This is a genomic window from Streptomyces sp. NPDC053541, from assembly GCF_044544705.1.
GTDB lineage: Bacteria > Actinomycetota > Actinomycetes > Streptomycetales > Streptomycetaceae > Streptomyces.
This window is the reverse complement of sequence record NZ_JBITXM010000012.1, coordinates 1-54,619: the sequence shown is the minus strand read 5'-3', so window position 1 is coordinate 54,619 and position 54,619 is coordinate 1. Positions and strand designations below refer to the sequence as shown.

Sequence of the window (54,619 nt, the reverse complement as noted above, 5' to 3'; positions counted from 1 at the left end):
CTCGCGCCTGACAGCACCTTCGCCGGAAGCCCGCTCCTGCTCACGGCGCCCCTCTCCTTCCTGTGCCTGTTCCTCCCCCTCGACCCCGGCGCCGAGATCGACGGAGCGGCCGACATCACCGCGGTCGCGGTCTTCACGGCCTGGCTCGCCCTCTGCGCCCTCGTGAACGCCGCCGTCCTCGGTGCCCTCGCCACGAGATCCTCGAGTCCCACGCCGAACCCGACGTCGGCCCCGACGTCGGCCACCGTCCCCATCGCGCCCCTCCCGCACCCCGCGCCCGTCGCCGGCACCCGCCCCCGCGGACTTCGGACCCTGCTCGCGCCCGCGGTGGACAACTGGCTCTCCCGGGCATACCTCGCCGTGGTCGCGGTGGCGCTCGGGTTCTCGCTCTGCGCCGAGTTCCTGACGGCGGACCCCGGCTTCGCCGGGATCTGGCCGCTCATGGCCACGGCACCGTTCAGCCTCGTCGCGACGGCGGTGGCGACCCCGGTCGCGTACTACTCCTCGATCGCCTGGCTGAGCCCGCTGGTGTTCTCCCTCGGGGTCGTCCTGTCCGGCCTCGTCAACGCCGTACTGCTCGGCCTGCTCGTCCGCGGGCTGCGGACGCGGGAACGGCGCGCGGCCGCCTGACGGCATCGGCGAAGGCGGCCCCGCGCCGGCGCGGCAGCCGATCAATCGGAGTGCCGCCCGTCAGTGCCGTCGGGCATCATGACCGGATGATCGGCAATCGGATCACCCATCGCACGGCGGACGGCGTCCGCATCCCCGGAACGTGGCGCCACGCGTTCATATGCAACGGCGGCACGTACTTCCTCACGGACCTCTTCATCTACGCCGACGGACTCGTCGACTGCTGGGAACTCGTCACGCTCGACGAGTTCGAGAAGAAGCTCCGCAGCGGATGGGTGGCCACCAGTCTCCCCGACGGCGGCTCGGCCTCCGCGCACCACCTGGGCTGGTGGACCTTCCGGGAGCCGGACTCCTGGCTGACGCCGGAGCTGCTGCTCGCCGAGGTCCGCGACACGATCGACGAGCTGAACGGGCGGCCCGATTCGACCGGGCGCTGCCTGGCGGCCGTGGACGTCTTCCTCGCCGAGCGCACGGAGGAGAACCGTTCCGCGGCCAGGGCCGCCTACCTGGCCATCCCCGAGACCGTGCGCCACTACGCCCTCGGCGACATGGACCGCAAGGACCACCCCCTGCGGGTCCTGGTGGCAGGGCCCGGCGGGCGCCTTCCCGGCATGCCCGACGAGGAGGTGTCGCAGGAGGAGTACGACGAGGCCGTCGCGTACTTCGAGGAGCGGGACAGGTGGCGGGCCGAGGCGCCGTCGCGTGTGCCGGCCGACGGGGCGGTGGAGTCCTTCGCCCCCGCGGTGAAGCTGTACCACTCGTACCCGCAGCGCGCGCTCGAGCACCCGGACAAGCGGGCCCTGCGCAACGACTACCCCGCAGCCATCACCCTGGACGGCGCCACCTACCCCTCGGTGGCGCACGCCTACTGGGCGCTGTCCGTCGCCGACCCGGAGGCGCGCGCCTCCGTCGTCGCCGCGGAGTCCGGAGCGAAGGCCCGCGCTCTCGCGGCCAAGGCCCCGCGGCGCGAGGGCTGGGACCGGACCCGCACGGCCGTCATGGCCCGCTTGCTGCGCGCCAAGTACGAGCAGCACCCCGACCTCGCCGAGGTCCTCCTCGCCACGGGCGACGCGACCGTGCTCTACGACGACGCCGACTCCGGCTTCTGGGGCGACAACGGAGGCCGCGGCCGCAACTGGACGGGCCGCCTCCTGGAACTGGTCCGGTCCGAACTGCCGGCCGCCCAAGCGGGGATGGCGTAGGACTCGCCCTCCGGCTCCGCCTGGCGGCCGTCAGCGCGTGGGCGCAACCGGACGACTCAAGACGGGCAGCACGCCCCGCAGGTCGTCGTCGTCCACCGCGACGGTCGCCGCCTCGCGCGCTCCCGCCGACGCGTTGAGCGCCACGCTCAGTCCGACGGCTGCGAACAGCGGCAGATCGGAGCGGCTGTCCCCGACGGCCGCGCACGAGCGCGGAGCCAGACCCAGCTCTCGCGCCGTGGCGAGGGCGAAGTCGCGTTTGTCGTACTCGTCGAAGTGCCGGGCGACCCGGCCGGTGAAGTGGCCGTCGGCGGTCTCCGGTCGGGGTCCGCTGAACGCATGGAAGCCGAAGCGGGCGCTCAGATAGCTGCCGACCGGCGACCAGGCGAGGGTGGCCGGCCCGGGCACGGCCCGCACATGATCGGATGAGAACACCGGCCCAGGATGCCACCGTCCCCGCGAAACACCAGGCCTGAGGCCCTGCTTCGACACCGTCCTACGCGCCCTCCAGGCGGGCCAACGTCGTGCGCAGCCAGGTGAGTTCCGCCTGCGTGGTGGCGCGGGCGATGGTCAGGATGCCGTGGCGGAACGGGTCGTCCAGTTCCTCCGCGCGCAGGGGGCGCTCGCCGTCGTAGAAGAAGCTGGCGGGCTCCTCCAGGAAGGACAGGCGGCGCCGGAGGACCGCGGCCTGGGTGGCCGGGTCGTCGAGGTGGCGCAGGAAGGCGAGGAGGGTGAACCAGCGGTTCTCGTCCGTCACTTCGGGTCCGTCCGCGTCGGCGAGGCGGCGCCGGAGCTCCTCCCGGCCGGCGGGAGTGAGGGTGAGGACCTGGCGGGGTGCGGCCGCCGGGCCGGGCTGGGTCTCCCGCACCAGCAGACCCGCCTTCTCCAGGCGCTTGATCGCCGGGTAGAGGGTGGACTCGCCCACCGGGCGTACGTGGCCGGTGAGGGCCGTGATGCGTTTGCGCAGCTCGTAGCCGTGCAGCGGGGTCTCGTAGAGGAATCCGAGGATCGACAGCTCCAGCATGCCCGCATTCTCCCTCAGGCTCCCCTCCGGAATGTCGTTGCCGTAGTACTACGTCATCGTAGTACTGTGTCAGCGAGGTATTCGAGTGTCCGAATGGAACGGAAGGGGAGTGGACGGTGCGCGAGGCACGATTCGACGAGCGGGGCAGTGTCATCCGGTGGACCGAGGCGGCCGGCGAGGGGCCGGCGGTGGTGTTCGTGCACGGTCTGGGCGCCGCGTCGACCGTCTACCACGCGCACATCGCGGCCCGGCCCGAACTCGCCGGCCGGCGCATCCTCTTCGTCGACCTGCCGGGGCACGGCATCAGCGACCGGCCCCGCGACTTCGACTACAGCCTCCAGAGCCACGCGGACGCCCTGGCCGCGGCACTGGACGCGGCGGGGGTGCACGGCGGGGTGATCGCCGGGCACAGCATGGGCGGCTCCGTCGCCATCGTCCTCGCCCACCGCCGACCGGACCTCGTGGGGCGGCTCGTCGTCACCGAGGGCAACCTCGACCCGTTCCCGCCGCCCGCCGCGGGCAGCAGCGGCATCGCGTCGTACACGGAGGAGGAGTTCGTACGGGGCGGCGGCTTCGCCCGCGTCCTGGAGCGGGTAGGGCCGACCTGGGCAGCCACCATGCGGCTCGCCGACCCGCTGGCCCTGCACCGCTCCGCCGCCCACCTCCGGCGCGGCACCGAGCCCATGATGCGGGAGATGTTCGTCCACGCGCGCGTGCCGCGCGTCTACCTGCAGGGCGAGCTGAGCGGCGACCTCCCCGGCGCGGACGGCCTCCGGGCCGCCGGTGTCGACGTCGTGACCGTCCCCGGAGCCGGTCACAACATCATGTTCGACAACCCCGACGCCTTCACCGACGCCGTGGTCGCCCAGGCCCGCACCGCCGGCCCCGTCACCGCTCCGTCCACGGCGGGCCACGCCGCCTGACCGCTCCGTACCTTCAGCAGTCTCAGGCCGCCGGGCGGCGACGGGCGCGGAGCAGCAGGATCCCCTTCCACGCGTAGACGGTGAGCACGAAGGCGAAGCCAACAGTGGTAAGCCAGAAAGCGGACTCCAGCCCGGCGAAGACCAGCGACAGGCCACCGAAAATCATCAGGCCGGCGATGCTCTCCAGCAGGTCGAGACGGGCCTTGGAACGCTCCGCCGGGTCGTCACCCCGCATCCGTCGTACGACCGGTACGAGGCCCAGGACCTGTAAGCCGGCCAGGCCGCCGTTGGTCCACAGGACCCAGTCAGGTATGTCCATGACATGCACTGTATCGACGGCCGCCCGCCGCCCGCAGTCACTCGGGGCGAGGTGCGGCCGACCTCGCGGCCCGCTCGATCCGCGCGCGGTGGGCCGCACGCGCTTCCTCGTCGATGCCCTGCTCGTGCTCGGGGCGCAGACCGGTCCGGCCGTCGAGGCCCTCGCGCAGGATGTCGGCGTGCCCGGCGTGCCGGACGGTCTCGCCGAGGACGTGGACCATCACGGCGAACAGGTTCGTGTCCGCGTGCGGTTCCGGCCACCACGGCACGTGGCCGGGGGCGTCGAGCGGCAGCGAGCCGATCGTCGCGTCCGCGTGGTCCCACGTCCGCCGGTAGAAGGCGACGATCTGGTCGCGGGTCTCGTCCTCGGCCGCCCACAGATCACCGCCGTCCGAGTCCTGCCACCGGGGGAGCGGCTCGGGGGAGGGGCGGGCGAAGACCTCGCCGAAGTACCTGGCCTCGACGGTGGCCACGTGCTTGACCAGGCCGAGGAGGTTGGTCCCGGTCGCCGTCAGGGGCCGGCGGGCGTCGTACTCGGACAGGCCGTCGAGTTTCCAGAGCAGCGCCTCGCGGTCCCGCCGCAGCCGCCCGTGCAGAGTGTCCTTCGCGAATTCGTCGATCACACGGCATGACCCTGCCACGGGCCGGCCGCGGCCTCAAGATCCGGAGACGTCGGCGCCCCCCCCGCCGCCCGCACGGGCTCTTAGGATCCTGGCCATGGCGACCCGACTCGTGCAGATCAACATGAAGGCCCACGACGACCGCGCGCTCGGCCGGTTCTGGGCGGAGGCGCTCGGCTGGGGTCTCGACAGCGAGGGCCCCGGCGTGACCAACCTCGAACCCGTGGGCTTCTCCTACCCCGACCCGGTGGCCGTCTGCGTCGACATCGTCGCCGGCCCGGAGCCCAAGACGGTCAAGAACCGGGTGCACCTCGACCTGGCCACCACCTCGTACGCCCATCAGGCGGAGCTGGTCGCGCGCTTGAAGCAGCTCGGGGCGACGCCGGCCGACGTGGGCCAGGGCGACGTCCCCTGGACCGTCCTGGCGGACCCGGAGGGCAACGAGTTCTGCGTCCTGGAACCCCGACCGATCTACCGGGACACCGGGCCGATCGCCGCGGTGGTCGTCGACTGCGCCGACCCGCGGGAGATGGCCCGGTTCTGGGCCGAGGCGATGGACTGGACGGTGCACGAGGTCACCGACGACCACGCCAGGATGCGCTCCGCCCAAGGTGTCGGCCCGTACCTGGAGTTCATCCGTACGCCCGACCCCAAAAGCGGCTGGAACCGGGTCCACCTCGACGTCCGCCCCTACCCGGGTGGCGACATGGCGACCGAGGCGGCCCGGCTGCGCGCGCTGGGAGCCACGGACCCCGACTTCGACCGGTCCGCGATCTCGTGGACGGTGCTGGCCGATCCCGAGGGCAACGAGTTCTGCGTGCTCTCGCCCGGCTGACCTGTACGAGGGCGGGCGGGCCGATCCCCGCGGCCGTCCGCCCTGGCACGCGTCGGCCTCGCCTGCTCGACTCAGTGCCGGAGGGTGCCGAGCCAGTCCGTCAGCAGGTGGTTGACCTCGTCCGGGCGCTCCTGCTGGATCCAGTGGCCGCAGCCGTCCAGGAGGTGCGAGGCCGAGAGGCCGGGGAGGGTGGTGGCGTGGGCGTCGATGGCCTCGGACATCCAGGTGGTGGAGGCGTCCAGGGCGCCGCCGAGGAACAGGGACGGCTGCTCGACCGGGGCTCCGCGGTACGGGGCGAGGTCCTCTCAGTCGCGGTCCAGCCGGCCGCCGCCGCGGGTGACGAAGTGCGGGTCGGGGTCTCCCTGGACGAGCTCGCCGGCACGGGCCCCACGGAGGCCCCTGATGCCCCCGAGGCCGGGCGGCGCGCCACCACGCCGCTGAGTTTCGGCGACGACAAGGCCGTCCTGCCCTTGACCCGGTACGTCGACGGCCTGCACGCCCACAAGCACGTACTGCCCGCCCTCCAGGACCCGCCCACGCGGCCCCGCCAGGCCTCCCACGAGGGCTGGGAGTGGCTGTGCGTGCTGCACGGGCGGCTGTGGCTCGCGCTCGGCGACCAGGACCTCGTCCTGACCCCCGGCGACGTGGCCGAGTTCGACACCCGCACCCCGCACGGAGCGGCGAACGCCGGTCCCGGCGGCCCGGTCGAGTACCTGATCATGTTCGGCCCGCAGGGCGAACGCCAGCGCCTGCGCACCCCGCCGGCCGCTCCTCGCCACGCCGGTGGGGAACGGGCGGTGCCGGACGGGGCCGACCGGCAGTGAGGGACCGAGCGTGACGTAAAGCCGCGGGCCCAAGGTGTCGGGCCGGACGGACGGGGTACTCGTAGGGGTGAACCGGATCCGTCACCGCGGCGGTCCGGATGCCCGTCGGCTGTCGCCGCACTGTCCCCGTGCACCTCGCGCGGTTTCGATGCCCCGGCCCGCCCTCACAGGTGGAGCCTTCGGTGGGCTGGGAGACGTGCCGTGACAACTCACCGAAACCACACCTCGACCGTGCGTGCGGCAGCGGGGCTGGAGATCGAAACAAAGCGAGTGGGGGAGGCAGTGGTGTGCGCGCTGTCCGGTGATCTCCACCTGGACAACGAGGTCGAGCTCCGCGAGGCGCTGGCGCGGGCGCTCGACGTCGCTCCCACCCTGCTCGCGGTCGACCTGTCCGCCGTCGTCCTGCTGACCTCCAGCGGTCTGAACGTGCTGCTCACCACCCGTCGACGCGCGCTCGCGAGGAAGGTGCCGTTCATCGTGGTGGCGCCCAGTCCCCTGGCGCGGCGCGTCCTGCGCATCACCCGGGCGGACCTGGTTCTTCCCGTGCACCCGTCCCTGGAAGGGGCGATGCGCCGTGAGAGCCGGTCACCGAGGGTGTAGAACCCTGGAACCGGGGCACAGGCCACGGGGTGCAGACCCGAACCGCACCGCGCGGAGCGCCTCATGTCCCGACCCCTGGCCACCCCGGCCCACACCCGTCTGGAGTTCCCTCCGGACAACACGGCGTACGTGCGCCGCGGCCTCGACTTCACCCGTGCCAGGCTCGCGGACTGGCGATGCGACACGGACAGCCTGGCCGTGGGCGACGCGCTGCTGGTCGCGGCAGAGATGCTCGCGAACGCCGCCCTGCACGCCGGTGGTCCCCTCGCCCTGGACCTGACGTTCGACCCGGACGCGCACCGGCTCCGGATCGAGGTCACCGACGCCTCGGCCGACCCACCACTGCTACGGCTGGGCCGGCCCGGCGAACCGCACGGTCACGGACTTCGCATCCTCGACCGGGTCACCGCACGCTGGGGCACCGCGTCCGCCGGGGCCGGCAAGACCGTCTGGGCGGAGCTGCGGATCCCGGACGGGGCCGGCCCTCGGGGAGCCGCGCCGGAGACGGAGCACGGCTCCCGGCCCGGCCGGAGCCACTCGAACGAATGACGTACCCGCTGTTCCCGCACACCGGGCGGGTCCCCGTACCCCGCTCCCCGGGGCGCGTCAGGGCGGTGGCCCGTTACCGTGACGTCATGGAGACTGGGATGCGGATGCAGTCGACGGTCGCGGCGCTGATCGAGGAGGCCGAGCAGCAGGTCCGGGACAAGTCGTGGCAGCTCTTGCCGGAACACCGGACCCTGGCGCGCCAGACGGCGACCGGCCTCGACGCGGCGGTCGGACCCGCGCCGGACCAGGAAGAGCTGTCGGACACGGAACGCCTGGCGCACCTGCGGGAGGCCCTGGCCGTGCTCGCGCTCACCCTCGCCCGCACCCACGGCCCTCTCGCCTGGTTCATCGGGGCCGGCGCCGAAGCCCTGTCGCCCGTTCTCAACTGGCGCACCCTTCCCCCGAACGGCGCACCGCGCTTCGGCACCACCCACCCGACGCCGCCCCAGCTCACCGCCGCCGAGGACGCCGTGCGCCGCCTCGCCGCCGCGCTGGACCGCCTCGCCGCGTAGGGAGACCGCGAGATCGCGAGACCGTGAGACCGCGGGCCGCCGGCCCGCGCCGCCGGGTGTTCGATAATGGCCCGCATGCGCATTGAACACGATCCTGCCCTGCTCGACCGGACCGCCGTCTACCGCCTGCTGACGTCGACGGTCGTGCCCCGGCCGATCGCGTGGGTGTCGACCGTCTCCGCCGACGGCGTCGACAACCTCGCCCCCCATTCCTTCTTCACGATCTCCTCGGTCACGCCGCCCATCGTGCAGTTCACCTCGGTCGGCCGGAAGGACTCGCTGCGCAACGTGGAGGAGACCGGACAGTTCGTGGTCAACCTCGCGACCGAGCCGCTGATGGCGCAGATCAACGAGACCGCCACGGATTTCCCCCACGACGTCAGCGAGTTCGACGCCGTGGGCATCGAGCGCGAACCCGGCGTTCGGGTCAAGGCACCCCGGGTCGCCGGCTCCCCGGTCGCCCTGGAATGCGAGCTGCACAGCACCCTCCTGCTCGGCGACTCCACCGTCGTCTTCGGCCGGGTGGTGCACATCGCCGTCGACGAGGCCGTCGTGGACCTCGACCACCCCGAGGTCACCCGGCTCCGCCCGCTCACCCGCCTGGGCAAGGACGAGTGGGGCACCCTCGGCGGGATCCGCGACCTGAGCCGCATCCGCTACGCCGACTGGTCCCCGTCGAACTGAGCGTCCGGGCCCGCCGCTTCGCCACGGGCCGCGGCGCCGCCCGGTGACGGCCCGGTCGTGTGCAGGACGTCCAGGAGGTGGCGTACGGCCGGGGCCGGCGGGCCGGGAGGCACCGCGAGCGCGGTCGTCACGGCCGGCGCCGCCAGGGGCCGCAGCGCCACGTGCGGCAACCGCGGCAGCGGCCCGACCTCGTAGAACACCGTCCAGGAGGGCTCAGCGGCGGCTCCGATCGCCGTGAGCGTCGCCTGCAGACCCGTGAACGGCGGGCCCTCCGGCGGTTCCGCCCCCGCCTCGCGCAGGGCCCTTCGGAACAGGTCGTGGAAAGGCGCGTTGTGCTCGCGCGGGGCGAGCCGCAACGGCAGCCCGGACAACGCGCCGAGGCCGAGCACCGGCCGGCCGGCCGCCGGATGGTCCGCGGGCAGCGCCACGTACAGCGGATCGCGCCACACGTCGAGGAGTTCCAGCCCGCGTGCGGAGGAAGCGGCCCGTACCAGGGCCGCGTCGAGCTCCCCGGCGCGCACGGCGGCCAACCGCTCGGCGACGGGCAGCCGCCGCAGCCGGACCCGCAACTTCGGAAAGCGCACCGCCAGTTCGCCCACCACGCGATAGATCCGGTCACCGGGCCCCTGAACGGTGCCCAGCCGCAGCACCCCGTCCCGCCCGCCCGCGACGTCGGCCGCCACCTGCCGGGCGCGGTCCGCGGCGGCGAGCACCGCGTACGCCTCGGGCAGCAGCCGCTCACCGGCCCCGGACAGCCGAACCCGGCGGGTGGTGCGGTCGAAGAGCGTGACGCCCCACTCGCGTTCCAGGCGGCGGATCTGCTGGCTCACCGCCGACTGGACGATGCTCAGCCGCTCCGCGGCCCGCCCGAAGCCGCCCTCCTCCGCGACGGCGACGAAGTACCTCAACTGCCGCAGCTCCATGCCGCCGCCCGTCCCCTCTCCCGCCGCGTCGGTCTCCCGAAACCGCCCGGGTTTCCCGACCGCCCGTACTCATCACGAAAAGTGATTTCTGCGGGCGACAACCGCCGGTGGTACGCGACTTCTTCCCGCGCTGTGATGGACCGCGGCGCATCGACCGCCAGACCACGGACCAAGGGGTCACCTCACCCCCCCGCCCCCCGCAGACGCAAGGAGCACCACGATGACCGAGCAGCAGGACACGGCGCTGATCGTCCGCCCCCACGAGGCCGAGCAGGTGCCGCTTCCGCACGGCGGGGCCTTCCACCTGCTCGCCGACGCGAGCAGCACCGGCGGCGCGCTCGGCGCCAACCGCCTCACCCTCGGCGAGGGCGCGTCCGGAGCCCGCCCGCACTATCACGCGCGGTCGACCGAGCTGTTCTACGTCCTGGACGGAGTCATGGAGTTCACCCTGGACGGCCGGACGGAGACCGTGGCCGCGGGCGGCCTGGTCTGCGTACCACCCGGGCGCGCGCACTCCTTCGGCGCCGCCGCGGGCTCGACGGCGGATCTCCTCGCGGTCCTGACCCCCGGCATCGACCGCTTCGCGTACTTCCGCAGCCTGGGCCGCATCCAGCACGGCCTGATGCCCTTCGACCGCCTCCTCCCCGAGCAGGAGCGCTTCGACGTGCACTTCCTCTGACCGTACGGCTGTGCGGGCGCATGGCGTACGGGCGTACGGGCGTATGGGCGCTCAGCCCAGCCGGCGGGCGGCGACCTCCTGGTCGAGGCGCCAGGTGCGGCCGCCGTCGGCGGAACGCTCGTTGCGCCAGTGGAAGGTGTCGGGGGTGAGGTCGGCGAAGGTCCAGCGGATCAGATCGCCGCCCGTGGCGCGCTCCATCACGATCTCGTCGCCGATCCGGCGGGCGTACATGTGGACGAGGTCGCCGCGAGCCGTGCCGTGGAAGGTGAAGCGCCACAGCTGCAGACGGGGGTCCCAGACGCGGACGCACAGTCCGCACTCCTGGTCGGGGTCGCGACCGGTGGCGGGGAGTTCCGCGGAGCCCGGCCACCGCCAGACGTCCAGAACCGCGCGGCCCTCCAGGGCGTAGCCGAATTCCCACTCGCCGGTGACGCGGCGGGGCGGTGAGCCGTCGGCGGGGTGGTGGGTGATCAGGGTCGCCCAGTGGCCGCCCAGGCGACCGAACTGGTCCATCTCGGCCGGGTACTGGTGGCTCGGGCCGTCGGCGAGCAGGGTCTTCACGCGGGTGCCTCCAGGTGCGCGAGCGGGGCCAGGGCGGTGGCGAGGACGTCGACGAGCGCGGCGGCGTACCTGCCGTCCGGGTCGAGCTCCGGGTCGTAGATGGCGACGTCGAGCCCCGCGACGCGGCCGGTGCCGAGGAGCGTCGCGAGGAGTGCGGCGAGCTGGTCGAAGTCCAGACCGGGGCGTCCGGGGGAGTCCACCGCCGGCAGGACCCGCTCGTCGAGCACGTCGAGATCGAGGTGGAGCCACGTCCGGTCCAGTCCGCGCTCCGCCAGGCGGCGGGTCACCCGTTCGCCGAGCTCCCTGATGCCGGTCCGCTGGATCTCCTGGGCGGTGAACCGGGTGACCGGAGGCGTCACCATGTCCTCGCGGTCACCGATCTGGACGACGTCCTCGTCCGCCACCAGCGGCCCGCCCACCTCCGGCCAGTGCGTGAGGAGCAGTTCGCCGCGCCCGGTGGCGAGGGCCAGGTCCATGCCGGCCGCCGAGCCGAGCACCGTAGCGGCGTCGTAGTTGCCCGGGTGGCGGAAGTCGCTGTGCCCGTCGACGTGGACCAGGCCCCGGTGGCCGTGGCGCCGGGCGCCGAGCAGGCAGCCCAGCAGGATGCTGCAGTCGCCGCCCACGACGAGCGGGAAGCGGGAGGCGGCGAGCGCGGACCGGGTCGCCTCGGCGAGCAGCAGCGTGTGCTCCCGCAGGGTCACGCCGTTGCGGACGCGGGTCGCCGGCTGCGCCTCGGCCTCGTAGGGCGGGCGTTCCAGCTCCGTCACCCGGGCCGGCCGCAGCCGTTCGTCGAGCCCCGCGGACCGCAGGACCCGCGGGGCCCGCCAGGTGCCCGGTTCACGTCCCGGTGCGGGCGGCCGCAGGCCCAGGTTCCAAGGAGCCGTGATGAGTTCGACGGCAGTGGCCACGGATGTCCCTCCTGTTCACACACGCCGATCCAACCGGATAACATCAGTACACCGGTTGGATGAGGGAGAGGCAAGCCATGGAAGGCGGACACGCGTGACGGGAACCGTTCAGCCCCACTCCTTCCAGCCCCGCGACCTCGTCGGCGGCCATGTCGTCGTCGACCTCGTGAACACCGTCACGGCCCGCGACGCGGACCCCGTCGACTGGCTCGACGGCTACCCCCGCCTGCTGGAATGGGCCGCCCTCACCGGCCACTTCACCCCCGCCACGCTCGCCGACCTCCGGCGCCTCGCCGACGCCGACCCCGCCGGAGCGGCCCGCGCCCTGGACGACGTCCGCGCCCTGCGGGAGTCCGTCCACGACGTCCTCACCTCCCTCGTCGTCGACCGCGCCGACCAGGGCGACCCGGGCGACCAGGGCGGCGCGTCCGCCGCTCCACCGCGGGCCCTCGCCACCCTCGAACGGCACTGGAAGCAGGCGGTCGCCCGTTCCCGCCTGACCCTCCGGCCGGACGCCCCGCGCGTCGCAGTCGACACCGCACCCCCGGGCCTCGCCCACCTCCACGACGAACTCGCCCTCCAGGCCCTCGACCTGCTGCGCACCCTGCCGACCGACCGCACCCGCGTCTGCCCCGGCCGACGCTGCGGCTGGCTCTTCGTCGACACCTCCCGCGCCGGCCGCCGCCGCTGGTGCTCCATGGCCACCTGCGGCAACTCCGCCAAGGGCCGCACCCACTACGAGCGCCGCCGCGGCGACGGCGGGTAGGCCCCGGTGGGGGCCGGGGGCGGGGGCTCAGCCCCTCGTCTCGTACCGGCTCAGGACCACGCCGCCGGGGAACGTCCGCGTCTCCACCAGGTCCAGGCGCACCCAGTCGTCCAGCGCGGCGAAGAAGGGCGTGCCGCCGCCCACGAGGACCGGATGGGCGACGACCACGTACTCGTCGATCAGCCCGGCCCGCATGGCCGCCCCGGCGAGCGTGGCGCCGCCGATGTGCAGGGGGCCGCCGTCCCCGGCCTTGAGCCGGGTGATCTCGGCGATCGGGTCACCGGCGACGAGGCGGCTGTTCCAGTCCACCTTGTCGATCGTCGACGAGAACACCACCTTCGGCGTGTCCCGCCAGTTCCGGGCGTACTCCACCTCCGCCGGAGTGGCGTCGGGCCGCTGGTCGGCCGTCGGCCAGAACGAGCTCATCGTCTCCCACAGCTTGCGCCCGTACAACGACATGCCGCTCGCCTGCTCGTGCTCGAGCCACCACTGGAACAGCTCCTGATTCCGCGGCCCGCTCCAGCCGATGTCGTCGCCGGCCGCAGCGATGTACCCGTCGAGGGTCAGGTTCATGGCGTACACGAGTTTCCGCATGGCCCGGCCTTCCGTCCGTGAATGCCCAGTCCAGCGTAAGGACCGCCGCACCCCGGAAAACCCATCGGCACGCGCACGCCGCCCCGTGGATCGATCCCGTGCTGTGTGATCGGTGCGAGGCCCTCGTTCCGGAGCACCGACGTCGCTGACCGGGCCCGGTCGCTCGCTGCGGAGCGCACCACGGAGGGAGCCGGCCTGGCTGTCCGCTCTGGTGCGGCAGCCAAGCCGGCAACCATCGCGCGTGGTCCCGCGTCCTTTGTGTCCGTCGGCTCCCGCAGCCCAGCCCGCCTGAATCGCATCGACTCCGGAGGCTCCCGTCCACACGTCAGCGACCACCCCGAACCCACCCCGGACACGCCCCCGCCGCAGGGCCTGGCCGGCGCCGGCCCTGTGGGGCCTGGTGTGCGGCGTCGCCCTGACCCTCTGCCTGATCACCGCCCTGCGCTGGCCGCAGGACGAAGTGACGTATCGCAGCACCGCCCCGTCCTCGCTGACCTACCCGGACCGGTCGGAGCACTACCTGGCCCTGGTGCGGAGCAGTTCCCTCTCCGGCTCCGAGACCTTCCGGTTGTTCGTCGGCAGGGATCCCGGGCACGGCTACGGGCACTGGCTCGACATCGACGCCTACCTCGGCCGGGAGGGCGTGGCGTCGACGGAATGGACGCTGGAAGGCGTACGGGTCCGCTTCCCGACGGGCCACGAAGTGTTCGTCCCCGCACGGGCGTTCCTCCACGGCAGGTAGCACCCGAGCAGAGGACGGGCGCGTCCGCCCGCTGAGCCGCCCTCATCCGCCCGCGGTCGCCTCGGTCACGTCGGCCACCTCGGCCACCTCGGTCACGTCGATCACGTCGACGAGCCTGCGCAGCTTGTGCCGCGCGCGCGGGGCGTCGGGCTGAGGCACGCGCACGACGGCCGTGGCAGTGGCCGTGGCGGTGTCCGTCGGTGTCGTGGAGTAGGTCAGGTCCAGCACGTGGTGGTTGTTCAGCGTGGCAGCGAGCCGCGCGAGGGCTCCGTGGCCGGGCCGGAGCGTGACGGTGAGCCGGGTGTGTTCCATGGGTGGTGGTCCTGTTCATGGGGCCGTGATGGGGCCGGAAAACGGAAAAGACCCCTCGCGAGGTGCGAGAGGTCTGCGTGCGGGCGGTGAGCGCGGGGAGGGTCACTCCCTCGTACTCGGTGCCGGCACGCCGCCGCTGATAATCAGCTGCTGCTGCATGCCCGGCATGCTGGCACAGTCGGGCCGCATCCCGGAAAGCCGTCTCATACTGCGGGCACCCCGAGGCGCGCCGGTGCGGGCCACGGGTGAGGGGAGGGCCCCGCGCCCTCCCGCTCAACGCCCAACAAAGGGCGTGGACTTGCTCCGCGCACCGGGGCTAAGATCGACGGCGACATCGCGTGTCGGTCACCGGCTGGGTGAGGCATGGAGGTGTCGGGACATGCCTTCGGAGGCATTCCTTGTCAGTAGAGCTGAACCACACGATCATCCACGCCCGGGACAACCGGGAGTCCGCCGCGTTCTTCGCGGACCTTCTCCACCTCGAGATCACCGCCGAATGGGGCCCGTTCATCGCGGTCGGCCTGAGCAACGGCGTCACGCTGGACTTCGCGACGGTGCCCGCGGACGCCATCACTCCCCAGCACTATGCCTTCCTGATCTCCGAGGAGGAGTTCGACGCGGCCTACGCGCAGATCAGGGAACGCGGCATCGAGCACTACGCCGACCCCCACCGCAAGCAGCCCGGCACGATCAACCACAACGACGGTGGCCGTGGCGTGTACTTCATGGACCCGGCGGGCCACGCCATGGAGCTCATCACGGTGCCGTACGGCGGCAAGGCCGCGTAACCACGTGTACGGGAGAGGGCCGCACCCCGTGCTCCGGGGTGCGGCCCCCTCCCGTTGCTGGGCCCCTACGCGACGACCGCCGTCAGCCGTCGGTAGTCCGTAGTCGGCCGTCGGTGGTCGGCAACGGCCTCAGGCCGAGACCGGGCCCCGGGACAGGGCCGTGCGCAGTGCGAAGACGCCGAGCAGGCCGCCGGCCGTGAAGCGCTGAGCGGCCATGACGCGGGGCCGGGTGGCGAGGAACCCCGACACCCGTGCCGCGCTGAGCATGATGAGCGCGTTCACGGCGAGGCCCACGACGATCTGCACGGCGCCGAGCTGCAGGAGCTGCGCCCAGGCCGGACCCGACCGCGGTTCCATGAACTGCGGCAGCAGCGCCGCGTAGAGCAGAGCGATCTTGGGGTTGAGCAGGTTGGTCAGCAGCCCCATCGAGAACAGGCGGGCGTCGGAGACGGGAGGCAGATCCCCCGCCGGGGCGAAGGGGGAGCGGCCACCGGGCTTGAGCATGTCCCACGCCAGGTAGGCGAGGTAAGCGGCTCCGGCGAGCTTGACGATCGTGTACGCGAGCGGCACCGCCGCGAACAGCGCGGACAGGCCGGCGGCCGCCGCCACCAGGTAGCACACGAATCCCACGGCGGTCCCGCCGAGGCTGACGAGGCCCGCCCGACGGCCCTGGGTGATCGCTCGCGAGGCGAGGTGGATCATGTTCGGTCCCGGCGTGAGGGCCATGCCCAGTTCGATCAGGGCCACTCCTCCTGCTGCGGCCGCACTGATCACTGTCGTCTCCCCGATCCTTCGCGCCGGACATCTCGTACCGGCCTCAGCGGCGCCCTCCGGCGCCGGGGCGCCGGACGGCGGCGACGCCCCGGCAAGCCGTGCCGTGCCTCGCCGGCCTCAGAATACGGCCCCGCTGTTCGGCGCCCGCGGGCCCCCTCACCCGCGCACTCACCCGCGCACTCACCCGCACACTCACCCGCGCATGATCCCGGCCCGATCGGGCACTGGCACCGGGGTACGAGCGCGCGTGCTGGTGGGAAGGGCGGGCCAGGGCCGGTCAGGCGCCGGGCAGGGCCGCCGGGACCGCCGGTCGGCCGGGCGACACCGGCCTCCGGGGAGGCGATCATGGGTTTTCCGCTGCCCGAAAACATCGAAGAGCTCAAGGACCTCATCGGAAGCGAGGTCAGCGCCCTGCGATCCGCCGTCCGGCGTGCCGCGGACCGCTCAGCCACCCCCACACCGGGGGACGACGTCACCGCCCCCATCCAGCTCCTCACACCCGCCCCCGCCCTGCCGACGCGGAACCGCTCCGGCACGGACTGCCTCTGCAGCACCCATGATCGCGGTGCCACCGGCACCTGCGCCGTGCTCGGCGCGATCCCCGCCTCCGCCGTTCTTCTCGAACCGGTGCACGACGAGACCGGAGCCGTACGGGACTTCCGCATCGTCGCCGGCAACCGCATCCGCTCCGCCGAATGGCTGGAAGCTCCGCACCGGCAGGTCGGACAGCGCTTCCTCGAAGCCCGGCCCGGCGCGGCCGCGAGCGGCCTCCTCGCCGCGCTCGCCGACGTCGTCGCGGGCGGCGGGCCCCTGGAGGGCCGGGTCGTCGACTACACCGAGCAGCGCCTCGGCCGGCTGCACCGCGCGCCCCTCCTCTACTCGGCGGCGCTCTGCGGCGAACAGGTCCTCGCGACCTGGTGGCCCGTCCAGAGCCAGACCGAACTCCTCACGATCGACGCCCAGTACCTCGCCTCCCTCGGCTGGGGCAACTGGGACCTGCTCTCCGGAAAGGTGACCTGGTCGGAAGGGCTGAGCCGGATCTTCCACGCCGACGTCCGGATGCCCTGGCCGCTGGAACAGCTCTGCGACGCGCTGCTCCCCGACGACCTCACCGCCTTCGCCGAGTTCCTCACCTCCGTCCTCGCCGGCGAGGAACCCGCCTGGACGCGGATCCGCTTCCTCGTCCTCGGCGAGGTGCGCACGCTCGACCTGCTCGGACGACCGGTCGCCGGCACCGACGGGCGGCCGTGGGCGCTGAACCTCGTCGCCCGCGACCTCACCCCGCAGATCCGCAGCCGCCGCAGGCTCGCCGAGACGGAACTCGAGACCGACCGGCTCCGGCGCCAGGCCCGGGCGGAACGCCGGGTGGCCGACGCCCTGCGCGAGGCGCTGCTGCCCACCCACTCCGAGGCCCTCGCCGCCGTCGGACTGACGGTGGCCGCCTCCTACCGGCCCGCCGAACCGGACGCCGCCGTCGGCGGCGACTGGTACAAGTGCCGGCTCCTGCCCGACGGCCGCGTCCTCGTCGCCATCGGCGACGCCGCGGGCCACGGCCTGGACGCCGTCGCCCGCATGTCCCAGCAGCGGCACGCCGTTGCGGGCCTCGCTCAGACCGGGGCCTCCGCCGGCGAGATCACCACCTGGCTCAACGAACTCGTCTGCAGCGACCCCTCGGAACAGACCGCCACCGTCGTCACCGGCCACATCGACGAGACCCGCACCCTCCACTGGGCCGACGCCGGCCACCCCGCCCCCATCCTCCTGCGCGACGGCCACGCCCGCCCCCTGCACACCGACAAACGCGGCCCCCTGCTCGGAGCGCTGCCCGGCTACGCGTACGAGACCACCACGACCCAGCTGCGCCCCGGCGACCTCCTGCTCCTCTACACCGACGGCATGGTGGAACGCCGGGGCGAGGATGTCACCAAGGGCATCGAACGCCTCGCCGACCTCGTCTCCCGCTCCCCGGCAGCGGCGCCCCCCGCGGACCTCATCGACATGATCCTCGCCGACCCCGACCAGGCCGGCCACGAGGACGACGCCTGCATGCTCGCCATCCGCCTGGAGTGACCGGCCGCGCCGGCCGGGCGCCGCTCGCGTCCGTGCCCGGACCCGGGCGGACTCGCTGTGCCTCGCCGGGGACGCGCGCCGCCAGGCCCGGCGCTGCCCGGCGGCGGTGTCGTTCAGCGTCGACCTCAGTTCTCGAGCTGGAGGCGCACCTCCGCGGTCTTGGTGCGGGGGAACGCCATGTCGAAGTTGCTCCGCGCGCCCCAGCCGCACGCGTCGGCGCTGTCGTGGCCCCCGTTTCCGGCGTGGGCGAAGACGAAGGCGCAGTCACCGTCGGCGCGGGTGTCCTCGACCCAGCCGTAGACCTTGAGGGTGTTGCCGGAGCAGCTGAGTGTCCAGTGGGCCTTGGCGCCGGGGATGACGGGGGAGGCGGAGGAGGGACACGAAGCGGCACTGGCCGGCCCGGCGGCGGTCAGAGCGAGCCCGGCGGCGAGCGTGGTCGCGGACAGGGCGGAGACGAGTGTCTTGCGCAGGCGCATGGCATTTCCTTGTCTGTGGGGGGAGGGAAGAGGACGGGGTCACGCTGCGGCGCCCGGCGGGATCCCTTCGCTGGGCTCCTGGCGCGCGGTGCCCGGTGCGCGGCGAACGAAGCGGGCGGGGCGAAGTGCAGCGCGGCGGACCACGCACGATGTTCGTGATCACGAACGCAGGAATAGCGCGCTGCACAGTGGCGGCGTGGCGCATGCGCGGGGTGAGTCAGTCTCCTGGGTGAACGCTTTCACCGGGGAAACGATCAGTCGCAGGACGCGGTCTTTCCGGCACGGCGGCGGGGCCGGGCGCAGGCCGTGGTGCTTCACGCTCAGGCCTGACCAGACCGGACCGGCGATCCGGGGCACGCGCCGTCGAACGGGCGGTTCAGACCACAGGCCGCCGCGCGGCACGGGAACTGGCGGCGGTCGCCTGCTCTCCCGCCGACGACGTCGCCAGCGCCGTCCCGAGGTCGGTCCTCGCGTAGCGGACGACGCGACCTCGGCGGTGTCGATCGACCAGACCGGCCCGGAGCAGAATGCCGAGGTGGTACGACACGGTCGCGCTGCTCCAGCCGGTTCTCCGGCTCAGCTCGACCGTCGACGAGGGCACGTCGAGTGTGGTCAGCAGCGCGGCCCTGGTCACGCCCACGAGTCCCGTCAGGGCCGATTCCGCCGCGCTCACCACGCCCGCCACCCGGTTTCGCTCTCCGAGAGCGCCGGTGCCGCGCGCCCGGTAGAACAGCACCGGTGTGTGCGGACGTTCGGCGGCGAACAGCACGGGACCGACGTGCGTCGTGGCCGGCACGAAGAGCACCCCTTCGTCGGCCCAGTCGATGATTCCGGAGTACGCGCGCTCCAGTACGAGCTCGGTGCCGGTCCACCGCATGCGCTCGCCGAGATCGTCGAGCACCGCCGCCGCGCCGTGTGCGGCCATCCGGTCGGCGCGGTCGCGGATGTCGGCGTCCAGGACGGCGCGCACCCGTGGCCAGTCCGGCGCCAGTACGGACTCGAAGAGGGTCGCCATGGCCTCGGCGGCAGCGTTCGCCACGGCGGCGCCGCCGTCGCGTGCCACCTTCGCGAGCGCCGGGGGCATCGGACGCCGCCACCGCTCGTAGGCCGCCTCACTCCCGTGCAGCGCGCGGACGTGCGGCCACACACGCCGGCCCCGGATCGCGACGTCGAGCTGGTAGTCGACCTCCTCACCCGGCGTCGCCGCGATCCGGGCAGCCACCTCCGGCATCGACTCGCCGTGGCGCGGCACAGGCGTCAGGAAATCCGGGGCGTAGCTGTGATCGGAGGGCACCAGCGCCTCCAGCAGCGCCAGTTGCCCCGGTGGGAGTGCCCGCCGGGCCCGGGCGTGCCACGCGCGGGCGTGAGCGGCCGGATGCCGGCCGCGGTGCCGCAGCACGCCGAGAACCTCCATGGCCGGAGACGTGCCGAACCGCGACCTGCTCCACGCCCGCGCGTCCAGCCGCACCCTCATCGCCATGCCGAAAGTGTCCCATCGCCGCCGCGACGGGCCGATGGATTCGAAGGGACTCGAATGCATGGCCGCCTCCACCGCTCCCACCGGATGGTGATCCGCGTCCCCGTCACCACCACCGAGGAGGCACTTTGAGCTCCACCCGAACGCCCACGAACGCCGACCGCAGCCGTCCTTCCGCTCCCGTCAGCCGACGCGGCATCGTGCGCATGGGCACCGCCCTGGGCGCGATGGGCCTTCTGGCCACCGCCACGCCGGCGTCGGCGGCCGGCGAAGCTCCGGACGACAACCCCGCACTGCGCAAGCCGATTCTGGTCGGCGCCAATCCCGGCCTCCAGCTCTTCGACGCGTCGGGCTCGTGCACGGCCTATCTCTCCACCTGGCAGGTCCAGTGGTCCACCCGCGGCGCGGGGAACGCCCTCGTGCTCTGGCGGCCGGACGGAGTACGGGTCGTGGGGGAGGACCCGAACCTCGCGCTCTGGCTGGCCGATCACTTCGTACGCCACTTCCCCGAACTCGACGGCCTGCCCTGGTCCACCCCCCGGTTCCACCGGTCCACGGTCCACGTCCGGCTCGACCTCGCGTCCGGCTTGTACGCCCGGGGCGGAGGCATCGACGTACACATGGCCGAGGTGCTCGACCGGCGCGCCTTCGCCACCGACCGATTCCCGCTGGCCGGCGTCGACCACAGCCTGAGCCTGGTGTTCGCACCCTGCGGAAGCGCCCGAGCCCTCGTCGACGGCCGCCCCCAGCCCGGCGCGATCACCCGGGGAGGAACCCCCGACCGCCCGTCGTCCTCGGCCTTCCTCGCCGCCGCCGAGGTCTGGCGCGCCTGACGACCAAACCTGCACGCCTGCCTGCCCCTCCCTTTTCGCTTGGCTGCCTAGACGGACCAGCGGGGAGGGAGGCCCGCTCGATCACGCCAGAAGTCCGCGTCGCGAGGGTCGTCGAGCCATCCGACCAGACGCTCGGCACCTGTTTGGAACGCGTGCGGCAGCGGGGTCTCCTCGTCGACGGCGAGGCGGAGCGCGTCGACGCCATGGCCGGCGTGATCCGTGTCACACCAGCAGGCCACGTTCACGGCCGTGTCGACAGCGAGCTGTCCGAAGTCCGTCCACACGACGTGGAGCTGGAACTCTACGTCATCGCCTCGGCCCCGACGTTGGACGACATCCAGGCCGAGCACGACGGACGTCCAGGGTTGCGGGCCCGGGAAGATCGCGTGATCCGGTGTCCAGTCCCACCCGGCCCTGTCTCCGTCGGCGCGCGTCGCGTCGACGGCGCGGGCGGTTGCTTCGAGGGATGCCACGTCGGCGGGCGACAGGTGAGGGAACAGCCGGTTCAGAGGCGCGTCGTCGAAGGTACCTCGCATGAGGCATTCATACCTGAGCAGTTCCCCATCACGGGTGTCAGTAGTGGGTCATAGGCTGCGGCCATGGAATCGTTGATCGCTGCCATTCGTGAGCAGGAGGAAGCCGCTCGTTTCCTCGCTTGGCCGGGTGACTTCGACCTTGACCTCGGTGATCACGGCGAAGAAGTCCACCTTGCCTCAGGAGCCGCACTCGAGGGATTCGCCGGCGACGGTGCCGGCGGCACGTTCTTCTTCTGCGGTGAAGGCGGGGAGGAGCGACCGATCCTCTACGCCGACTCCGAAGGAGGCTCGGCCCTGGTCGCGATCGGCCTGCACGAGCTCGTGCGGCTTCTGCTGGTCGTCCCGTGGTGGCGTGCCTGCCAGGCATTCACGGAGGAGGAGGGACACCGGCTGGAGGCTGAGTACCTGGAGGACATGCCGGGCCTCTCGGCAAGCAGAGACCGCGCTGCGGAAGCCCTTGGCCTCGATCTTCCGGGTCAGACCGAGGCCTCGACTCGCCTGAAGGAAGTGGCGACTCGGCTGGGGCGGGACTTCGTCCTGATCTTCACGCCGGAGGGACACAGCTACGATCCGCTGTTCACGGCCTGAGAGGCCGTGGTCCTACCGATCGCGGGAGGTCGACCGGACGGGAGTCTTCTTCGGGTGATCGCGGTCGCTGCCGGGCGGGCGCGAAGGCCCGGTCGGCCTGACGGGCGATCTTGCGCGCTTTGACCGGGAACCGCCGCGGTTGCTCATTGATGGCCGGCGGGGAGCTGACATTCCGGCACCCGGCTACGTGGGTCCCTCCGTTGCCGTGGCGCTGGCACAGATGGGGCGGGTGCGGGCGGCGTAGGAGCGTGCGGCCACGATGAGGCCGATGCCCAGGCCGGCGAATGCCAGGCCGCCGAACTCGGCAAACCAGGTGATCCCCGAGCTGGTGGTGAACGGCGGGGACGGCTCGATCTCGGGCAGCACACCGGCAGCCATGAGCGGGGCCATGATGAGGAGGGCGGCCCCGTACATCGTCAGGGGGATACCGGTCAGCCAGGCCGGGATCAACGGCAGCAGGCGCGGGACGCGCCGTCCGGACAAGAACAGCGTCCAGCGGGGGAACACCTGCCCCCACGCGTGCAGCAGCCCCAGCAGCAGGAAGATCCCGGCCATCGCGGCCAGCACGGTCACATCGATCCCCGCCGCCGCGGTGGCCTTCGACGGCCCCGACGCGCCGACGCTCGTCGTCCTCTGCCAGTCATCGCCCGCGACGCCGAGCGCGTGGCCGCCCAGCGTCCAGATGGTCTTGGCTCCCGCCCACGGGAGGAGTCCGAGCATGAGCAGGTACACCGCGACGCGGGTCCGCCTCGGGGCTCGGGAGGCGGCTGGGTGCGCGAGCGGGCCGTCGGCTGCGCCGGCGTGCGGCCGCCCGCATCGCGGGCAGTCTCCGCGCAGCCGTCGGTGGTACGACAAGCCGACGAGCAGCAGGAGGGCGGCGCCGGCCGTGTTCAGCAGCACCTGGGCCAGCCCGGTGGCGCTCTCGATCCCCGAGAGCGTCGCAATCGTCACGAAATAGATCGGCAGCCCGTTCGTTCCCACGACGAACACCGGGAGCGCCACGATCAGCGCCGCCGCTACCGCAACCCGGCCGAGCCCGGCGAGAGTTCGGGTGCTGGCCAGGCAGGCGCCGCCGGCCAGGAACGCGAGGGCCGCCAGGAAGAGCTGGACCCCCGGCGCGTACGCGGAGTGCTCCTTCCACTGCACGGTGGTGCCCGTCACCGCCCAGGTGACCTCGACAGCGGCGTACAACGCGCCCCACACTGCAGCGACCACGGGCGCCCACACAGGCCACCGCCGCCACCACGACATCCGCCCCGGGCTTGTGGTCGATGGCTCAGGAACGCCACCTACCTCCGAGTTCGCAGGAACAGCCACCGTGACCCCCGTATATCCGGATTGCCGACGCTCCAAGATTCCGCGTCACCCGCGCTGATCACATCCACCCCACGGATCATCCGGCCTCCCCCACGTGGGGGAAGCCGGATCGTGAGTGTCAGCCTGGCCGGACGATGACGGTGCGGTGCGCCGGCCGTTGTCGTAACGATCAGGGCGCTCGCCGATCGAACCACGTCACTGACCGTCGATCACGCTCGCCGTGTGGGCACCGGGGCGAGGACATCACCCGGCATGAGTGCGCCCCACGCACATGAGCCGCATTCCCACTTCGGAAGGCACCCGGCACATCGAAGCCGAGAACGGTGACGCTTGGCATCGTGGCGACGCACAGTCCGGCGTGGCGGAGGAAAACACGTTGGATGGTCCGCCGTCTTGCTGCGAGGATACGGCCGCTTTTCTCGCGGAGGATCATTGATCGTTTTTCTGTGTGCCGGGTGCGGTGCCCGGCTGACCGGCCCGCTGTCCCAGGTGGAGCTGCCGGTGCACGCCCACCAGAAGTACGGGAACGGGATCCAGCTCCCCGTCCTCATGGAACCGGGCACGTTCGCCGTGGAACCGGAGCCGTGGGGGCACCCGTGGCGGAGGTGGGACGAGGTCGACCCGGACGAGGCGGCAGCCCGGGGCATCTACGCTCCGGTCCACGCCGTGTCCGACGGCCCGGCCGGCACCGTGGTCCTCGCGCCCGGGGATGCCCGCGGCACGGTGCTGGTTCCGGAGCGGGCCGGCGGCTACTGCTGCGGTCTCGCCTGGGGCGACGGCCCCAACCTGGCTTGCGAGGCGTGTGGCCACCCGGTGGGGAATCGCATCGACGACTGCTCGCTGTGGCAGGCGGTCTGGCTCGATCCGGACGCCGTACGCCGCCTGCCCGTCGACGACGCCGAGGCCGAACCCCCCATCCTCACCTGGACGGAACTGCTCACGAAAGGGCCGACCACGCCCCCGAGCGCGCCGAAAACCCGATGGGGGTCATTGCTCGCGGTGGATCCCAGGTGGTCGTGGAGCCCGCAATGGGAGGCGGCGGTCGGCCGCGCACTGGCCCACCTGCTGGCCGCCTCGGACGGCCGGCCGGTGACGGTCCCGCAGGGCCTGGCCGCGGAGGTCTTCCAACGCGCCCTCGACGCCCTGCTGCCCGCGGTCCCGCCGGCCCGGCGCGCGGTTCTGGCCGGACCCGGACTACCCACCCGCGATGCCGACGCCGACATCGTCATCGTGCCCACCCACCCGCAGACGGGAGAGCTCTGGAACCCGTCCGGCCAGGCCGCAGGGGCATACCCGGTGCCGCTGCCGTTCGGGGTGTGGAGGTGCATGGCCTTCCCCGAGCGACACCTCGGCTTCCCCATGTCGGGAACCATGCCCGACGGAGTTCTCCGCGACGACCCACCCACGCCACGCCCCTACGAACGGTTCCATGCCGATCCGGGAACCTTCCAGGACACGCTGGTCCGGTTGCCGGCCGTCCGCAGTCCGTGGCTGCGCGAGATCCTGGACAACCTCACGCACCACCAGCAGGCCCGTCTCTTCTAGGCCGTGTATCGAAAGCGGATCCGGGGACTGTAAATGATCACGGTTCCTGGGTCGGGGAGATCTCACAGACGAGCAGTGGGCGGTGGATCTGCAGAAGGAACCGCCGGGTGTTCACCGAGCCCGATGATCACGGACTGGGTCGCTCGCGCGGCGGGTTCACCACCAAGCTGCACCTGGCCGTCGCACAGGGCCAGAAGCCCATGTCGACCGTGATCACTGCTGGGCAGCGCGGTGACTCGCCGCAGTTCGAACCGGTGCTGGAGAAGGTTCGCGTGCCCCGCCTCGGGCCGGGCCGCCACGGGTCAGCCCGAACCGGGTCCGCTGACAAGGCGTACGCCTCCCGCAAAAACCGGGCCTACCTGCGCCGCCGCGGGATCCGCTACACCATCCCGGACAAGGCCGACCAGGCCAGCAACCGCCAGAAGCTCGGCTCCCGCAGTGGCCGGCCGCCGCGCTTCGCCCCGGTCGACTACCGACAGTGCCAGGCGGTCGGGTATGGGATCAACCGCCTCAAAAACGACGTGCTGTCGCCACGCGCACCGACAAGCTCGCCGTCCGCTACGAGGCGACCGTGCTGGTCGCGGCCATCAGCGAGTGGCTATGACCTTGGGCCGTCACGCGGTGGGATCCACGTTCCATGCCGCAGGAAGATCGCTGCCGCAGAAGACGCAGACGAAGTCGTCCTCACGGACGATGTTGCGCTCCTGGCAGTCGGGGCATCTCCGGAACACCACCTCGTGGGTGAAGCCGGATGGCCGCCGGAGCTCTGCAGCGTCCAGGGCGCGGGCGACTTCCGCCCAGAAGGTGACGTCCGGGCAGTAGCCGGTGGACTGGTTGCTGACCTCGCTCACGGTCCACCGGTCTGCCTCGCGCATGAAGCTGATCTCACCAGCGCTCAGGACCATGTCTCCGCCGGCACAGGCCACGTGCTCACTCCGGCGCGGCGCCAGTCGAAGCACACCGTCCGCGCCGACCACGAAGGTGAACGGTTCGGCCAGCTCCACCGCCGATCGCTCCACGATCCAGCCGTCGAAGTCAGCCGCCGACCCGATACGACGCCCGCCGTCACCAGGCCGGACCGCGGCCTTCAGCTCGACCGGTCCGACATAGCGATAACTCCGCCCCCACCCAGTCACGTCAGCCAACCTAGAGCACTTCCGACACACGCCGTAGGTCAGTCTGCGAAATGCCGGTCACAGCCACTCGTTGACGGATGTGACCAGCGCAGTCGCGTGACGGCGGACCGCGAGACCTGCGACGCCGTGCCGTCGGGGCGGCCGGCGGGAGACACTGGCGCGATGAATCAGCTTCAGGAGACCGCGGCCCTGGTCGGCCGTGTGCTGGGCCAGGATGCCATCGGCGCCTACCTTCACGGATCTTCCGTCGTCGGCGGCCTCATGCCGGCCAGTGACGTGGACGTGCTCGTCGTCTCCCGGCGCTCGATGAGCGAGCGGCAGCGCCGGGACCTCCTCGGCGGACTACTCGCAACCTCCGGCTCTCGGAACAAGGCCCGCCCGATTGAGCTCACCGTGGTTGCCCAGTCCGAGGTCCGGCCATGGCGATACCCTCCGACCTGCGACTTCCTTTACGGGGAGTGGTTGCGCCCCGCATACGAGGCCGGCAAGGTTCCCCGGCCGGAACCCATGCCCGACCTGGCGCTGCTGATCACCATGGTGCTGACCGGAGACCACCCACTGACCGGCCCGCGGCCCGCACAGGTCCTCGATCCCGTCCCGCACTCCGATCTGATCCGGGCCGGCGTGGCGGGCATTCCCTGCCTGCTCGACGACCTGGAAGCCGACACCCGCAACGTGCTGCTGACCCTCGCACGCATCTGGACCACGCTCGCCACCGGCCACATCAGGTCGAAGGACGCCGCTGCCGACTGGGCCCTCGCCCAGCTCCCGCCCGAACACCGCCCCGTACTGGAGCATGCCAGGCACCTCTATCTCAACTGCCGCTACTCCGACGAGAGCTGGAGCGAGACGCTGCGGGCCCACGTACGTCCGCATGTGCACCACGTGCTCGCCCAGATCGACCGGCTGAGGTTCCGGAGCCAGACCTCTTGCGCGGGGTGGGCTGATCCGATGTGTGACGAGATGCCATAGGGGACATTCGGGTGGGATCCCTCCCGTACCGCAACTGACCACGCTGCCTCCGGAGTCGTCTGGTGCAAGTGGCATCACGACCAAGGAGGCACCAGTGAACGGTTTTCAGGGTTTCACCTCGAGCACCTCTGGGCTGATGGACCTCGACCTCGACCCCTACCGCTTCCCCGCCGCATACGTCGACGACCTGCCCGAGCTGACTGAGCTGCCCGAGCCGACCCCGACCGTCTGCGGAGTCATCGAGCGCGGCGACGACCCGCTCCCGGCGCCCGACCCGGCGAGCCGCCTGTTCCCGGCCCTCGAACCGGCCGACCGTCGGCGCCTGGACCTGCACGCGGCCCTCACAGCAGCGGGGATCGCGCCCCGGCCCGGCGACCTGGACGCCATCGAGGCCCTGTGCCGGCTGGACGACACCACCCACGCCGCGCTGCGCCGATGGATCAACCACACGGTCTGAGCCGCACCGGCCGGGGCGAATCCACAGGGCCCGCTGCGCGGCACGCCATGGCCTCCACGGGCCCGGCAGTCCGGCTCACCTTCCGCGGGAGGCCTCAGGCCTCCCGCGGGGGCCTGAGCGCCAGAGACCGTCGCCGGCACCCGGAGGGGTAAAGGTCCTTGCGGGTGATCACCGAGACGAGGATCTCGTCGCCCAGGTACCTGGGGATCGCGACGTCGCGCCGGGTCAGGCCGACCTCCTCGATCATCTCGTCGTGACCTCCGACGGGGACGAGCGACGCATGTCCGGGATCGTCTCCGCGGTCAGGGTCGGCGGGATCCGGTCGGCGAGAGCCGCGAGAGCGCAGCTTCGCCTGCCCGGGGCCGGGGCTTGGCTCCGGCACTTCCTCGATGCGCACATCCTCCTTGCCGTGGAACCGTGCTGCCTTCATGTCTCGCCCTTTCTCCGCGGCGACCGGGATCGCCGGTCGCCATCGCCGTGGTGGTCCGCCTGAACCGCCCGGCAGCGCCGGCAAGCTCCCCCGACGCGGTCGTCAGGCGGCGGCGCCCTCGGCCGGAGACCTTGCGTTCCCCGCCCCGACCGCGGCGCCCACCCCAGCCTCGTGCGCCCCGCTCGTCGCGGGACACCGCCGGACGCGGCGGATCCCGGAGATCTGATCCGCCATGTGCGCGCCCGGGAGGACGACGAGCCCGACGGCGGTGCGGCGCCTGTCTGCGCAGCGGGCTCTACCCCGAGGACTCCGCCTGGCAGACCGCGCGCGACACCCTGGCTCCCGGTCTCGGCCGGATCGAATCCAAAGAGCGGGCCTGAAGGAAACGAGAGTGCCTGGAGACAACCGGGCGGGGCGCGTCCCCTCCCGCTCCCCGCAGCCGTGCTTGTCAGTGACGGGTGGCAGGATCGAGAGGTGCTGATCAAGGGTTACGGATCCGGTCCGCTGGTGCCGGGTGAAGCGCTGCTCGGCCTGCCGGGTTTCTGGTCGAACCACCTGCTGTCGATGTGCGGCGACGGCGGGTGCGTCGAGCGCTCGGTGCCGGAGTGGTTCGGTGAGGACAGCGCGGATGCCGACGCCCTGTCCGAGGTCCTCTTCGATCCGGAACGCTGGCCGGTGTTCAGGGCGCCGGCGCAGGACGGGCCCGGGGCCGTGGTGGTCTACCGCAACCTGGACGGGGAGTACGGCACCGACTACCTCCTGACCCGTCCGGACGGCGGCCCCGCCGAGCGGATCGCCTCCTGGGACGTGGACTTCGCGGGCACGGGGCTGACCTGGCGCGAACTGCTCCGGATCGCCGACAACCCGTCCCTCACGGCCGAAGGCGCCAGCGACCCGGCCACCCGTCTCCTTCTGCTGCTTCCGCTCCTCGCCGACCCGGACATGCCCGAAGCCGCATCGGCACGGCTGATCGCCGCCCTTGCCGAGGTCGGCGCACCACAGGACACCGTCTCCACAGCGGCGGAGCACCTGCTGGGACACCTCGCGAGGCGATCCCGGCACGACCCGGCGTGGGCGTCTCCCCTGAGCGGTGGCTGAGAGGTGACCGAGCCGGGCCGTGTCGGCCTGCTCGGGCTAACCTGGTCGTAGGCAAGGGTAGTTCGGAACTGACCGGCTCCTCATGGGGCCGCACCAGGAGGACGGATGCTGGCCGAGGAGTTGGCGGCGCTTGCCGGCGCGGGGGCGACCGCGCTGATCGGAGCCATGGCCACCGACGTGTGGCAGGGGGCCCGCAGCCGGGCCGTACGGCTCTTCGGGCGGGGCGGCGAGGCGCCGGACAGCGCGATCGAGGCCCGGCTCGACGAGGACGCCGCGCTCGTCGGCGGCGCGGAGCCGGGTGGGGAGGCGGACGAGATCCGGGCGGAGCTGATGCCGGTATGGCGGCGCCGGCTGATCCTGCTGCTTGAGCGACACCCCGAGTACGAGGCGGACTTGCGGGCACTGGTCGACAGCGTCCGCGGCGAGCTGCCGGACGGGCGGCAGGTGTGGACGCAGCAGAACACCGCGCGTGACCATGGCACCCTCTTCGCGGTCCAGGGCGGCAACCTCCACTACCACCCGGCGGCGGACGGACGCGTGCCGCCGCCCGATGACCGGGACGACCGCGGCGACAGGGGCGACCGTGACGCACAGGCCGCCCAAGACACCCAGGACGCCCGGGGCGGCCAGGGTGACCGCGGCGGCAGGGGCGGTACGGGCGGGGCCCGCTGACCGTGGACCTTCCCGACGAGGTCCACCAGCAGGTCCACGCCGTCGCCGGCTTCGCCTACGGCGCGGTCGGCGCCGACATCCACGTCTTCGGCGACGGCACCCCCGTCTACCTCCTCTACGCACGCGACACCCACGGCCGCGCCGATTCCCTGCGCAGGGACTCGGCCTGGCTGCGCGCCCAGCCCAGCCGCATGCTCGACGCCCGCAGCGAGATCGTGGAGTTCACCGGCCGCGAGGCGGAGCTGGCCGCGCTGCGCGCATGGCGTGACCGGCCCGTCCGGTCGGCCGTGCGCTGGCTGCACGGACCCGGCGGCGCGGGCAAGTCCCGCCTCGCCGCCCGCCTCGCCGCCGAGAGCGCGGAAGCCGGCTGGCTCGTCGTGGACGCCGTGCACGGCACCGACACCTACCCACCCGCCCAGGGCAGCCAGGACCTCCGCACCGACCACCGCACCGGCGTCCTGCTCCTCGTCGACTACGCCGACCGCTGGCCCGACGCCCATCTGCGGTGGCTCTTCCACAACGGGCTGCTCCTCGGGAAGCTCCCGGCCCGGGTCCTCCTCATCGCCCGCTCCGTGCGGCCCTGGCCCGCCCTCCGAGCCCAGCTGACACGACAGCGGCGCGCCACCGACCTCTCCGACCAGCCCCTCGGCCCGCTGACGGGCCGACAGTACGGTGAGCGCCCGCGCATGTTCGAGGCCGCCTGCCGCGGCTTCGCCGCCCACTACCCGGACCCGGCCGCCCTGGCCGCGCTGCGCCCGCCGTACGAGGACCTCGCCCGCCCCGACTTCGGGCTGACCCTCGCCGTGCACATGGCCGCCCTCGTCGCCGTCGACGCCCGGGCGACCGGCCGGGAACCACCGTCCGACCTCACGGGCATGACCGCGTACCTCCTGGACCGCGAACACGCCAACTGGCGTCGGCCGTTCGACGAGGACGATCCCACCGGGCAGCCGGCCGGCCGATTACCGGGCTCCGACGACCGGCACGCCGTCGACCTCGCGCGGACCGTCTTCACCGCCGTGCTCACCGGCCCGATGGACCGGGCGGACGCCCGCCCGCTGCTGGACCGGCTCCTGCTGCGCACCCCGGTGGACGGTCTGCTGAGCGCTCACGCCGAGCACTACCCGTCCAGCGACCCGGCGGCCGCCCGCGTGCTCGAACCGATGCTGCCCGATCGGCTCGCCGAGGACTACCTGGCCCTGACCCTGCCGGGCAGCCCCGTCAGCGCCTATCCCAGCGACCTGTGGTCCGTGACCGCCGTCGCCCGCATCCTGCAGCGCGAGACCGGGAACGCGCCCGCCTGGACCCCCCGCTCCCTCACCTTCCTCCTCGCCGCCGCCGAGCGCTGGCCGCACGTCGGCCCCGCCGTCCTCTTCCCGCTGCTGCGCCGCGACCCGGCCCTCGCCGTCCGCGGAGGCGACGCCGTGCTGGGCGCCATCGCCGCCCTCGACTCCCTCGACCCCGACATCCTGGAAGCCATCGCCCCCTTGGTGCCCCGAGGAGACGTACGCATGGGTGCGGGCGCGGCAGAACTCGCCGCCCGGCTCACCGCCGGCCGGCTCACGCGGGCCGAGGACCCGGCAGGCCGTTCCCGTATCCACGCCGAACTGTGCTCCGCCCACCTCAGGGCGGAGCGCCGCGCCGAGGCGCTGTGGCACATGGAGGAGGCCGTACGCCTCGCCCGGGAGGCCGCCGAACGGGACCCGGCGCACCTGGAGGACTACGGGGACGCCCTGCTCAACCTCGGCGGCCTTTTCACGAAAGAGATCCCCGTGGCGCGACGGATCGCGCTCATCGAGGAGGGGATCACGCTGATGCGGGCGGAGGCGGAACGACGGACGGCGGAAGCGAGGCAGCGGGGCGAGGAGCGGCAGGCGGGCGTCGGGGGCGAGACCATCGAGGAGCGGGAGGACCGGGAGGAGCCGGGGGCGGCTGCGGGGGCCGTGGGGGCCGGGGACGGCGCGAACGGCGAGGAGAAGCGGCGACTGGGCACCGTCCTCGGCGCCCTGGGCACCGCGTACGGCCGCCTGGCCGTCGCTCACTGGCAGGCCGGGGACCTGCCGCGGGCGCACGCCGCTTTCGCACAGGCCGATCAGTCCTTCGCCGACCTGCTGGACCACGACCCCTTGCTCTGGTGGGCCATGTCCTCCGAACAGGGCCTCGTGGAGACGATCAGGGGAGGGGTGCTGGCCACCGAAGGCCGTTCCGACGAAGCGGTCGAGCCTGCCGCGACCGTCGTGGCGAACGCGCGCCAGATGGCCGAGCTCAACCCCGCCGTCCACGGGCGCGACCTGGCCTTCGCCCTGTCCACGCAGAGCGCCTTCCTGTGGGAGGCCGGCCGCCGCACCGAGGCCGTCGGCCCGCTGCTGGAGTCGCTCCACCTCTACCGCCAGCTCGCCGAGGTAAGCCCTGCCGAACGTCGCGCCCTCCCCGCACGGATCGACGCGGTCGTGGGCCGGCTCATCGAACTGGACCGGCACGCGGAGGCGGTCGTGCTCGTGGAGGAGTTGCTCGCGCTCCAGCGGGAGCGTCTGGCCGCCCTCGGGCCCGAGGACGGCGACGAGGCATCCGAAGCCGCGTTCACCGCCATCCACAGGGCGCGGTACTACCTGCGCGAGCGGCGCGGCGCCGACCGGCTGCCGTGGGGCACTCCCGCCGAGATCGACGCGGAGGCCGAGCGGCTGGTGGAGGCCTCCGACGCCGCGGGGCTGTGGGACCTGATGCGCGCGGTCCCCGCCCCCGACGCGGTCAGGATCGCCCACCGGCACGGCCCCGACCACTGGGTTCCCGCCGAGGACGGGCCCGGCAGATCGGCCGCGCTACGGCTCGCCGCCCGCGGCATGCGGCCGCGCGCCGCCGAGCGGGCGGCCCGGGCCGCGGCGGCGCGGGCGGTGTGGCGGCTGCCTCGCGGCGGCGGTCCCGGCGCCCCGGAGCGGGTGTCGTTCGCGCCGGGGCGGCCGTCGGTGATGGCTTGGGAGACGGGGGAGACGGGGGAGACGTGGGAAACGGACCGTGCGGGCGGGCAAGCCCGAAGCGGCCCGTACGCCACCCGGATCGACGTCCACGACATCGACGGCCGCAGCCTGCTGTGGTCGGCCGAGCACTTCAGGACCGGAACGGAGCCGGTGGCCTGTCTCGGGCCGGACGCCGTCCTCGCCCTGCGCGCGGGCATCCACCGGGACCTGGCCGAGCTCGTCGTGTACCGGCCCGGCGGACGGACGGAGTTCCTCGCGAACGGCCCCGCCCTCGTGGACGCCCGGATCCTCGCCACGGCCACCGGGTTCGTCGTCCTGCCCTGGGGCGTGCCCATCGCCCTGGTCGCGGAGCGGGGCCGGCCGTGGCGCGAGGTCGACCTGGTGGACCTGGGGCTGGGGCGGGGCTGCACGCAGCACGCAGTCGACCCCACCGGCCGGCGGATCCTGCTCGCGGGAGGCGACCGGGTGGTCGTGACCGACGCCGCACTGCAGCCGGTCTCCGCCGAAGCCCTGTGGCGGACACCCGAGGGCCACGGGCCGGTGGACGCCGCGGTGTTCCTCTCGCCGGAGGAGGTGGTCACCTCGGCGTCGACCGGCGGCCTCTACCTCTACGAGCAGGAGGCCGGCCGGACCCTGCTGACCGCCAGGTCCGACGCCCCTCGGATGGACCACCTGTTCGCCGTGCCGGCGTGGCGGCTGCTCGGCGGCCGGGCGGTGGACGAGGAGCCCACGTACCCCCTGACCTTCGACTCCGTGGACCTCGCCCCGGTGACCGTCCCGCGCCCCCTCGCACGTCCCTCCGGGCACGGGCCACGGACGGTCACCGCCTCCCCGGGAGGCCGGTACGTCGTCCACGGCGACGAGGTGCACGACCTCGGCCTGCCGCTCTCCTTCGCCGGCCGGCCGGTCGCCTCGCTGACCCCGGCCGACAAGGCGGCCCTCGACACCTTCCTGACCGACCGCGCCGCGGCCCCCGCGGTCCCCGCGGCCGTCCGTGAACTGCTCGCACTCGTACGGGACCTGGCGTCCGCCGACTGACCCCCTGCCACCGGAGCGAGGAGAGTGACCGCGTTGCTGTTCCGCAAGAAACGCCCCCGGAACACCCCTACCGACCCGCCTGGACCGAAGGACGCGGCGGGCCCGGCGGAGTCCGCCGGCCCGGACGAGGCCGTCGCCGACGCTCCGTCGGAGCCGCTCGATCTGCGCCTGGACGAGCAGGACGACAGCCCCGTGATGCGCCTGACGCCCGACTACACCATGGAGCGGCTCGACGAGCTCGCCGAGATGGAGCGTCAACTGGGCCCGGGACACCCGGACGTGCTGCGGGCACGCAACAACTGCGCGACGCTGCTCGCCGCCTGGTCCGTCGCGGCCCCGCCGGGCGACACGAGGATGCACGACCGGGCGATCTCGCTGCTGGAGGTGAACCTCGCCCACCAGGAGGCGTCCCTGGGCCCGGACCACCGCGACACGCTGACCACCTGCCAGATGATCGGACAGACCCATCGGACCGCCGGCCGGCCCGAGCGGGCCATCCCGTACCTGGAACGGGCCCTGGAGGGCCGCCGGCGCCTGGCGGGCGGGGAGGACACGGACACGCTGACCTCCCGCGAAGAGCTGTCGGACGCCTGCGCCACGGCCGGGTTGACCGACCGGGCGATCGCGCTCCTGGAGGAGACGGTGGCGGCCGGCGGGCCGCTGCTCCCGCCGGGCGGCGACACGGTACGCAACCGCAAGGTCAAGCTGTTCGACGCCTATGACAAGGCGGGCCGGAGGGCCGAGGCCATCGCTCTCTGCAAGGAGATCATCTCGGACCGCGAGCGGTTCTACGGCCCGCACCACCGCGACGTGTACGTCTGGGTGGACAACCTCGCCCACCTCCACCACGACGCCCGGGACCTGGACGCGGCCATCGCCTGTTACGAACGGGCCATCGCGGGCCTCGAGCAGATCCACGGCCCGGACAGCAAGGCCATCTCCTACCGCTACCACAACCTCGCCATCGCCCATCTGGACAGCGGCCACCCCGACCGCGCCATCCCGTACCTGGAGGCGGCCCTCGCGGCACGCGAGCACTCCTTGGGCCCCGACCACGTCAAGACCCTGGACTCCCTGGTCGCCCTGATCAACGGACTCGACCAGGCGGGCCGGATCCCCGAGGCCGTCGAAGCGACCGAACGGCTCGTCGCCGCGCTGCTGCGCCTCGGCGGCCCCGACCATCCCAAACTCCCCGAGATACGGGGCTATCTGGAGGAGCTGCGCAGGCTGCTGCCCTGAGCCACGCGCCGAGTACAGGAGGCGGCCCGCCGGCTCAGGAATCGAGCACGGCGGCGACCGCTTCGATCTCCACGAGCTGGTCGTCATAGCCGAGGACGGTGACGCCCATCAAGGTGCTGGGCACGTCGTGGTCGCCGAACGCGTCCCGTACGACCTGCCATGCCGCCACCAGGTCCTCCCGCCGGTGCGAGGCGACGAGAACGCGGGTGCTGATGACATCGCGGAGAGACGCGCCGGCGTCCGCCAGAGCGGTCCGCATGTTCTCCACGGCGTGGGCCGCCTGCCCCGCGACGTCGCCGACGGCCGCGGTGGAGCCGTCCTCGTTCAGGGGGCAGGCTCCGGCCAGGAAGATCAGCCGTGACTCGGCCGGGGCGGTGGCCGCGTAGGCGTACTCCGCGACGTCGGACAGGGAGGCGGAACGAATCAAGGTGACAGCGCGCGGCATGGGCTTCCTTTCGCGGCGGTTCCGGGACACGGTGGACCTTCTCAGAGAGCCGGCTCCGCGCTCGACACATTTTTCGCACGTCTTCAGGTCTCCAGGTCTTCAGGCTGTTCGCCTGGGTCAGGCGCCCGGACCTTCAGCCAGGGGCAGGGACTCGGCGAGCAGGTCGAGGATGTCGCGCCAGGATCGCCGCGCGTGCCCGGGGTGGTGGCCGACCCCGGGGACCGTGGGGTGGTCGACGGGCGGGTGGTGGAAGGCGTGGAGGGCGCCGCCGTAGACGGTGAGCCGCCAGTCGACGCCCGCGCCCTGCATTTCGGTGGTGAACGCGCTCCGTTGCGCGGGCGGCATGATCGGATCCTCCGACCCGACTCCGGCCCACACCGGGCAGCGGATGTGCGCTGCCTCGCCCGGCCGGCCCGTGACGAGTCCGTTGACGGTCCCGATCGCGCGCAGGTCGACCCCGGCGCGCCCGAGTTCGAGTGCGACGGCGCCCCCGGTGCCGTAGCCGATGGCGGCGATCCGGCCGGGATCGGTCCGCGGTTCGGCGCGCAGCACGTCGAGTGCCGCGCGGCCGATGCCCCGCATCCGGTCGGGGTCGGCGAGCAGGGGCATGCAGCGGGCCAGCATCTCCTCGGGCTCGGCGAGATAGCGCCCGCCGTGGAGGTCGAAGGCCAGCGCCACGTACCCGAGTTCGGCGAGGGCGTCGGCCCGGCGGCGCTCGACGTCGCTGAGCCCCATGCCTTCCGGCCCGATGAGCACCGCGGGCCGGCGACCGGTTCCGGCGGGGAGGGCGAGGTGCCCGGTCATGGTGAGGCCGTCGGCGGGATAGTCGACGGTACGGGTGGTGATCGTCGTCATGGGGCCGGACTGTAGTGATCGGCGGGCCCGGTTCGGCCGGTGTTCTGCCGCCGGCGGAACGGCACGTGTGCCTTCGCGGCCTGTCCCCGCTGCCCGTTCGGATCTCCTGACGTGCGACGCCGTCCGCCTCGGGGGACGATCGCGGCTACGCGGCACGGCTGCGTGACATCGGACAGCGCGGACGCGGAGGCGGGCCGGGAACGCCGAAAGCCCTGGCCGTGTCGGACGCCGGCCCGGACGTCGGGAAAGAGGGAGCAGCGATGGGGTTCGACGCCGACCGTCTGGCCGTCGTACCGCTGGACGACGCACTGGCCCGGGACATCGCCGTCACGGGCGCCAAGGCGGCGCACCTGGCCCGGGCGACCGCGGCGGGGCTGCCGGTTCTCCCCGGGTTCGTCCTCGTCCCCACGGAGGCGGCGGCCGGCAGGGCCGCGGGCGAGGAGGCCATCCGCCGCGCCTGGCGGGAACTGGCCCGCGCCGACGGCCCGGGCGAGCGCGCGCTGGTGGTCCGGTCCTCCTCGGCGTACGAGGACACCGCCACGTCCTCGATGGCCGGCCGTTTCACCTCGGTGCTGGACGTACGGGGGTGGGAGGACTTCGCGACCGCCGTGCAGACGGTACTGGAGTCGGCGCGGGGCGTTCCGGTGCCGGCGGCCGACGAGACCGAAAGGGCCGAAGGGGGCGACGGGGGCGACGGGGGAGGGGAAACGGAACCGCCCGGCGGCATGGCCGTCCTCGTCCAGCCGATGCTGCGGTCGGTGACGGGCGGGGTGATGTTCGGTGCCGACCCCGTCGAGGGCCGGACGGACCGGATCCTCGTGAGCGCGGTCAGGGGCGGCCCGGACCGGCTGGTCGACGGCAGCACCCAGGGGGTGCGCTACCAGCTCACCCGCCTGGGCCGGCTCGTGGACACCGATCCGGCCGAGCCGCGCTGCGGACGACTGCTGTCGCGGCGGCAGATGACCGCCCTGGTCCAGCTGGCGAAGAAGACCCGCCGCGAGTTCGGCGGCCCGCAGGACATGGAGTTCGGCTTCGGCGGCGACGGCACGCTGTGGCTGTTCCAGTCGCGTCCGATCACCGCGATGACCGTCCAGCCGCCGCGCCGGGCACGATTGCTCGGCCCCGGGCCGGTGGCGGAGACGCTGCCCGGTGTCCTGCAGCCCCTGGAGGAGGACCTGTGGGTCGCGCCGATGGCCCACGGTCTGACCCTGGCCCTCGATGTCGCGGGGGCCGCCCCGCGCCGGATGCTGCGCAGCGTGCCGGTGGTGCGGACCGTGGACGGGCGGGTGGCGGCGGATCTGAGGCTGCTGGGCGTGGTGCCCTCCGCGCACCCCGTACTGCACTTCATCAACCCGATGCCCGGCGCCCGCCGGGCGTCCGCGGCCTGGCGGGTCGGCAGGCTGCGGGCCGCACTGCCGTTGCTGGCCCTGGACCTGATGGCCGACGTCGACCGCGCGCTCGCCGATCTCCCGGTGCCCCAGGTGCTGCTGAGCGGGCAGATCCTGGACGCCGTCTCCTGGGGGCGCACCGTGCTGTCCGCCCTGCACGCACAGGAATCGCTCGCCGGCGCCCTGCTCGGCGCCGGATCCGGTGTCACGGCGGCCGGCGAGGCCCTGGCGACGCTGGCCGAGGGCCGGGCGCGCGGCGCCGGTGACCGGGAACTGCTCGCGGCGCATCCGGTCCTGCTGGCATTGCTCCCGCCCACGCTCGGCGAGCCGGGCCGGCTGCCGGAACGCTCGGTGTGGACCGGTGTTCCCCGGGGTGTGGGGGCGCTGCCGGTCCGGGAAGGGCTGCGGCTGCGCATCCGCTGGGTGCAGGAGATGCAGGCCCGGATGCTGCGCGAGCTGGCCGACCGCCTCCAGCCGGGCGAATGCCGCATCGGGTTGTCCCGGCTGGCGTTGCTGCGGTGGGAGGAACTTCTCGGCACGGCCGACGGCGGCCGCCTCCCGGCCGACCTCGGTGCTCGCGCACCGCGCCCGGACACCCCGCCCCTGCCGGCGGTCTTCCGGCTCGCGGGGGACCGGCCCGTCGCCCAGAGCGCGCCGAGCCGCAGAAAGCCGGGGGAGGGGCAGGGCGCCGGCGGCGGAGTGGGCGAGGGTACGGCGTGGGACGGGCGCGGCGAGCGGCCCTGGGACGCCGTCCTGGTCGTCCAGGCCCTCGATCCGGCCATCGCCCCGTTGCTCCCGGGACTGCACGGGCTGGTCGCCGAGACCGGCAGCGTCCTGTCCCACCTCGCCGTACTGGCGCGCGAGGGCCATGTCCCCACCGCGGTGGGCGTGCCCGGCGCGGTCCAGCGTTTCCCGCCCGGCACGAGGGTCGTCGTGCCGGGCGCAACGGCGCGGTCGAGACCTCCGACAGCACCCCGCCGCCGGACCGGTCCGACCTGCCGGACCGCCCGGCCGGGGCCGAGGACGGAGGGGACGGGGCATGAAGTACGTGGGCTACCTGCTCGGCGGGGTCTTCGCCGGATACGCCGCCTACTACGTGGTGGCGTACCTGTACCGGTGGGAATGGCACCGGGCGCTCATGTCCGGGATCCTCCTGCTGGTGATGGAGGGCTTCCTGGTCTGTCTCGTCCTGCTGAACCGGATGTCCCGGCTGCAGCAGCGCGTGGAGGCGTCCGAGGCCCAGGTGGAGGAGGTCCGCAGGCGCCTGGAACAGACCCGGCGGCCCGAGCCGGGCCGGTTCCGCTGGATGGACGGGGAACGTCCCGGCGGCGAGAACCGTACGTACGTCTTCGTGCCGGTGCTGATGATGGCGGGTGTGGTGCTGTCGGGCGCCGCGTTCGTCATCCAGAAGATCGCCGGGGCCACGGCCCGGCCCGCCATGGAGCGGCGCCTGGCCGGCCGGCTCGCCGCTCTCGCCGCACCGCCGGAGGCCCTCGGCGGGTCCGTACGGCTGGAGGACCGGCCCGCGGTACCGCCGGCCCGCCGGCGACGGACCTGGCTGACGGTGGCGGCGGCGCTGGCCGGCGGTGTCGTGGCGGCCGTGCTGTTCACGGTGCTGGCCGACGCGACCCAGACCCGGCCCGAGCGGCGCCCCGATTCCGCGGCCAGCACCGTCGTCTTCCGCATCGAGATGCGCGGCGCCGCGAGCCCGCAGGACCTGCGGCTCGCCGCCGGCGACCTGTGGGAGAGCTGCCGCCGTTCGACCGCGGCACGCAACGAGCGCGCCGCGCTGAGCCGCCTCGAGGACACGGTGTACGCGGCGGTGATCCGCCCGGCCCTGCCCGCACACGACCTCATGCGGCTGCGCGGCTGCATCGAGGACGCCACCACCGAGCGCGCGGCGGCCAGGGTGCTCGGGGAGGGCCAGGCGGCTTCCGGCTGAGCCGAGGCCCGGGACGGCGCTGTCCCGGGCCTCGGGGCCCGATCCGGGACTCGGGTCCCGGGCGCCGGGTCAGGCGCTGACGCGCTGGGCGACCGCCTTGCCCTTGATGGCGGCGTCCTGGTGCGCCTTCTCGCGCGAGGCCTCGAAGAGCGGGATGAGCTCGGCCATCGCCGGGTTCGTGGGAGCCAGGGTCAGCTCCGGGACGATGAAGTCCACCTCGAAGCCGAAGCCGGTGGCGAGGATGGACTCCAGGTAGTTCTGGACGTGCTCGTGACCCGCGCGCGGCGTGCCCGGGGCGTACGAGCCGCCGCGGCTGGCGACGACGGTGACGGGGGTGCCCGCGGCGGACGGGTTCTCGGTGAAGGCGGTGCGGCCCGCGATGATCACCTGGTCGAGCCACGCCTTGAGGGTCGAGGGAATCGCGAAGTTGTACATCGGGGCGCCGATCACGATGGCGTCCGCCTGCTCGATCTCCTCGGCGAGCCGGGTGCGCAGCGCGAAGGCGGCCTGCTGCTCGGGGGTGTGCTGCGCGGGGTCGCTGAAGCCGGCGGTGACCGCGTCGCCACCGAGGTGCGGCAGCGGGTCGGCGGCCAGGTCGCGGTAGATCACCGTGCCGTCGGGGTGCTGCTCCTGCCACGCCTGGCGGAACGCGGCGGTCACCTGCCGCGAGGAGGAGGCGTCGAGCGGGAAGACGGACGAGTCGATGTGCAGAAGCGTGGCCATGGGTGGTGCTCCTCGGGAAGGACGTACCGGCAGGGGTGCGCCGGCGTGGGCAGAGCGGTCCGTGGGTGGCGGACAGGCACGGATCTCCGTGTGCGAAGAAGCCGTACGCTGCTCGATATTACATAGGTGCTTACTTTTTTTCACCAACGGGGAAGTCGTAAGACAGTACCCTGAAGTCATGACGGACGGCATGACAGAGATGTGCAGGCAGGTCGACGGCTGCATGACGCGCGTCTTCGAGCTGTTCGGAAAGCGCTGGACCGGCCTCATCGTGGCCACCCTCATGCCGGGCCCGATGCACTTCGCCGACCTCAAGCGCGCCATCCCCGGCATCAGCGAGCGCATGATGTCCGACCGGCTCACCGAGCTCGCCGCCGCCCACCTCGTCCTGCGCGAGGTCGATCCGGGCCCGCCGCTCCGCGTCTCCTACCGCCTCACGGACGCCGGCCTCGCCCTCGAACCGGCCCTCCGCGAACTCGGCCGCTGGGCCGAAACCCACCTCCCGGCCCCGGAGTCCTGCCCTCAGGCCCCCCAGGGCTGAGACCCCCTCGCCTCCCGTGTGAGGCGAGGCCGCCAGCGCCCGGGCGGCCCACCTGGCGAAGCCGCCTGACCTGCGGGCGCCGCGAGGTCGCTGTGCGCGTGTGTCGCGTACCGCGCGCACCCGTGTCCGGTGCTCTGGGCATTGATCAATCCTGACGAACACCCCGGGCGGGAGTGGTCCGCCTTGCATTAGCCCGCGCATGCAATTATTGTTGTCACTCGTAAGGCGCCTACGCAAGCAGTTTCGCCGCGCATGACGCCTGCCGGACCGGCTCGTGTGCCCCTCGCCACGACACCCCCGCCGGTCACCTGCCATCCGCAGGGGCCCTGAGCCTCACCACTGTGCCGGGATCCCATCCAGCCCGGCACCACCCACCGAAAAGGCACCTTCATGTCGCTCAAGAACATCCTTCCCGGCCGTCTCGGCTTCGGCACCGCCCCTCTCGGCAACATGTTCCGCGCCATCCCCGACGAGGAGGCCGCCGCCACCGTCGAGGCCGCATGGGACCACGGCATCCGCTTCTACGACACCGCCCCCTTCTACGGCGCCGGCCTCGCCGAGGAGCGCCTCGGCCGGGTCCTCGCCGACAAGCCGCGCGACGCCTACGTGCTGTCCACCAAGGTCGGCCGGGTCGTCCTCGACGAACACGAGACCGACGTCCCCGACTTCGGCGAGAAGGGCGGCCTCTTCGAGCACGGCAACCCCAACAAGATCCTCCACGAGTGGACCGCCGACGCCACCGAGCGCTCCATCGAGGGCTCCCTCAAGCGCCTCGGCACCGATCGTCTCGACATCGTCTGGGTCCACGACATCGCCCAGGACTTCCACGGCGACGCCTGGCTGGCCAAGTTCGAGGAGGCCCGCACCGGCGCCTTCCGCGTCCTGTCCCGCCTGCGCGACGAAGGCGTCATCAAGGCCTGGGGCCTCGGCGTCAACAAGACCGAGCCCATCGAGCTGACCCTCGCCCTCGACGAGCCGCAGCCCGACGGCTTCCTCCTCGCCGGCCGCTACACCCTCCTCGACCACGAGCACGCCCTGACCCGCCTGCTCCCCATGGCGCAGGAGCAGAACGTCGACATGGTCGTCGGCGGCCCCTACAGCTCCGGCATCCTCGCCGGCGGCACCCACTTCGAGTACCAGCAGGCCCCCGCCGAGATCATCGAGCGCGTCGGCAGGCTGAAGGCCCTGGCCCAGAAGCACGGCATCTCCGTCAAGGCCGCCGCGCTGCAGTTCTCCCTCGCCCACCCGGCCGCCGCCGCCGTCATCCCCGGCGCCACCCGACCCAGCCGCATCGCCGAGGACACCGCAGCCCTGAACGAGACCGTCCCGGCCGCGTTCTGGACCGACCTGCGCGCCGCCGGCCTGGTCAGCCCGGCCGCCCCGCTCCCGGACAACGCCTGACCCCCGCACGTAAGCAACCCTGGAGCACCACCATGGCTTCCACCTCCGTCTCCCGCGTCGTCCCCGCCTCCCCCCAGCAGGTCTGGAACCTCATCGGCGGCTTCGACGCCCTCCCCGACTGGCTCCCGTACATCCCCGAGAGCACCGCTCTCGAAGGCGGCCGGGTCCGCCGCCTGACCAACCCCGACGGCGACGTCATCATCGAGCGCCTCGTCGGGTTCGACGAGGCCGAGCGCCACTACAGCTACGCCATCCTCGAAGCGCCCTTCCCCGTCGACGGCTACGTCTCCACCCTCCGCGTCCACCCGGTCCCCGGCCGCGACGACGTCGCCGAGGTCCAGTGGTCCGGCCGCTTCCACCCCAAGGGCGCCACCGAGCAGGCCGTCGTCGACCTGTTCACCGGCATCTACGCCGACGGCCTCGAAGCCCTGCACACGACCCTGTCCGCCTGACACCGCGGCCCCACGAGGACCGAGAGCCGCACCACGCAAGCCCGGACACGCCCCCGGCGTGCCCGGGCTGCGGCATGCCCGGGCACCCTCGCGTTGCGGGCCGGGAGGCATGGCCGGATCGTGAATCCATGCCGAGCCTGAAGAGGGGATCGTCCGGCAGCGGACCCTCCGCGAACGGAGCCGCCCCATGACCAGCGGATCGTTCGTGGGCAATCTGCGCCGGAGCGTCTCCCCGCTGGAGCTGTTCTTCGACCTCGTGTTCGTGTTCGCCGTCGGCCAGCTCGCCCACCACCTGCACGACGAACTGTCCTGGCGCGGGGCCGCCGAGACGGCCGTGATGCTGATCGCGGTCCTCTCCACCTGGGCGCTGACGAGCTTCGACGCGACCTTCCTCGACGTCGAACGGCCCCTGACGCATCGGCTCGTCCTCGCGGTGATGGGGCTCGGCCTGTTCATGAACGCGCAGATCCCGCACGCCTTCGGCGACCGGCCCTGGGCCTTCGTGGTTCCCCTGGCGGCGATCCTCCTCCTCGCCGACGTCACGGCCGCCATCGCCGCCCCGACCCCGGTCCTGCGCCGGCACTACCGACGCGTCACGGCCTGGGCCCTGCTCTCCGTACCGCTGTGGATCATCGGCGCCGCCATGGACCACACGCCGCGGCTCGGATGCTGGGCGGCGGCCGCCCTCGTCGACATGGCCGGTGTGTGGCTGGCCCACCCGCTGCCCGGCAACGTCCTCTCCTCCCGGGACCTGACCTTCGACGCCGAGCACATGGTCGAGCGGATCCGCCTCTTCATCATCCTGCAACTCGGAGAGACCGTGCTGACCATCGGCACGGTGATCTCCGACGCCCCGGTCGACGTCGCCACCGTGGCCGCGGGACTCGGGGTGTTCGTGGCCGTCGTCTGCCTGTGCGCCAGCTACTTCAAGGGCGGCGAGGACATCCTGACCCTGCACGTCACGACGACGGACGACGCACTCCTCCCGGTCCGCCACGCGGTCAGCGGGCAGTACACGACCCTGGCCGGCGTGGTCGCGCTCGCCGTCGGCGCCGAACTCGCGATCAGCCACCCCACCGGACACGGCAGCGCCGAGATCGCCCTGCTGCTGTTCGGAGGCCCGATCCTGTACGTGATCACGCAGGCCTGGTGGTACTACGTCTCCACCGGCCGCGCCTGGGGCGTACGCGTGCTCGGCTGCCTGGCTCTCGCCGCGGGCGGCGTCGCCGCGGTGTGGCTGCCGCCGCTGGCCTCCGTGCTGATCCTGGCGCTGACGCTCGTCACGCTGGTCACCGCACTCAAGCGGGTGCACCAGCAGGTGCTCACGACGATGACCGCCGGCATCTGAGTGACCGAGAGTGGTGAACGCCCCGCACGCCCTCGACAGGATGCGAAACCCGTCACCATCCGAAAAAGTACGAGGAACACCCCTACACGTCCGAATCCGGGAGGGCGCCCCATGACCGTCTCCGACACGCCGATGCACCTCACCCAGGCGGCCCACGTAGGGATCTCGGTGTCCGATCTGGACGCCTCGATCGCGTTCTACTCGGCCCTGACCGGTCGCGAGCCCGTCGCGCGGGGAACCATGGAGAGCGAGCCGTTCGGTCGCACGCAGGGGCTGCCGAACGCGAAACTGCGGTACGCGACGATCAACATGGACGGGCTCGGCATCGACCTCATCGAGTTCCAGGACCCCGTGGGCGAGCGCACCAACGGCAAGGCGAACCGGCCCGGCTCCATGCACCTGTGCTTCAAGGTCGACGACTTCGACGCGGTGTACCGGCGCATGAAGGACGCCGGCTACGACTTCCTGGGCGAGGACTACACGTTCATCGCCGGCGAGGTCACCCCGGAAGCCGCACTGGGCACGAAGGTCGCGTACTTCAACGACCCCGACGGCACGAACCTGGAGATCATCGAACCCAAGGGCGGCTTCGCCAACTGACCCCGCTTCACCGGACACTCCCGGCCGGCAACGAGTGGAAGGCGGCCACCTGCGGCTGAGGCGGACGGCCGGACGCCGTCGTCCACGAGCCGACACCGGTGCCGGCGGGCCTCCTTCCGATGCGATGGTTGCGTACGCGGACTGCATGTGCCCGGAACTTCACCGCACCGTCCTCGACATCGGCGGCCACGTGCTCGCTTCCGCCGCGACGACCGGGCGGCCATCCGGCGAGACCGGCACCCACACGGCGCGCCCACCGCCTACCTGGTCGACCCGGTCAAGCCCGACGGGCGCCCTTGCACGTCCTGTCCACCGCACTCGACAAGCCGCTCCTCCTCTGCGCGGGCGTCATGCCGGTCCACCGCGACGGCCGCCCCACCGGCGCGACCGGCCACGGAGGCACCCCCCCCGCTGGGTCACCGTGACGCTGTGGCGCAGCAGTTCGTGTAGGCGTTCATCGGCGCAGGGCTGGGCAGGGTACGACGCTCGAACTCGTCGTCGGTACGAGCAATCAGCCGGCCGAGATCGCGCCGCGCACCGCGAGAGAGGTGAAGCAGGACTTCCTCCGGCTCAGCCGCCGGCGTCCGGAGAGGTTGAGGCAATGGTGACCTCAGCGGTCCAGCCCCCGGGTTCCCCGGGCGTCTCCCAGGTCACCTCGACCTGTACGTCGTGGAGGTCGTGTGCGAGGCCTTTGACCATGAGCGCCGCAGCCTGCTGTGCCTCGACCGGGCCGGCGGTGACGGGAACGTCGAGGTGCCCGCAGAGCATCCCCCCGTCCGCGGTGAGGACACTGTGACGCCAGCCTTGCGGCGTCGCGAGCAGGACGATGCCTTTCGGGACGCCAAAGGGAGGCCGCCTCTTCTTCTCACGGTTCGGTCTCACCGGCGAAGCATCCCACCTTGTCGGCGTGCTGACAGATCAGGCGGGCGGAGTTCCATGGCCCTCGGGCCGGGGACTGACTGCCGAAGGCTCGCCGGAAATGGGGTTTCCGGGGGCCCATGCCTCACGAGGTCATGCCGGGCAGCCCGTCTGCGTGGGGGTTGTGGTGGCGCCGGTCCACGGGCGCGCCCGGTCTGCCGCGTCCTGCGGCCCGGCGGCACCTTCGACGGCACCGTCCGGCACCCCGGTGAAACGTACGACGGTGCTTTGCAGGAGCAGCTGCACTGCCCGGGAGGCGCAAGGAAGCCCCTCGATCGAGTCGTCCGGCGGGCCGGGCCCGAAGGCTCTCGGTCCGCCGGACGGGAAACGGCCGGGCCCCGGTGCGCCGATCAGCTGCGCAGCGCCCTCACGCCACTGCTGGCGTGACCAGCCGACCCGTCGCCGCTCCGGTCCACCGGCCGCACCAAGGCGTGTCCGACGATTCCCGCCGGGCCCGGCCCGTCAGTCGCGCGTGTACGCCGAGAAGGGGCGCGCTCCCGAGCCCCAGCGCACGGCGACGACCAAGTCCTCGTACACGCGCACGCCCGCCAGTTCGCCCTTGTGCCGGTCCACGTCGACGCCGGTGTCGATGCTCTCCTTCTCCTCACCGGTGGCGGCGTCGAGCACCACCAGGTCGTCGAGCCCGCCCTGCCGGGAGCCGCGGTCGGCGAGGACGGTCACCCGGCCGCCGGTCACGTCGAGGGCACGCAGGCCGCCCGCGACGGCCACGTCCTCCAGCCAGACCTGGCTGCCGCTCGCCAGGTCGAAGGCGACCACCCGGTCCCGGTATGACTTGCGCTCTCTGATTTCGGCGCCGGCGTAGAGCCGCCCGTCCGCGACGGTGACGAGGGCCGGCGCATGCGCCTGGATGGTTCCGTATCCGCCGGTGGTCTCGATCCGGCCGGCCGCCTTCCCGTCCTCGCCGAAGAGGAGGAAGGCGCCCTGCCCGCCCTCCGTCGTCCCGCCGTTCTGCACGACCGGCGGCTCGGCCGACAGCAGGGCCACCTGCCCGTCCGGTGCGGGCGCCGTCCGCCCGCCGAGGGAAGCGGTCCACCGCAGCCCGCCGCCGGCCGGGTCGAACGCGGCCAGCCTCAGTTCGGTGCGGCCACAGGCGAGTACGGCGACGACCTGCCGCTCCCCGGCGGCGACCTGCTCGGGCACACAGTCCTCGGGGACGGCGGCCGTCCAGCGCGGGGCGCCGGTCCGCAGGTCGAAGGCGCGCAGCGCCTTCGTTCCGGAGACGGCGGGCCGGGAGTCGGGGTCCACAGGTCGTCGTCGAGGGTCCACATCTCGTCGGCGTCCCGCAGGACGGCGACCCCGCCACCGACGGCGACCATGTCCGTGAACGTCTCGGTCAGGTTTCCCCCGGGGGTGCGGGGCGCGTGCCACCGCTCGCGGCCGCTCGTGAGGTCGAGCGCGGCGACCGTCGAGCAGCCCGCGTTCATCACGTTCCCCCGGGCGATCAGGAGTACGGAGCCGGCCGTGCGGCGGCTGACGGCGCAGATGTGCTCCTGCCCGGGCGGGGCGTACTCCCAGCGGACCGTGCCCGTCCTCGCGTCGAAGGCGCCGACCGCGTCGTACCGGCTGCGGACGAGCGTCTCGCCGACCAGCCAGGCCCCGTTGCCGTAGTTCCTGGCGCCGTTGTCGACCGGGGCCTCCCAGACGAGGCGCAGCGAACTCCCCACGGCGGAGCAGCCCGTGACAAGTCCGAGGGCGCACAGCGCGGTGACGGCCGCGAGCAGGGGGCGGAGCCCGCGCCCCGATCCCCGGCGGCCCGACGGCCACCGCCCGCGTCCCGTGGCGTCGGTCGTGCGCGCTGCCATGCGGATCCCCACCCCTGGCTCGAACGGTCGAATCCCCGTCAGGCTAAGCGTTGTTCCGTAAATGATCTACGGTATGCTGGATGGCCTGCGCCTTCCTCCGTCACCCGGCGAGGGCGAGGTTGTGCAGGCGGGCGATGCCGAGCATGGCGTGGTGGACGCCGTGGCCTTTGAGGCGGCAGTCGCGGAGAATCTTCCAGGTCTTCATGCGGGCGAGGGTGTGCTCGACGCGGGCTCGAACCTTGCGGTGGGAGGCGTTGTGTCCCTCTTTCCAGGCCAGGAGCTCGGCCTGGCCGGGTTCGCGGCGGTGTGGGATGACCAGGCCGGTGCCCCGGTAGCCGCCGTCCGCGATCACGGTCGTCCTGCCCACGGCGCCCTTCGCGCCGGACAACTCCCACGCCGTGCAGTCGTTGCGGTTGCCCGGCAGCGGCCGGACGACCACGACGACGAGTCGCGTGTCCGCGTCGATCACGATTTGGTGGTTGGTGGAGTACCGGTAGTTCTTCGACTGCTCGGCGATGCTGTGGTCGCGGGTGGGGACCAGGGTGCCGTCCACGATCAGGACTGTGTCCTTGCGGAACCGCCGGCGCTGCTGCAGCGCGAGCAACGGCCCGAGATGGTCGATGATGCGGTCGGCGGCCGACTTAGGCACCCCGAACAGTGGGGCGAGCTGGCGCAGGGTGCGGTTGGTGCGCCAGTACGCGGCGACCAGCAAGACCCGGTCCTCCAGGGGCAGGCTCCAGGGCCGGCCCTTGCGGACCGGATCAGCACCCTCGCGCCGCAGCGCGGTGATCAGCTTGCCGAACTGCCGCGCGCTCAGCCCGGTGAACGGGGCTATCCAGGACGGCTGCGACGCCGTGATCACACCAGTCACGGCGAGATCCTCACACGGTTCCCGCCGGCACTGCCGCGCTGATCACTTCCTAGCCAGGCACAGATCCTTGGCTGCGGGTCAGGGGATCAGCGCTCTTCCCACTTCCCACTGGGTGCGGGCGAGCTCCGTGTTCGTCCGGACCAGGTCCTCGTCGTCCTCGATCATGAACAGCGAGTACCGGCCCGTTGCGTCCAGGGCGTCGAAGACCCGGTGGGCCCAGGCGTCCGAGTCCGGCTGATGGGCAGTGACCCGGGCCGGGTGGGAATGGTGCGGCTCGTCCAGGTCTGGCGGCACGGCGACCCAGCAGCTCAGCCAGTGCTCGTTGTCCCCCCAGGTGAAGGAGGGGGATCGCCCGTAGGTGTCACAGAAGAACTCGATGCCGAAGGCCGTTTCGAAGTCGGCCCGCAGGGCCTCCGCGAGGGTGGCCCCAGGGGCCTGCGGCCCCCGGAAGCCGGCGTAGATGTCGTATTCGCTCAAGATGATCAGCCTCAGCCCACGTCGAAGGTCTCGTCGTAGCAGTATCCGATCAGTCACACCTGGGTGAACTCATGCGACGCTCCCGTGGTGCACAAGAACGTGTCGAGCCCCTCCTTAGCTTCCGCCCACGACCCACGCCCATCCGCACCGCCTCGGAGATCGTTTACGGGACAAGCCCTAGAGTGGGGCCTCGTCACCGTCAACCGGGGGGATTGGCAACATGGTCGACCGCGCGGCGTTCGCCGCTCTGCAGCCGAACGATCCATCAGAGCTCGGGCCGTACCGGTTGCTGGGCCGGCTCGGCAGCGGGGGGATGGGGACCGTCTTCGCGGCTGAGGACGACGCCGGTCAGTTGGTCGCGGTCAAGGTGATCAACGCCCATCTGGCGGGTGACGAGCGGTTCGCCCGGGAGTTCGGACGTGAGGTGACGGCCGCGCGTCGGGTCCGGCCCTTCTGTACGGCGCCGGTCCTTGACGCGCAGTTGGACAAGCATCCCCTGTTCCTCGTCACCGAATACGTGGACGGCCCGTCCCTGCAGGAACTGGTCACGGTGTCCGGGCCGCTGCGGGGTGCGGCCTTGGAACAGCTGGCTGTCGGCATGGCGGCGGCGTTGACCGCGATTCACCATGCGCAGGTCGTGCACCGGGACCTGAAGCCGTCGAACGTGCTGTTGTCCGCGGTGGGCCCGCGAGTGATCGACTTCGGTATCGCCCGCACGCTGAACGGTCCGGGTGCCTCGGTGCAGCCGACCCATCTGTCGGGTACGCCCGGCTACATCGCTCCGGAGGTCCTGCGCGGGGGCCCGGTGACTGCCGCGGCGGACCTGTTCGCCTGGGGCTGTGTCATGGCGTACGCGGCCTCCGGAGCGCCGCCGTTCCCCGGTGACGAGGTCTTCGCGGTCCACCAGCGCGTGCTGACCGAGCCGCCTCAGCTCGCCGGACTGACCGACCCCCTCCGCCGGCTCGTGGTCCGGGCACTCGACAAGGACCCGGGCCGGCGTGGCACCGCGGCCGAACTTCTGGCACAGCTGGTGGGCGACGAGCGCGCGGACGCCGAGCGTGCCACCGAGCTGCTTCAGCGGGCCTGGCCGGCGCCGACCCTTCCGGGAACCGACCTCGAGCGGCCCGCAACGCAGCGAACCGCCAAGCGGTCTCGGGCTCCTCTCACCGGCGGGCGTCGCGCCGCGGTCGTGGCGGTGGGCGTCGGGGCAGCGGCACTGGCCGGGTTCCTGCTGTGGCCCCGGGACGACGACACCAAGGGACCGGGTGAGGACTCGGCCCGGGTGCGCAGCGGACCGGTCCTCCTGCACAGCCCCTACTCGTTCGAGCTGGACACGCTCCCGCCGGCCGGCGCGGGTGCGTGGGTCGACACCCGGGACACGACCGACGACCTGCGGGTGATCGGGCACAACGGCGTCGCTCCCGACCTCGAGCCGGGATACGAGAAGCCCAAGGCACTCGCCCGGTGGATGCCCGACGAACAGCCGACCGAACAGCAGTGCCTCGACGCCCTGCGGCAGAAGCCGGTCACGAACGCCGAGAAGATCGATCGTGGCCAGCGGTTCTGTCTGCAGACCAGTGAGGGGCGTACCGCGTACATCCGTGTGCTCAGCGTCCCGGTGGGCGACGGCGAGACGCGCGTCGAGGCCACCGTCTGGGAACTGCCCACGTGACGCCCCGGGTGAGAGGCGACCGTACCGGCCGGCACCGGCCGGTCACAGTACGTCCCGTCCCGCCAGGACGAGGAAGAACACCCCCAAAGCGAACATCAACGGCATGAGCCAGAGCTTGAAGACCAGCACACCCGCGCGTTCGGCCCGTCACGGGCGCTCGGGGTCGTAGACGACGGGGATCGACGTACCGACCTTGGGACCGGGCCATGTCTGGGCGGAGCTGGTGGTTTCGAACGACCGCCCGTCCCCGGTGGTGAACCGGAAGGCGGTCGAGCGCCGTTTGACCCCGGGCCGCGATTCGCCGTCCTCGAGCCCCACCACCACAGCCGTGGTACGTACCAGGCGCGAGCGCGTCCGCAGGTACTCCACCAGTTCGGCCGCGGACGTCCACACGAGGGTGCCCGCCACGAAGACCTGTATCAGCAACTGGAACACGTGCACGTCAGCCTCCCCGACCGCTGTGCGGCCTCCGCACTGCCAATGCCACTCTCCGCGGAGGCGAGTGTAGGAAGGCGGCGCCCGCCAGTCGTCAACCCTGCGGTTGAGGCGTGAGACGTCCGCCGCCTGCTGCCGGCGTGGGAACGACGCCGGTGCCAGCGAGCCGGACAAGCCGGCGAGGGGAGTGTGGCACCAGCGACCGCGATGTGCCGCTCAGTTGTGGGCTTGTGCGATGAGGATGGCGACGTCGTCGTGGTCGTCGGGGTGCCGGAGGTTGTTGAGGAGGTGCTGACAGGTGCTTTCGATGTCGTCCTGGGGTGCCTGGTCGAGGACGGTCAGCAGGGTGTGGAGGCGTTCGTCGAGGGGGTGATGGCGGGTTTCGACCAGGCCGTCGGTGTAGAGGACGAGCCGGTCGCCGGGGTTCAGGGTGATGCTGCTGGTGCGGAAGGGGACCCCTCCGACGCCGAGCGGTGCACCGGTGGGCAGGTCGAGGAGTCTGGGGCGCCGGCCGGTGCGTGCGAGGACGGGCGGGAGGTGTCCGGCGTTCGCGAGGCGGCAGCGGCCGTCGCGCGGGTCGTGGACGACGTAGACGCAGGTGACGATGTAGTGCTCGAGACCGTGGGTGATCCGGTCGAGGTGCTGGAGGACTGCATCGGGCTCGAGGTCGAGGTCGGCGAGGGCACAGGTGGCGGTGCGCAGGCGGCCCATGGTGGCTGCGGCGTCGATGCCGTTGCCCATGACGTCTCCGATCACGAGCGCCGTCTTGTCCCCGGCGAGCGGGATGACGTCGTACCAGTCGCCTCCGACTTCCTGGGTCGCCTGCGCGGGCTGGTAGAGGGAGGCGACGGTCAGGCCGGTCAGGGGAGGGGGCCGCCCGGGCAGGAGGCTGCGCTGGAGCGTTTCGGCGGTGTTGCGGACGCTTTGGTGCCAGCGGGCGTTGTCGATGGCGACGGCCGCTCGGGCAGCGAGTTCCCCGGCGAGCAGGACGTCGTCCGCGTCGAACGGCAAGGGGTTGCGGGCCCGCATGAGATCGAAGGCGCCGAGGACCTCGTTCCGGGCGATCAACGGCACGGCCAGGTAGGAATGCACGTTGGCACGGGCCAGAGCGGAGGCGGCATCAGCGTCACGGGCAATGCGCCGCAGATCCGTTGTGCCGGCGTGGGCGACGACGACCGGTTGCCCAGTGCGGACGCACTGGGTGATCAGCCGGTCCGCGCCGTACGCCGCCAGATCACCGACCTTGTCCGCGGCCGTGGTCACCTCGGACGGGTAGGCGCTGGCCACCGCCAGCGCCCGGAACACCTCGGAGCCCCCGCGGGACGGGCTGTGCGGGCGGAAGGCGAGGACGGCGTCGAGAACGTCAACCGCGGCCATGTCGGCCAACTCCGGAACACTCACCTCCACCAGCTCCTTGGCCGTCTGCTCCACTTCCAAGGTGCTGCCGACGCGGGCGGAGGCCTCGGCGATCAAAGACAGCCGACGCCGCGCCCGATCCGCCTCCGTAGTAGCCCGATGGCGCTCCGTGACATCGATCACCGTCATCGCCACGCCCGTCACCCGACCGCCGGGATCTTCGAGGCGATACAGCGACACCGACCAGGCACGGTCACTCTCCGGGGCCGCAGAGGTCCGCCCGACCACGTACTGGTCGATCAGCGGAGTCCCGGTGACAAGGACCTGCCGCAGGGCGGACTCGATGGTGTCCATGTCGATCAGCGGCAGGACCTCGCGGGGACGGCGCCCGATGTGCTCGGCGACGCTCATCCCGTCGATCCGTTCCAGAGCAGGGTTGACCATCAGGAAACGCAGGTCGGTGTCCAGGTGAGCGATCCCGATGGGCGCCTGCGACACCAGACGCTCGGACAGAGCCACGTCCGTCTCGATCCGCTGCAACGTGCTGCGGTCTGCGGCGATACCGAGAGCGTAGACGTCACCACGGTCGTCCAGCAGCCGCATGTTGCGAAACTCCACGACCCGCGTGCTGCCGTCCTTGTGCCGCATCGGAAAGGCACCGGCCCAGCTCGCACCCGTGCCCATCACCTCGGCGAACAGCTTCACCACCAGCCCACGGTGCGCCTCGTGCACCAGCAGCCGGCCGGCCTCGTGCCCCAGGGCCTCCTCCGCCGTGAAGCCGAAGACCTCCTCGGCCTGCGGGCTCCAGAGCACGATCCGCCCTGCTGCATCCAGGACGACCGCGGCAACCCCCAGCAGATCCAGCAACCCTCCAGGCGGCGACGCCTGCGCACCGCGGCCCCCGGCTCCCTGGAACGCATCGTCCGCGTCCATCGCTCAAGCCCCCGTTCTTCGGCCCGGCTCCCGACGGCACCCCCGTCGAGGGTGTCGTCATTCCATGCTGCCCCCGCTACCGCAAGCCCACGATCCCGGAGCGGCGGACACCCGACACAGTGCCCCGCCGCGGCCAGGTGCCGGCGCCCGTTCTGCGAAGGGTGCAGAAGCATGGTCGTTCCGGCGCCGTGCGGGACCTTTTCGGCCCCGCCTGTGAGGACCGGACGGCCGAGCCCTCGCGAGGGCCAAGGGGGTGATCACCCCGGCAACCGATCCCGGACCGAAGGCCTGAGCGCGACTCTCCCCCCAAGGTCGCCAAGCCTGTGAGCGTGTCTGCGGCCCCAGACGCCGACGTGGTGCTGGCAGCCGCAGACACTGTGCACGCACACGTAACGACCGTCACCCTGGAACGACACGGTGTCCGCGGCACGCCTGGCAAAACGTTCAGGCAAGCGTGGTCATCACGATTGCGGCCGTCACCGTGATCGGCACCATCACCACCCGCAGCTGACTGAACCGATCAGCAGCAGCACGGCCTTCATCCGCAGGTGCAGGTGGCTAGGCGCTCTGCCGGGCGTGGGGCCCTTGAAGGGGTTCGTTGCGGTCCAGCCAGTAGGCGCCCGTCAGTTGAGTGAACATCAGGCCATCTCTGTCATCACTCACAAGGCTCATGACCGGCACAACGACGAACGAACCCCCTCGTCGTGCTACGGCCGCTCCTCAGCGCCAAGAACGTGATCAACGGACCGATCGAATGGAGGAAGTGAAACCGCACCCAACTACGGACCTCCGCCCGGGCACGTTTGCGGTCTGACCAGGGCCTTCCTTGCTCTAAACGTCGACCGAGACAGATCATCCTTCCGGGCGGATCAGGTCGACAGGCGAACCGTTTCCCCTGGGCGGGGATAGTCTCGACGGCCGGGGCAGGACCTGCTCCGGTAAGGACATCCCTGCAACGGTCTGGGGGCTGACCATGCTGACACGGGCGAGCGGCCGTGACGAAGAGGCCTGTGGGTTACCGGTGCGGCCGCGCACCCTCGTGCACACCCGCCGGGACGGCGAACTGGCGGCCGCGGTCTGGCTGCTGCTGGCCGCCGCGGACAGGCGGACGGCCCGGCAGGAATGGGCTGCCTCCGGTGTTGCCCGTTTGCGCTGCGGAGTGCTCTTCTCCGCCGTCCGCATGCCGGCGGACCTCGTGTACCGCGCTGCCGGCACGACGTACCTCCCAGGCGTGGCGGAGTTCCTGAAGGAAGCCCTGTCGGGCGGGCCCGTCTTCTACGACGAGAGCGCGCGCCAATTCTGCGCCCTGACCCCCGTCAGCACGGCACGGATGTGGAAGCTCCCGGATGCCGAGTGCCTGGGGCGCGACGCCCTGCTCGGTGTACCGGCGACCGATCTGACGCTTCGCGATCCCCGCTGCACGGCGTTCTGGGTCGTACCGATGGACGGTCCCGCGTCCCTGTGCGTGCCCGGGGAGGTTGCCCACCTCGTGCTGTCGGGCAGGCCTGGCTCCGGCTGGCGGGTTCCTGCGGCCCCTGAGCGTTTGCCGGGGCCCCGCCTGGGAAATTGCTGGTTCAGCTGGCGCGGCGGTAGGCGGATGCGGCCTCGGCGATGCAGGGGCCGTAGCGGGCTCGGACGCGGTCGAGTACCGCCTCGAGGCCACGGAGTTTGTCGTCGAAGGTGAGCTGGTGGGCGGTGTGCTCGGCGGCCTGGAGGCCTTACCGCATGCCCGCACCGGCAAGGGCGGCACGTTCAGCGGTACGAGGGGAAGAACCCCGCCCGACCGTGACGGGCACGCCGCGGCCGGGGCCCGGT

Annotated in this window: 56 protein-coding genes and 3 pseudogenes (1 of these 59 cut by a window edge); 32 read left to right on the top strand and 27 right to left on the bottom strand. The window is 72.5% G+C overall.

Translation table 11 applies throughout. The features are described 5' to 3' along the window. Together ACIGW2_RS28830 and ACIGW2_RS28825 are read left to right on the top strand one after the other, a co-directional pair. On the top strand, nucleotides 1–630 hold the 3' portion of the coding sequence (locus tag ACIGW2_RS28830) for an SCO4225 family membrane protein (RefSeq protein ID WP_399846933.1). 123 nt of this gene lie to the left of the window's left edge; only the last 630 of its 753 coding nucleotides appear in the window; its start codon lies beyond the left edge, outside the window; the stop codon is at nucleotides 628–630. An 86-nt stretch (nucleotides 631–716) separates the two neighbouring features. Then, the gene (locus tag ACIGW2_RS28825) at nucleotides 717–1,832 is read left to right on the top strand and encodes an NADAR family protein (protein ID WP_399846932.1); all 1,116 of its coding nucleotides are present in this window, start codon (nucleotides 717–719) and stop codon (nucleotides 1,830–1,832) included. A gap of 30 nt (nucleotides 1,833–1,862) precedes the next feature. On the opposite strand, the pseudogene ACIGW2_RS28820 reads toward ACIGW2_RS28825, so the two are convergent. Both ACIGW2_RS28820 and ACIGW2_RS28815 read right to left on the bottom strand, forming a co-directional pair. Continuing rightward, nucleotides 1,863–2,237 (bottom strand): annotated as a pseudogene (locus ACIGW2_RS28820) (HAD family hydrolase); the annotation flags it as partial. Between the two features lie 88 nt (nucleotides 2,238–2,325). Continuing rightward, nucleotides 2,326–2,853 (bottom strand): PadR family transcriptional regulator, encoded by a 528-nt coding sequence (locus tag ACIGW2_RS28815; protein WP_399846931.1) that lies wholly within the window; start codon nucleotides 2,851–2,853, stop codon nucleotides 2,326–2,328. A gap of 116 nt (nucleotides 2,854–2,969) precedes the next feature. On the opposite strand from ACIGW2_RS28815, the gene ACIGW2_RS28810 reads away from it, so the two are divergent. Then, nucleotides 2,970–3,776, top strand: coding sequence for an alpha/beta fold hydrolase (locus ACIGW2_RS28810; RefSeq protein ID WP_399846930.1), 807 nt, complete (start codon nucleotides 2,970–2,972; stop codon nucleotides 3,774–3,776). A gap of 22 nt (nucleotides 3,777–3,798) precedes the next feature. Here ACIGW2_RS28810 and ACIGW2_RS28805 read toward each other — a convergent pair whose 3' ends face one another. Together ACIGW2_RS28805 and ACIGW2_RS28800 are read right to left on the bottom strand one after the other, a co-directional pair. Beyond that, nucleotides 3,799–4,095 carry a hypothetical protein gene (locus ACIGW2_RS28805; RefSeq protein WP_399846929.1) on the bottom strand — a complete coding sequence of 99 codons (297 nt, stop codon included), beginning with the start codon at nucleotides 4,093–4,095 and terminating at the stop codon, nucleotides 3,799–3,801. 37 nt (nucleotides 4,096–4,132) lie between these two features. After that, nucleotides 4,133–4,717, bottom strand: a complete 585-nt coding sequence (locus ACIGW2_RS28800) for a DinB family protein (protein WP_399846928.1) — start codon at nucleotides 4,715–4,717, stop codon at nucleotides 4,133–4,135. Between the two features lie 94 nt (nucleotides 4,718–4,811). On the opposite strand from ACIGW2_RS28800, the gene ACIGW2_RS28795 reads away from it, so the two are divergent. Beyond that, nucleotides 4,812–5,549, top strand: a complete 738-nt coding sequence (locus ACIGW2_RS28795; protein ID WP_399846927.1) for a VOC family protein — start codon at nucleotides 4,812–4,814, stop codon at nucleotides 5,547–5,549. A gap of 71 nt (nucleotides 5,550–5,620) precedes the next feature. Here ACIGW2_RS28795 and ACIGW2_RS28790 read toward each other — a convergent pair whose 3' ends face one another. Then, complete coding sequence (locus ACIGW2_RS28790; RefSeq protein ID WP_399846925.1) at nucleotides 5,621–5,770, bottom strand: hypothetical protein; 150 nt, start codon at nucleotides 5,768–5,770, stop codon at nucleotides 5,621–5,623. Here ACIGW2_RS28790 and ACIGW2_RS28785 point away from each other — a divergent pair. The 5 genes from ACIGW2_RS28785 (at nucleotide 5,747) to ACIGW2_RS28765 (ending at nucleotide 8,718) form a co-directional block, all read left to right on the top strand. Continuing rightward, on the top strand, nucleotides 5,747–6,373 hold the full coding sequence (locus ACIGW2_RS28785) for a cupin domain-containing protein (RefSeq protein WP_399846924.1): 627 nt from the start codon (nucleotides 5,747–5,749) through the stop codon (nucleotides 6,371–6,373). The two genes, ACIGW2_RS28790 and ACIGW2_RS28785, sit on opposite strands and share 24 nt — an antisense overlap. Before the next feature lie 201 nt (nucleotides 6,374–6,574). Next, nucleotides 6,575–6,973: an STAS domain-containing protein gene (locus ACIGW2_RS28780; RefSeq protein ID WP_391651715.1), complete on the top strand. Its 399-nt coding sequence runs from the start codon at nucleotides 6,575–6,577 to the stop codon at nucleotides 6,971–6,973. 63 nt (nucleotides 6,974–7,036) lie between these two features. Further along, nucleotides 7,037–7,522: an ATP-binding protein gene (locus ACIGW2_RS28775; protein ID WP_391651714.1), complete on the top strand. Its 486-nt coding sequence runs from the start codon at nucleotides 7,037–7,039 to the stop codon at nucleotides 7,520–7,522. 86 nt (nucleotides 7,523–7,608) lie between these two features. Further along, on the top strand, nucleotides 7,609–8,034 hold the full coding sequence (locus ACIGW2_RS28770; protein WP_391651713.1) for a hypothetical protein: 426 nt from the start codon (nucleotides 7,609–7,611) through the stop codon (nucleotides 8,032–8,034). A 75-nt stretch (nucleotides 8,035–8,109) separates the two neighbouring features. Next, nucleotides 8,110–8,718: a flavin reductase family protein gene (locus ACIGW2_RS28765; RefSeq protein WP_399846923.1), complete on the top strand. Its 609-nt coding sequence runs from the start codon at nucleotides 8,110–8,112 to the stop codon at nucleotides 8,716–8,718. Here ACIGW2_RS28765 and ACIGW2_RS28760 read toward each other — a convergent pair. Further along, nucleotides 8,691–9,641: a LysR family transcriptional regulator gene (locus ACIGW2_RS28760; RefSeq protein ID WP_399846922.1), complete on the bottom strand. Its 951-nt coding sequence runs from the start codon at nucleotides 9,639–9,641 to the stop codon at nucleotides 8,691–8,693. The two genes, ACIGW2_RS28765 and ACIGW2_RS28760, sit on opposite strands and share 28 nt — an antisense overlap. Before the next feature lie 220 nt (nucleotides 9,642–9,861). Between ACIGW2_RS28760 and ACIGW2_RS28755 the strand changes: the two genes are divergently transcribed. After that, nucleotides 9,862–10,320, top strand: coding sequence for a cupin domain-containing protein (locus tag ACIGW2_RS28755; protein WP_399846921.1), 459 nt, complete (start codon nucleotides 9,862–9,864; stop codon nucleotides 10,318–10,320). Nucleotides 10,321–10,371: 51 nt separating this feature from the next. On the opposite strand, the gene ACIGW2_RS28750 is transcribed toward ACIGW2_RS28755, so the two are convergent. After that, a complete protein-coding gene (locus ACIGW2_RS28750; RefSeq protein WP_399846920.1) occupies nucleotides 10,372–10,881 on the bottom strand; it encodes a hypothetical protein in 510 nt (169 codons plus the stop codon). Further along, a complete protein-coding gene (locus tag ACIGW2_RS28745; protein ID WP_399846918.1) occupies nucleotides 10,878–11,789 on the bottom strand; it encodes an arginase family protein in 912 nt (303 codons plus the stop codon). The genes ACIGW2_RS28750 and ACIGW2_RS28745 overlap by 4 nt, the downstream gene beginning before the upstream one ends. A gap of 94 nt (nucleotides 11,790–11,883) precedes the next feature. Between ACIGW2_RS28745 and ACIGW2_RS28740 the strand changes: the two genes are divergently transcribed. Then, nucleotides 11,884–12,555, top strand: a complete 672-nt coding sequence (locus tag ACIGW2_RS28740; RefSeq protein WP_399846916.1) for a CGNR zinc finger domain-containing protein — start codon at nucleotides 11,884–11,886, stop codon at nucleotides 12,553–12,555. Between the two features lie 27 nt (nucleotides 12,556–12,582). Here the strand turns inward: ACIGW2_RS28740 and ACIGW2_RS28735 are convergent, their stop codons facing one another. After that, nucleotides 12,583–13,149, bottom strand: a complete 567-nt coding sequence (locus tag ACIGW2_RS28735) for a dihydrofolate reductase family protein (RefSeq protein ID WP_399846915.1) — start codon at nucleotides 13,147–13,149, stop codon at nucleotides 12,583–12,585. A 400-nt stretch (nucleotides 13,150–13,549) separates the two neighbouring features. Between ACIGW2_RS28735 and ACIGW2_RS28730 the strand changes: the two genes are divergently transcribed. Continuing rightward, on the top strand, nucleotides 13,550–13,891 hold the full coding sequence (locus ACIGW2_RS28730; protein WP_391651705.1) for a hypothetical protein: 342 nt from the start codon (nucleotides 13,550–13,552) through the stop codon (nucleotides 13,889–13,891). A gap of 42 nt (nucleotides 13,892–13,933) precedes the next feature. Here the strand turns inward: ACIGW2_RS28730 and ACIGW2_RS28725 are convergent, their stop codons facing one another. Next, the gene (locus ACIGW2_RS28725) at nucleotides 13,934–14,203 is read right to left on the bottom strand and encodes a hypothetical protein (protein ID WP_399846914.1); all 270 of its coding nucleotides are present in this window, start codon (nucleotides 14,201–14,203) and stop codon (nucleotides 13,934–13,936) included. Nucleotides 14,204–14,601: 398 nt separating this feature from the next. On the opposite strand from ACIGW2_RS28725, the gene ACIGW2_RS28720 reads away from it, so the two are divergent. Further along, on the top strand, nucleotides 14,602–14,991 hold the full coding sequence (locus ACIGW2_RS28720; protein WP_399846913.1) for a VOC family protein: 390 nt from the start codon (nucleotides 14,602–14,604) through the stop codon (nucleotides 14,989–14,991). Nucleotides 14,992–15,120: 129 nt separating this feature from the next. On the opposite strand, the gene ACIGW2_RS28715 is transcribed toward ACIGW2_RS28720, so the two are convergent. After that, a complete protein-coding gene (locus ACIGW2_RS28715; RefSeq protein WP_399846911.1) occupies nucleotides 15,121–15,765 on the bottom strand; it encodes a LysE family translocator in 645 nt (214 codons plus the stop codon). A 345-nt stretch (nucleotides 15,766–16,110) separates the two neighbouring features. Here ACIGW2_RS28715 and ACIGW2_RS28710 point away from each other — a divergent pair, with 345 nt between their 5' ends. Beyond that, nucleotides 16,111–17,835, top strand: coding sequence for a PP2C family protein-serine/threonine phosphatase (locus tag ACIGW2_RS28710; RefSeq protein WP_399846910.1), 1,725 nt, complete (start codon nucleotides 16,111–16,113; stop codon nucleotides 17,833–17,835). 125 nt (nucleotides 17,836–17,960) lie between these two features. On the opposite strand, the gene ACIGW2_RS28705 is transcribed toward ACIGW2_RS28710, so the two are convergent. Beyond that, nucleotides 17,961–18,311 (bottom strand): hypothetical protein, encoded by a 351-nt coding sequence (locus tag ACIGW2_RS28705; RefSeq protein WP_356073604.1) that lies wholly within the window; start codon nucleotides 18,309–18,311, stop codon nucleotides 17,961–17,963. Between the two features lie 376 nt (nucleotides 18,312–18,687). Then, nucleotides 18,688–19,791, bottom strand: a complete 1,104-nt coding sequence (locus ACIGW2_RS28700; protein WP_399846908.1) for a helix-turn-helix domain-containing protein — start codon at nucleotides 19,789–19,791, stop codon at nucleotides 18,688–18,690. A 203-nt stretch (nucleotides 19,792–19,994) separates the two neighbouring features. On the opposite strand from ACIGW2_RS28700, the gene ACIGW2_RS28695 reads away from it, so the two are divergent. After that, complete coding sequence (locus ACIGW2_RS28695) at nucleotides 19,995–20,621, top strand: hypothetical protein (RefSeq protein ID WP_399846906.1); 627 nt, start codon at nucleotides 19,995–19,997, stop codon at nucleotides 20,619–20,621. 47 nt (nucleotides 20,622–20,668) lie between these two features. Here the strand turns inward: ACIGW2_RS28695 and ACIGW2_RS28690 are convergent, their stop codons facing one another. Next, entirely contained in the window at nucleotides 20,669–21,157 is a 489-nt protein-coding gene (locus tag ACIGW2_RS28690; protein WP_399846904.1) for a hypothetical protein, read from the bottom strand. A 63-nt stretch (nucleotides 21,158–21,220) separates the two neighbouring features. Here ACIGW2_RS28690 and ACIGW2_RS28685 point away from each other — a divergent pair, with 63 nt between their 5' ends. Further along, entirely contained in the window at nucleotides 21,221–21,745 is a 525-nt protein-coding gene (locus tag ACIGW2_RS28685; RefSeq protein WP_399846903.1) for a hypothetical protein, read from the top strand. Between the two features lie 183 nt (nucleotides 21,746–21,928). Here ACIGW2_RS28685 and ACIGW2_RS28680 read toward each other — a convergent pair whose 3' ends face one another. After that, the gene (locus ACIGW2_RS28680) at nucleotides 21,929–22,960 is read right to left on the bottom strand and encodes a hypothetical protein (protein ID WP_399846902.1); all 1,032 of its coding nucleotides are present in this window, start codon (nucleotides 22,958–22,960) and stop codon (nucleotides 21,929–21,931) included. A 534-nt stretch (nucleotides 22,961–23,494) separates the two neighbouring features. Between ACIGW2_RS28680 and ACIGW2_RS28675 the strand changes: the two genes are divergently transcribed. Beyond that, nucleotides 23,495–24,607, top strand: coding sequence for a hypothetical protein (locus ACIGW2_RS28675; protein ID WP_399847164.1), 1,113 nt, complete (start codon nucleotides 23,495–23,497; stop codon nucleotides 24,605–24,607). Next, nucleotides 24,550–25,008: pseudogene (locus ACIGW2_RS28670) on the top strand (transposase); the annotation flags it as partial. The gene ACIGW2_RS28675 and the pseudogene ACIGW2_RS28670, both read left to right, overlap by 58 nt. 213 nt (nucleotides 25,009–25,221) lie before the next feature. On the opposite strand, the gene ACIGW2_RS28665 reads toward ACIGW2_RS28670, so the two are convergent. Further along, on the bottom strand, nucleotides 25,222–25,743 hold the full coding sequence (locus tag ACIGW2_RS28665; protein ID WP_399846901.1) for a hypothetical protein: 522 nt from the start codon (nucleotides 25,741–25,743) through the stop codon (nucleotides 25,222–25,224). A 162-nt stretch (nucleotides 25,744–25,905) separates the two neighbouring features. Between ACIGW2_RS28665 and ACIGW2_RS28660 the strand changes: the two genes are divergently transcribed. Further along, the gene (locus ACIGW2_RS28660) at nucleotides 25,906–26,715 is read left to right on the top strand and encodes an aminoglycoside adenylyltransferase family protein (RefSeq protein ID WP_399847163.1); all 810 of its coding nucleotides are present in this window, start codon (nucleotides 25,906–25,908) and stop codon (nucleotides 26,713–26,715) included. Between the two features lie 136 nt (nucleotides 26,716–26,851). Then, nucleotides 26,852–27,172, top strand: coding sequence for a hypothetical protein (locus tag ACIGW2_RS28655; RefSeq protein ID WP_399846900.1), 321 nt, complete (start codon nucleotides 26,852–26,854; stop codon nucleotides 27,170–27,172). A 94-nt stretch (nucleotides 27,173–27,266) separates the two neighbouring features. Here the strand turns inward: ACIGW2_RS28655 and ACIGW2_RS28650 are convergent, their stop codons facing one another. After that, entirely contained in the window at nucleotides 27,267–27,602 is a 336-nt protein-coding gene (locus tag ACIGW2_RS28650; protein ID WP_399846898.1) for a hypothetical protein, read from the bottom strand. 474 nt (nucleotides 27,603–28,076) lie between these two features. On the opposite strand from ACIGW2_RS28650, the gene ACIGW2_RS28645 reads away from it, so the two are divergent. The 4 genes from ACIGW2_RS28645 to ACIGW2_RS28630 all read left to right on the top strand — a co-directional run bounded on the left by ACIGW2_RS28645 (nucleotide 28,077) and on the right by ACIGW2_RS28630 (nucleotide 34,624). Further along, nucleotides 28,077–28,700 carry a hypothetical protein gene (locus ACIGW2_RS28645; RefSeq protein ID WP_399846896.1) on the top strand — a complete coding sequence of 208 codons (624 nt, stop codon included), beginning with the start codon at nucleotides 28,077–28,079 and terminating at the stop codon, nucleotides 28,698–28,700. A 105-nt stretch (nucleotides 28,701–28,805) separates the two neighbouring features. Next, nucleotides 28,806–29,372: a hypothetical protein gene (locus ACIGW2_RS28640; RefSeq protein ID WP_399846894.1), complete on the top strand. Its 567-nt coding sequence runs from the start codon at nucleotides 28,806–28,808 to the stop codon at nucleotides 29,370–29,372. A 2-nt stretch (nucleotides 29,373–29,374) separates the two neighbouring features. Further along, complete coding sequence (locus ACIGW2_RS28635; RefSeq protein ID WP_399846892.1) at nucleotides 29,375–33,385, top strand: hypothetical protein; 4,011 nt, start codon at nucleotides 29,375–29,377, stop codon at nucleotides 33,383–33,385. 24 nt (nucleotides 33,386–33,409) lie between these two features. Then, nucleotides 33,410–34,624, top strand: coding sequence for a tetratricopeptide repeat protein (locus tag ACIGW2_RS28630; protein ID WP_399846891.1), 1,215 nt, complete (start codon nucleotides 33,410–33,412; stop codon nucleotides 34,622–34,624). Nucleotides 34,625–34,658: 34 nt separating this feature from the next. Here ACIGW2_RS28630 and ACIGW2_RS28625 read toward each other — a convergent pair whose 3' ends face one another. Together ACIGW2_RS28625 and ACIGW2_RS28620 are read right to left on the bottom strand one after the other, a co-directional pair. Beyond that, on the bottom strand, nucleotides 34,659–35,069 hold the full coding sequence (locus ACIGW2_RS28625; RefSeq protein ID WP_399846890.1) for a RidA family protein: 411 nt from the start codon (nucleotides 35,067–35,069) through the stop codon (nucleotides 34,659–34,661). Between the two features lie 117 nt (nucleotides 35,070–35,186). Next, nucleotides 35,187–35,924, bottom strand: a complete 738-nt coding sequence (locus ACIGW2_RS28620; protein WP_399846889.1) for a dienelactone hydrolase family protein — start codon at nucleotides 35,922–35,924, stop codon at nucleotides 35,187–35,189. 260 nt (nucleotides 35,925–36,184) lie between these two features. Between ACIGW2_RS28620 and ACIGW2_RS28615 the strand changes: the two are divergent. After that, nucleotides 36,185–38,200: pseudogene (locus ACIGW2_RS28615) on the top strand (PEP/pyruvate-binding domain-containing protein); the annotation flags it as partial. A gap of 151 nt (nucleotides 38,201–38,351) precedes the next feature. Then, nucleotides 38,352–39,254: a hypothetical protein gene (locus tag ACIGW2_RS28610; protein WP_399846887.1), complete on the top strand. Its 903-nt coding sequence runs from the start codon at nucleotides 38,352–38,354 to the stop codon at nucleotides 39,252–39,254. 69 nt (nucleotides 39,255–39,323) lie between these two features. Here ACIGW2_RS28610 and ACIGW2_RS28605 read toward each other — a convergent pair whose 3' ends face one another. Next, nucleotides 39,324–39,977: an FMN-dependent NADH-azoreductase gene (locus ACIGW2_RS28605; protein WP_399846886.1), complete on the bottom strand. Its 654-nt coding sequence runs from the start codon at nucleotides 39,975–39,977 to the stop codon at nucleotides 39,324–39,326. A gap of 178 nt (nucleotides 39,978–40,155) precedes the next feature. Between ACIGW2_RS28605 and ACIGW2_RS28600 the strand changes: the two genes are divergently transcribed. From ACIGW2_RS28600 to ACIGW2_RS28580, 5 genes are all read left to right on the top strand, one after another. After that, the gene (locus tag ACIGW2_RS28600; RefSeq protein ID WP_399846885.1) at nucleotides 40,156–40,518 is read left to right on the top strand and encodes a winged helix-turn-helix transcriptional regulator; all 363 of its coding nucleotides are present in this window, start codon (nucleotides 40,156–40,158) and stop codon (nucleotides 40,516–40,518) included. 390 nt (nucleotides 40,519–40,908) lie between these two features. Next, nucleotides 40,909–41,919, top strand: a complete 1,011-nt coding sequence (locus tag ACIGW2_RS28595) for an aldo/keto reductase (protein WP_399846884.1) — start codon at nucleotides 40,909–40,911, stop codon at nucleotides 41,917–41,919. A 32-nt stretch (nucleotides 41,920–41,951) separates the two neighbouring features. Next, complete coding sequence (locus ACIGW2_RS28590; RefSeq protein WP_399846883.1) at nucleotides 41,952–42,371, top strand: SRPBCC family protein; 420 nt, start codon at nucleotides 41,952–41,954, stop codon at nucleotides 42,369–42,371. 187 nt (nucleotides 42,372–42,558) lie between these two features. Beyond that, nucleotides 42,559–43,719: a low temperature requirement protein A gene (locus ACIGW2_RS28585; RefSeq protein WP_399846881.1), complete on the top strand. Its 1,161-nt coding sequence runs from the start codon at nucleotides 42,559–42,561 to the stop codon at nucleotides 43,717–43,719. 111 nt (nucleotides 43,720–43,830) lie between these two features. Next, the gene (locus ACIGW2_RS28580; RefSeq protein WP_399846880.1) at nucleotides 43,831–44,319 is read left to right on the top strand and encodes a VOC family protein; all 489 of its coding nucleotides are present in this window, start codon (nucleotides 43,831–43,833) and stop codon (nucleotides 44,317–44,319) included. A gap of 570 nt (nucleotides 44,320–44,889) precedes the next feature. Here the strand turns inward: ACIGW2_RS28580 and ACIGW2_RS28575 are convergent. The 5 genes from ACIGW2_RS28575 to ACIGW2_RS28555 all read right to left on the bottom strand — a co-directional run bounded on the left by ACIGW2_RS28575 (nucleotide 44,890) and on the right by ACIGW2_RS28555 (nucleotide 48,408). After that, nucleotides 44,890–45,201 (bottom strand): hypothetical protein, encoded by a 312-nt coding sequence (locus tag ACIGW2_RS28575; RefSeq protein WP_399846879.1) that lies wholly within the window; start codon nucleotides 45,199–45,201, stop codon nucleotides 44,890–44,892. A 498-nt stretch (nucleotides 45,202–45,699) separates the two neighbouring features. Further along, the gene (locus ACIGW2_RS28570; RefSeq protein WP_399847161.1) at nucleotides 45,700–46,446 is read right to left on the bottom strand and encodes a PQQ-binding-like beta-propeller repeat protein; all 747 of its coding nucleotides are present in this window, start codon (nucleotides 46,444–46,446) and stop codon (nucleotides 45,700–45,702) included. Beyond that, on the bottom strand, nucleotides 46,329–47,060 hold the full coding sequence (locus ACIGW2_RS28565) for a PQQ-binding-like beta-propeller repeat protein (protein WP_399846877.1): 732 nt from the start codon (nucleotides 47,058–47,060) through the stop codon (nucleotides 46,329–46,331). Before ACIGW2_RS28565 ends, ACIGW2_RS28570 begins: the two co-directional genes overlap by 118 nt. A 100-nt stretch (nucleotides 47,061–47,160) precedes the next feature. Continuing rightward, a complete protein-coding gene (locus ACIGW2_RS28560; protein WP_399846875.1) occupies nucleotides 47,161–47,931 on the bottom strand; it encodes a transposase in 771 nt (256 codons plus the stop codon). Nucleotides 47,932–48,009: 78 nt separating this feature from the next. Continuing rightward, the gene (locus ACIGW2_RS28555; protein WP_399846873.1) at nucleotides 48,010–48,408 is read right to left on the bottom strand and encodes a hypothetical protein; all 399 of its coding nucleotides are present in this window, start codon (nucleotides 48,406–48,408) and stop codon (nucleotides 48,010–48,012) included. Between the two features lie 220 nt (nucleotides 48,409–48,628). Here ACIGW2_RS28555 and ACIGW2_RS28550 point away from each other — a divergent pair, with 220 nt between their 5' ends. After that, nucleotides 48,629–50,080 carry a serine/threonine-protein kinase gene (locus tag ACIGW2_RS28550; protein WP_399846872.1) on the top strand — a complete coding sequence of 484 codons (1,452 nt, stop codon included), beginning with the start codon at nucleotides 48,629–48,631 and terminating at the stop codon, nucleotides 50,078–50,080. Between the two features lie 147 nt (nucleotides 50,081–50,227). Here the strand turns inward: ACIGW2_RS28550 and ACIGW2_RS28545 are convergent, their stop codons facing one another. Both ACIGW2_RS28545 and ACIGW2_RS28540 read right to left on the bottom strand, forming a co-directional pair. After that, nucleotides 50,228–50,521 carry a DUF3592 domain-containing protein gene (locus ACIGW2_RS28545; protein WP_399846870.1) on the bottom strand — a complete coding sequence of 98 codons (294 nt, stop codon included), beginning with the start codon at nucleotides 50,519–50,521 and terminating at the stop codon, nucleotides 50,228–50,230. A 210-nt stretch (nucleotides 50,522–50,731) separates the two neighbouring features. Then, entirely contained in the window at nucleotides 50,732–52,804 is a 2,073-nt protein-coding gene (locus ACIGW2_RS28540) for a SpoIIE family protein phosphatase (RefSeq protein WP_399846868.1), read from the bottom strand. Nucleotides 52,805–54,619 lie beyond the last annotated feature (1,815 nt).

Bases quoted from the DNA above. Each gene is read 5' to 3' on its own strand.
- ACIGW2_RS28825 (WP_399846932.1), top strand. From the start codon at position 717: ATGATCGGCAATCGGATCACCCATCGCACGGCGGACGGCGTCCGCATC.
- ACIGW2_RS28815 (WP_399846931.1), bottom strand. From the start codon at position 2,853: ATGCTGGAGCTGTCGATCCTCGGATTCCTCTACGAGACCCCGCTGCAC.
- ACIGW2_RS28805 (WP_399846929.1), bottom strand. From the start codon at position 4,095: ATGGACATACCTGACTGGGTCCTGTGGACCAACGGCGGCCTGGCCGGC.
- ACIGW2_RS28795 (WP_399846927.1), top strand. From the start codon at position 4,812: ATGGCGACCCGACTCGTGCAGATCAACATGAAGGCCCACGACGACCGC.
- ACIGW2_RS28790 (WP_399846925.1), bottom strand. From the start codon at position 5,770: ATGTCCGAGGCCATCGACGCCCACGCCACCACCCTCCCCGGCCTCTCG.
- ACIGW2_RS28775 (WP_391651714.1), top strand. From the start codon at position 7,037: ATGTCCCGACCCCTGGCCACCCCGGCCCACACCCGTCTGGAGTTCCCT.
- ACIGW2_RS28770 (WP_391651713.1), top strand. From the start codon at position 7,609: ATGGAGACTGGGATGCGGATGCAGTCGACGGTCGCGGCGCTGATCGAG.
- ACIGW2_RS28765 (WP_399846923.1), top strand. From the start codon at position 8,110: ATGCGCATTGAACACGATCCTGCCCTGCTCGACCGGACCGCCGTCTAC.
- ACIGW2_RS28760 (WP_399846922.1), bottom strand. From the start codon at position 9,641: ATGGAGCTGCGGCAGTTGAGGTACTTCGTCGCCGTCGCGGAGGAGGGC.
- ACIGW2_RS28755 (WP_399846921.1), top strand. From the start codon at position 9,862: ATGACCGAGCAGCAGGACACGGCGCTGATCGTCCGCCCCCACGAGGCC.
- ACIGW2_RS28735 (WP_399846915.1), bottom strand. From the start codon at position 13,149: ATGCGGAAACTCGTGTACGCCATGAACCTGACCCTCGACGGGTACATC.
- ACIGW2_RS28725 (WP_399846914.1), bottom strand. From the start codon at position 14,203: ATGGAACACACCCGGCTCACCGTCACGCTCCGGCCCGGCCACGGAGCC.
- ACIGW2_RS28710 (WP_399846910.1), top strand. From the start codon at position 16,111: ATGGGTTTTCCGCTGCCCGAAAACATCGAAGAGCTCAAGGACCTCATC.
- ACIGW2_RS28705 (WP_356073604.1), bottom strand. From the start codon at position 18,311: ATGCGCCTGCGCAAGACACTCGTCTCCGCCCTGTCCGCGACCACGCTC.
- ACIGW2_RS28700 (WP_399846908.1), bottom strand. From the start codon at position 19,791: ATGGCGATGAGGGTGCGGCTGGACGCGCGGGCGTGGAGCAGGTCGCGG.
- ACIGW2_RS28695 (WP_399846906.1), top strand. From the start codon at position 19,995: ATGGGCACCGCCCTGGGCGCGATGGGCCTTCTGGCCACCGCCACGCCG.
- ACIGW2_RS28690 (WP_399846904.1), bottom strand. From the start codon at position 21,157: ATGCGAGGTACCTTCGACGACGCGCCTCTGAACCGGCTGTTCCCTCAC.
- ACIGW2_RS28685 (WP_399846903.1), top strand. From the start codon at position 21,221: ATGGAATCGTTGATCGCTGCCATTCGTGAGCAGGAGGAAGCCGCTCGT.
- ACIGW2_RS28660 (WP_399847163.1), top strand. From the start codon at position 25,906: ATGAATCAGCTTCAGGAGACCGCGGCCCTGGTCGGCCGTGTGCTGGGC.
- ACIGW2_RS28655 (WP_399846900.1), top strand. From the start codon at position 26,852: ATGGACCTCGACCTCGACCCCTACCGCTTCCCCGCCGCATACGTCGAC.
- ACIGW2_RS28650 (WP_399846898.1), bottom strand. From the start codon at position 27,602: ATGAAGGCAGCACGGTTCCACGGCAAGGAGGATGTGCGCATCGAGGAA.
- ACIGW2_RS28640 (WP_399846894.1), top strand. From the start codon at position 28,806: ATGCTGGCCGAGGAGTTGGCGGCGCTTGCCGGCGCGGGGGCGACCGCG.
- ACIGW2_RS28625 (WP_399846890.1), bottom strand. From the start codon at position 35,069: ATGCCGCGCGCTGTCACCTTGATTCGTTCCGCCTCCCTGTCCGACGTC.
- ACIGW2_RS28620 (WP_399846889.1), bottom strand. From the start codon at position 35,924: ATGACGACGATCACCACCCGTACCGTCGACTATCCCGCCGACGGCCTC.
- ACIGW2_RS28610 (WP_399846887.1), top strand. From the start codon at position 38,352: ATGAAGTACGTGGGCTACCTGCTCGGCGGGGTCTTCGCCGGATACGCC.
- ACIGW2_RS28605 (WP_399846886.1), bottom strand. From the start codon at position 39,977: ATGGCCACGCTTCTGCACATCGACTCGTCCGTCTTCCCGCTCGACGCC.
- ACIGW2_RS28600 (WP_399846885.1), top strand. From the start codon at position 40,156: ATGACGGACGGCATGACAGAGATGTGCAGGCAGGTCGACGGCTGCATG.
- ACIGW2_RS28595 (WP_399846884.1), top strand. From the start codon at position 40,909: ATGTCGCTCAAGAACATCCTTCCCGGCCGTCTCGGCTTCGGCACCGCC.
- ACIGW2_RS28590 (WP_399846883.1), top strand. From the start codon at position 41,952: ATGGCTTCCACCTCCGTCTCCCGCGTCGTCCCCGCCTCCCCCCAGCAG.
- ACIGW2_RS28585 (WP_399846881.1), top strand. From the start codon at position 42,559: ATGACCAGCGGATCGTTCGTGGGCAATCTGCGCCGGAGCGTCTCCCCG.
- ACIGW2_RS28580 (WP_399846880.1), top strand. From the start codon at position 43,831: ATGACCGTCTCCGACACGCCGATGCACCTCACCCAGGCGGCCCACGTA.
- ACIGW2_RS28565 (WP_399846877.1), bottom strand. From the start codon at position 47,060: ATGGCAGCGCGCACGACCGACGCCACGGGACGCGGGCGGTGGCCGTCG.
- ACIGW2_RS28550 (WP_399846872.1), top strand. From the start codon at position 48,629: ATGGTCGACCGCGCGGCGTTCGCCGCTCTGCAGCCGAACGATCCATCA.
- ACIGW2_RS28540 (WP_399846868.1), bottom strand. From the start codon at position 52,804: ATGGACGCGGACGATGCGTTCCAGGGAGCCGGGGGCCGCGGTGCGCAG.